Below are 55,337 nucleotides of genomic sequence, written 5' to 3'. Positions count from 1 at the left end.
CGGCCACGCCGTGATCGACCTGCTGGTGGTCGGCGGTGGCCCCGCCGGACTCGCCACCGCGATCCACGCCGCCGCATCCGGACTCGAAGCGGTGGTCACCGAACCGCGCCCCACCCCGATCGACAAGGCCTGCGGCGAGGGCCTCATGCCGGGCGCCGTACACGCGCTGGCCGAACTCGGCGTCAGTGTCGCCGGACACCCACTGCGCGGGATCCGGTACGTCGACGACCAGCACAGTGCCGAAGCCCTCTTCGCACCCGCCCCCGGCCGCGGCGTCCGGCGCACCGAACTGCACGCCGCGCTGGCCAGCCGAGCGGCGGAACTCGGCGTACGGGTGATCCCGGCGCGGGCGGGCGGCATCCGGCAGAGCACCGACAGCGTCCACGCAGCCGGCATCACCGCCCGCTACCTGGCCGCCGCCGACGGACTGCACTCACCGATCAGACGCCAACTCGGCCTGGACCGCCCGGATCCGCGGCCCCCCAGATTCGGCCTGCGCCGGCACTACGCGATCGAGCCCTGGACGGACTGCGTCGAGGTGCACTGGTCACCACGGGCGGAGGCCTACGTCACGCCGCTCGGCCCGCGCCTGGTCGGCGTCGCCGTCCTGACCGCGGAACGCGGCCCGTTCGACAGCCACCTGGCCCGCTTCCCCCTCCTCTCACGCCATCTGCCCCCGAGCACCGCCACCCCTGTGCGCGGCGCCGGACCGCTGCGCCAGCGCGTCGGCTCCCGGGCGGCCGGGCGGGTCCTGTTGGTCGGGGACGCCGCGGGATACATCGACGCGCTCACCGGCGAAGGCATCTCCCTGGCCCTCGCCGGCGCCGCGCAACTGGTGCGCTGCATCCGGGACGACCGCCCACTGGCGTACGAGCAGGCGTGGCGCAAGGTCTCCCGGCGCCACCGCCTGCTCACCGAGTCGTTGCTCAGGGTCCGTCAGCACCCGCGACTCGCCTGTCGTATCGTTCCGGCCGCGACCCGCCTTCCCGCGGTCTTCACCGCCCTGGTCAACCAGTTGGCGTGACCGGCTCTCCGGGTGTGGCCGTCCCGGCAGGTTCCTCCTTCACGCCACGGCGGACCCCGCCGAACTGACCGAGGGCGCCCGCCGCCTCGGCACTGCGGTGCGAGGCGCCGAACGCTGAGGAGGACACGCTGGGCGTGCACCGGCTCTACGCACGGCTGGATGTGGAGAACACCGGGTCTGTGCGGGTCTGTGAGCGCCTCGGGATGCGCCGGGAGGCGCACCTGGTCGAGAACGACCTCGACGGGGATCGCTGGGGCAGCGAGTACATCTACGCGGCGCTGTCCGCGGATCTTGGCAGTCGATCAGGCGATTGAGCCCGACGCTGCCTCCTGTTCGTGATCTTCCATATGGGAGAATCCTGGTATGTCTGGTGGGGATGGCCTGTTCGAGGTGGATCCGGCGGCGGTGGTGAAGCCGGAGATCGCGCCGACGGTGGCGGTGAAGAAGACCTTCCGGGCGTTCGTCCCCGATCAGATGCTGACGCTGCCGCCGTCGCTGGATGAGTGGCTGCCCGAGGGGCATCTGGCCCGATTCGTGGCCTAACTGGTCGACGAGGTGCTCGACCTGGGCCCGATCCTGGCGTCCTACACCGAGAAGCGCGGGTTCCCGCCGCATGACCCGCGGTTGATGGTCCGGCTGCTGATCTACGGTTACCCACCGGGGTGCGCTCGTAGCGGGCGATCGAGCGCAAGTGCACCGATGATGTGGCCTTCCGCTGTCTGGCCGCGGGGGCGGGGCCGGACTACCACACGCACCGGCCGCCGCTCCTTGACGGGCAAACCTTGCCGGTCGCGGCACTAGTCCAGACCGGAGATCGTGAACACGGTCCGGGCCGTTCGTCCGTCGATACGGTCTCCGAGCTGCCGCAGCGCCGTCGCCCCGCAGAGCAGCGTCCCGCGGTGCATGCAGATGCGCGCGTCCTCGTCCAGCCGGTGCCACAGAGCCGGGTTGGCGACGAACACGCGGGGGTCGAGCTCGACCCGGCAGCCGTGGGTGTCCCGGAGCAGCAGGCGTTGCGCGACGCCGTCGGACCAGCGCACGGACACCAGGCGGTCTGTGCGCACGGTCGTTCTGCGGAGCAGGCCGCGGGAGGAGAGCCACCCGATGCCCGCGCAGACCCGCGGCGGCACCAGGACCGCACACAGCACCGCGGCGATCGCCGCCCACAGCAGGACACGAAGCCAGGTGAGCCGGCCGACGGCCGCGTCGACCGCCAGCAGGAGGCCGAGCAGTGTGACGGAGCAGCCGCCCGCGAAGCGGACGTCCCCGGACCACTCGCGGTCGTATTCCGTCCTGCCAGGGGCCGGGAGGGTACGGCCGGAACGGCTGACGCGGCCGGCAGGGCGCGGGTGGGGATCGGGGGCTGCCCCGGGCACAGGTCGTTGCATGGTGCAGAGGCTACGGAGAGCGGGACGGATGGTCGGCGCGCCTTGACGAACCGCTGACGCCGGAACCGTATCTCCTGACGGACGCCTGACGACCAGTGACGGCCGGAGCTCACCGCCCGCGCCACGACGCGCATCGACCGCACCGAGATCGGGGTGACCGCGTCCCGCGGGATGGCCGGGCGCCCTCTCGACGTATCGGTGGAGGTCCGGTGCGTACGCGGGTAGGGGATCCGACCGCGGCCTCGGAACGAGTCACTCCATGTCCGGTGAGACGGCTCGGCCTGTGGCGAGACGGGTTACCCGTTCAGCGCATCTGACGCCGGACCAGCTCGTGGAGCCGCCCGCCCGTGTCCACGAGGAGTTCGTCCATGCGACCGCTGCCCGAGCGGGACCGCTACGACGTGCATGTCGTCGACGGTGACAGCTTCGCAGCCAACGGCACGGCACCTGGACGGAGAGCGGTCCGGCCTCCTCCGGCCGGTACGCGCCGAGCGCGCCGCCTTCCGCGAAGAGCACCACCGGCAGCCGTCGCTGCTCGGCGATCGAGTGCATCCGGCCCGTCTTGCGGTGGTTCTGGTGGCCCTGGTCGTCGAGAACTTTCCGATGACCGCCACCGGCAAGATCAGGAAGGCTGAGCTCCGGTCAGCCAGTCGTACGCGGTCTGCGCCGTGAACTCGTCCGGACCGCCGCGGAAGAGCAGCCCCGCCGTGGTGAACGCCGGATCGTCGGCCGTCGACGCCACATAGGGAACCGCGATGCAGCGCATGCCCGCCGCATGCGCTGCCGCCACGCCCGGCGCCGCATCCTCCAGCACCACGCAGTCGCCGGGCCCGGTGCCCAGCCGCCGCGCGGCCTCCAGGAACACATCCGGCGCCGGTTTCCCGTGCGCCACCTCGTCGGCGGAGACATACGTCGTGACGTACGCGCCGAGTCCGGTGCCCGCGAGCACCGCCTCGATCGCGGCCCGGGACGAACCCGATGCCACGGCCGTCGCGATCCCCTCCTGACGCAGCCGTTCCACGAACTTCCGCATCTCGGGGAACACCTCCGTCGAGGATCGCGCCAGCTCCAGATAAAAAGCGTCCTGGCCGGCGAGGAGTTCGGCGACGGGCGTCGCGATCCCGTACTCGGCCCGCAGCGCCGTCAGCGTCTCGCGGGTGCTGATCCCGATGTACCGGGTGTGGTGCTCCCAGGTGAAGTCCGGCACGCCGTGACGGGCGAGGAGCCGGCGCCCCGCCTCGTAGTAGTTCGGCTCGCTGTCCACGAGCGTGCCGTCGAGATCGAAGATGACCGAAAGGGCAGGGCTGCGCCGAGTGCTCATGGCACCCAGCATGCCAAGGCGGTGATCAGTTCGACGGTCCGGCCGTGGCCAGGCCGATGGATTGGACCAACGGCAGCAGCCGGTGCGGAACCCGCTCGCGCAGGGCCACTTCGGTGCGGGTCCGCACCACGCCGGGCAGCTGGATCAGCAGCTGGATCACATCCTCCAGGTGCTCGTTGTCGCGGGCCACGACCCGCGTCAGCAGATCCCCGCCGCCGGTGGTCGAGAACGCCTCGACGATCTCCGGCACGGCGGCGAGGGCCTCGCCCACCTCGTCCAGATGCCCTTGGGTGACCTCCAGATGGACGAAGGCGAGCACCGGGTGGCCGAGCGCGGCGGGGGAGAGGACCGGGCCCGTACCGGTGATCACACCGTTCCGCTCCAGCCGGTCGATACGGGCCTGCACGGTGCCCCGGGCGATGGAGAGGATCCGCGCGTACTCCCGCACGCTGGTCCGGGGCTGCTCGATGAGCAGCCGCAGGATGCGGGTGTCGAGCGCGTCCACCGCCATGGTCCGTCGGCCTCTTCCTGGTCTGCTGATACGGAATCCGACTGTACCAATGGCCCAGTGGACGGGCACGGGCCCGTCCACGTGGGGTCAGGGACGGGCATCCTCGGGGAGGGTGACCAGCCAGCGGGTGTGGGGGCGGGGGCGGAGGTAGAAGGCCCAGTAGAGGGTGGCCGCCGCCATGATGCCGCCGGTCCACAGCAGGTACGTGACCTCCTGCTGGCTGAGGATGTAGACGAGTACGACCATCAGCGCCACCGGCACCGCGGGCCAGAGCGGCATCCGCCAGGCGGGCAGTTCCTTGTGGCCGGTGCGGCGGGCGGCGAGCGCGGCGACGGCGACCAGCAGGTACATACCGGTGACCGAGACGCCGGTCACGCCGTACAGGGTGTCGAGGTTGACGAAGCACAGTGCCGCGCCGGGAACTCCGACCACCAGGGTGGCGACCCACGGCGAACCGAAGCGGCCGAGGCGGGCGAGGGCGTTGTTGACCGGCTCGGGCCACGCCTTGTCCCGGGCGGAGGCGAACAGCACCCGGGAGTTCTGGATGACCATGACGATGCCCGCGTTGATGATCGCGAGTGCGACGCAGAGGCTCACGAACGTACCGACGGCCGAGTTGCTCCAGGCAGTGACCATGCCGCTGATGTCACCGGAGGTGAGCGCCGCGAGGTCGGGTGCGCCCATCGTGATCGCGACCACCGGGACGAGGATGACGGCTGTCGAGATGGCCAGGGTGGCGAGGACCGTGCGAGCGACGTTGCGCCGCGGGTTCTCCATCTCCTCGGAGAGGTAGACGGCGGTGGAGAAGCCCTGGGTGATGAAGAGTGCGATGGCCAGACCCGAGACGACCAGCATCGCGGTGACCGGGCGGGACGCTCCGCTGTCGCTCGCGACCACACCATGGATCAGGCTGCCCGCGCCCCGCTCGGTGTGGGCGAAGCCGAGGACGGCGACGACGGCCGCCGCGATGACTTCGAGAACCAGGAAGACGCCGGTGATCCAGGCGTTGGCGCGCAGGTCCAGCAGACCGGCCAGGGTGGCGAGCACCATGACCCCGGCCCCGGCGGCCTCGGCCGGGATGTGGACCAGCGGGGCGAGGTAGTCCGCCGTGCCCATGGCGATCACGGGCGGGACGATCATCACGACCAGCAGGGACAGGACGAACACCAGCCACCCGGCCAGCCGGCCGGTCAGGGTGGTGACCATGGCGTACTCGCCGCCCGCGCTGGGGATCATGGTGCCCAGCTCCGAGTAGCAGAACGCCACGGCGATACAGAGCAGCGAACCGATGGCGATGGTGAGCGCGGTGGCGGAGCCGAGGTCGCCGAACAGGTCGGGCACGACCACGAAGAGCGTGGACGCGGGCGTCACGCAGGAGAGGGTCAGCAGGGTTCCTCCGACGACCCCGATGGAACGCTTGAGAGTGCGGGGGCCGTCCGGGCCGTGGGGATCGGCCTCCGCTGGTGCGGTGCCGGAGGTGACGGGCTGGCTGAGCATGTCGGTCATGGAGCGGTTCCGATCGACTGGGTGTGACGGGTACGGCGGGAGCGCTATCGCCTCCGTGGCTTGCTGCGCTGTTGGTTTCGTCTGCTCCCGGCGCGTTATGGAAACCTGTGGGATCCGTCACGTCAACCACCCAATACCTACGGAATTCGTTGCCGTCAGGGGCATGGCTGGCGGTATTCGTAGATTGATCGAAAGTCGGCCGCTTATTGACAACTTGATGGTTCGGTGCCTGTGTTCACTTGATGATCTTCGAAATGAAGGCGTTTACTCGCTAGTGCCTTTGATGAACGAGTCGGCGGTGAGGGGTTCGGGTGCGGCGAACCGCGCTCGGACCGCAACGGGATGCGCAGCGTGTAACCGGTCACGTTCTGCGGATTTTGCCTTGGGCGGCGCGCGGAGGCTCCGGCCCGGACCGAACGCCCAGGTGAGGGGCGACCAGGAAATCTCCGCCCGCGTTCCGGCGGGGGCAAAGCGGGAGGGGCCGCCTTCCTCGGTGCGCGGGACACCGTTGTCGTCATTCGCGTCCTCACCGCCGCGGCGTCACTCCTCCTGCTTCCGCTCACCGGGCACGTCCCGGTCGCCGTCGTCCTCGCTTCGTTGGCCGTGCTGCTCGCCGCATCGGTCGCCGTGGAGGGTCCGGCCCACCGTCGCCGACTGCCCGCGGCGTAGGCCGCGCCCGGCGCTTGACGACCGCTCCTCATGACGTATCGACTGTTACGTTTGCTCGGTGGGTGAGGAGTCTTCGGCGTCCCCGCTGCGGCGGGTGGTGCTGATGGTGCGGCTGCCGACGCGGCCGTCCCGGCACCGGGTCGCGGTACGGCGGCAGCCGTGACCCCCGGGCCTGCCCAGGAATCGAGGCTTCTGCCCGCGGGATCGCGGCGGCGGATGTGGCCGCTGTGCGCAGCCGGGTTCACCACCGCCTTCGGCGCGCACGGCGTCGCCGCCAATCTCGGCCAGGGCGATGCCGATCTGGCGCGTTCGGTGCTGTATCTCGGGCTGTTGCTCGCGCTGTACGACGGCGCCGAGGTGGTGCTCAAGCCGGTATTCGGGACGCTCGCCGACCGGATCGGCGCCCGGCCGGTGCTGCTCGGCGGGCTCATTGCGTTCGCCGCCATCTCCGCGATCTTCGTGGTGGTCCGCGATCCCGGCTGGCTGTGGGCCGCCCGCCTCGGACAGGGCGCGGCCGCCTCTGCGTTCTCACCTGCCGCCTCCGCGCTGGTGGCCCGACTCAGCCCGCGGGCCCGGCACGGCCGCGCATTCGGCTCGTACGGATTCTTCAAGGGCATCGGCTACACCGCAGGACCCTTGCTCGGCGGCGTGCTGGTCTGGGCCGGCGGCCTGACGCTGCTGTTCGCGGTGCTGGCCGCGCTGGCCGCCGCGGTCGCCCTGTGGGCCGTGTTCGCGGTACCTGCCGTCCCGCCTCTGCCCAAGACCCGTCAGACCGTCCTGGGACTCGTCCGGCGACTGGCCGACGGTGCTTTTCTGCGGCCGGTGGCGGCCCTGGCCGCTGCCACCGCCGCGCTGTCCGTCGGGGTCGGGTTCCTGCCGGTGTCCGGGCTGGCTGCCGGTCTGTCGCCGGTGGCCACGGGCGCGTCCGTCTCCGTCCTCGCCCTGTGCGCCGCGCTCGTGCAGCCGTGGGCCGGGCGAGCCCTGGACCACGGACGCCTCGGCGCCGACGGGGGACTGGCGGCCGGACTGCTGGGCACTGCGTGCGGACTGGCCGCCGCCATACTGCCCGGCCTGCCCGGCATCCTGTCGGCCGCCGTGCTGATCGGGGCCGGAACCGGGCTGATCACTCCGCTGGGCTTCGCCGCCCTCGCGGGTACCACCCCGCAGGAACGACTCGGCCAGACCATGGGAACGGCCGAACTCGGACGTGAACTCGGCGACGCCGGAGGTCCGTTGCTGGTCGCCGCCGCTGCCAGTGCCGCGACCTTGACCTGGGGCTTCGCGGTACTCGCCGCGGCGACCGCCGTTCTGCCGCTTCTCCTGCGCGCTCGCCGCACACCCCCGGAGCGCGGCTGATCTTCTGCTGCGGGACGGCGCCTGGAAGCGCGCCCGTGCCGAGGCCCGCGCGTGCATCGTCCGGAAGGTCTTTCTTCGGCCCGACGGTTGCACAAGACGTGGTCCATTGGCGCTCGCCTGGCACATCGAAAGCACACCGGGCTGTGCCAATGGCTCAATTGCCTTGGCTCGACTTGAGCCAGATGGCGGCGAGATGCTCTGATTGGGCCAGTCGATGGCGCTGCGGATCCCGCGGCGCCTTTTTCATGCCCGGACAGAACAGGGAGTGGTAATCGGTGCTGAAGCGGATGTTGGTGGCTCCGGACCCGGGGCGGCTGCGGCTGCGCAGCTCGGCCCGGGCCGTTCTCGGCATCGGTCTGGCCGTGACCCTGTCGGGCCTCGTCAGTCACTCGCTTCCCGCGTCCGTCGCCGGCGGCCTCGCCGCTCTGCTTGCACTCTTCACGGTCACTGACGCCCAGGTCCGCGATCAGGCGCTCACCACCGTGCTGCTGCCCGTTGTCGGCTTCCCGGTCCTGGCACTCGCGACGGCGCTGCACGACTACCCCCTGGCGCGTGACGCCGCGTTCCTCGCCGTTGTCTGTGCGGGGGTGTACGCGCGCCGCTGGGGTCCTCGCGGTCATGCCCTGGGGGTTTTCGCGTTCATGGCGTTCTTCATGGCGCAGTTCCTGCACGTCGTACCGGGCCAGCTGCCCGAGCTGTACGCCACCGTCGCACTCGCGCTCATCGCCGCCTCGGCCGTCCGCTTCGGCGCCTGGTGCTACGAACGACGGCTGCCCACGCCCGTCGTACCCACACTCCAGGGCAGTCGCGGGCTGGCCCGGACGACCACGCGGCAGGCGCTCCAGGCGACAGCCGCCAGTGCCTTCGCGCTCGGCATCGGGCAGCTGCTGTCCGCCGACCGCTGGTACTGGGCCGTCGGCACCGTCTGGTGGGTCTTCGTGAACACCGCCTCGCGCGGCGAGACGCTGGTCCGCGGCTTCCGCCGCATCCTCGGCACGGTGGCCGGGATCGCCGCAGGGCTGCTGGTCGCCGTGCCGCTGCACGGCGACACGGTCCCCACCGCGGCCCTCGTCGCCGTCTGCGTCTTCGGCATCTTCTACACCGCCGCCGTCTCGTACAGCTGGATGGTCTTCTTCGTGACCGTGATGGCCGGACTGCTGTACGGCCTGCTCGGCGTCCTGAATCCGGAGCTGCTCGTGCTCCGCCTCACGGAGACCGGGGCCGGAGCCCTCGGCTCGACGCTCGCCGTCCTCCTCGTGCTGCCCGTCACCCTCCACGCGACCACCGACGCCTGGATCCAGCGCGCACTGCGCTGCGTGCACGCCTGCACGGCCGAGGCTGCCGCCCGTCTGGCCGGTTCCCCGACCGCCGACCCCGTTCCACAGGTGAGCGAACTGGAGGCGCTGCTCGGCCGGGTCCGGCTCTCGCTCGCCCCCCTGGTGCATCCACTCAACCCGCTGCGGGCCCGTAAGGCGCGCGCCCGCCAGGTCCTCGCCCTGCTCGACCTGTGCGCCCGCGAGGTGCGTGGTCTCGCCGCGGTCACCGCCGATCCCGACGCCTCGCACGACGCCCGGCTCGGAGCGGCCTGCCGCCGCGTCGAGGCCGCGGTGCTCGCCCTGGCGCAGCCGGGACCCGCCCGTACGGAACTGAACGCCGCGCCCGCACACGCACCGCACCACCACCCCGGCGCCGAGGCCGCACTCGCGCATCTGCACGCCCTGGAGCGGGCCCTCGCGGAACTCGCCGCGCCCCTGCGCACCTCGCCCCGTGCCCCACTCGTCCCGGCCTGACCTGTGACCCGCGGCAGCAGGCGGCGGTGACACGGCCCTGGTCCAGTGCCCCTCCCGGCTCTGCACACACCGGACGACGCTCCTCATGGGGCACACACTGCCGGTCACGGCACTGGACCGCACACGGTGCACTGCTACCGTCGCCCCGGAAGATCACGGCGGTCCGACCCGTCGTGATCAGTCGGTGGAGAGGGGCGGAAGCGGTGAGCAGCAACGGTGCGGGACGGGCATACATCGGGTCGTTCACGTCGGCGGGCGGTCGGGGAGTCACCGTCGCGGCCCTGGACCGGGAGACCGGGGCGCTGACCGTCCTCGGCGCCACGGACATCGTCCCCGATCCTTCGTATCTTGCCCTGGGCCCCGGCTCCACCACCCTCTACACGGTCAGCGAGACCGAATCCGGCGCGGCCGCCGCCCTCGACATCACCGGCGACGACCTGCGGCTGCTCGGCGGGATCCGGCCGGTGGACGGCAGCGGACCCACCCACCTCGCACTGACCGGCGGACACCTGATCACCGCCAACTACGGCTCCGGCAGCGTCACCGCCCTCCCCGTGCGCGCCGACGGATCGCTGGGCGCCGCCACTTCCGTGCTCCAGCACGAGGGAAGCGGACCGCACCCGGCCCGTCAGCAGGCCCCGCACGCCCACCAGGTGCTCGCTGACCCGTCGGGCGCCTGGGTGCTGAGTGTGGACCTCGGAACCGACTCCGTACGCATCTGCGCCCTCGACCCGAGCACCGGCACGCTGCGGCTGCACGACGAGACGGCGCTGCGACCGGGCACCGGACCGCGCCACCTGGCCTTCCACCCCGCAGGCACCCACGCCTACGTCCTGAACGAACTCGAACCGACCGTCACCGTCTGCCGGTGGGAAGCCGCCACCGGAACCCTCGCACCGGTCGGCGAAACGACGGTCGTGCCCGAGGACGTGGCCGCCGACGCGGACGCGGTCGTCCACCCGTCCGAGCTCGTCGTCTCGCGCGACGGCCGCTTCCTCTGGGCCGCCAACCGAGGACACGACAGCATCGCCGTCCTCACTCTCGACGCGACAGGCGAGAAGGCGTCCCTGGTCACAACCGTGAGCTGCGGTGGCCACTGGCCACGCGACCTTGCCCTCGACCCCACCGGGCAGCGGCTGTACGCGGCCAATGAGCGGTCCGGGAACGTCAGCTGGTTCGCCGTCGACCCGAGCACCGGCATCCCACGCCACATGGGCTCCCTGACCGCTCCTGCCGCCTCCTGCGTGATCTTCGACTGATCCGGACCCGCCGTCCGCCCCAGGGTGCCGGAGACAGCAGACAGAGCGGGCCCGTACCGGCCGAACGTCCGGTGCGGGCCCGCTGCTCCGTGCTGATCGGGTCAGTGGGCCTGGGCCCCCTGCGGCGTCACCGGGGCGATGCCGAGCGCTGTCGTGTACAGCGACAGGACGAGCTTGCCGATCGCCGGGTACGCGCCGAGCGGCTCGGCCGTCGCGCAGCCCGCCTCCTTTGCGGCGGCGTCCAGCAGCCCCTCGGTCACCTCGGGACCCACCAGGTACGGCGCCACGGCCAGTTGCAGCGAACCGGAGGCCTTCAGTTGGTCGGCGATGGACGCGACCGAACCCTCGACATCGAGCGCAGCGGCCATCACCGGCACCGCGAGGCGGGCGGCCAGCAGCATGCCGGTGATCCCCGCGGCCTGCACGGCCTCCTCGCCACCCACCGTGGCCAGCACGATCCCGTCCGCGGCCGTGGCCACGGTGAACAGCCTGGCGCGGTCGGCGCGGGCCAGACCGGCCTCGGAGAGGCGTACGTGCAGCGCCTCGGCGAGCAGCGGGTGCGGGCCGAGCACATCGGTCAGCTCGACCGGCGCACGGCTGTCCATGACGGCTTGACGTATCCGCCGGAGCAGGGCGTTGTCCGGCCCCGCGAGCAGCGGCACCACGACGGCGGCCGGGCCCTCGGGCTCGGCGGCCTCACGGCCCGCGGCCTTCGCCTGCTCGAAGCGCGCGATGCGCTCGGCGGCGGAATCCGCGAGCACGGAGACGAGCGTGGGGTACTCGGCATCGTCGCCGTCGAGGTAACCGATCCGGGCATGGAGACCGGGCAGCTCGGAACGGGCAATGCTGATCACCTCTTCGGCCAGACTGCGCGTGGCCGAAGAGGGGGTACCGGGAACGGCGAGAACGAGCGCGGCAGCGCCCTCGGGTGCGACCACGGGCTCCGGGCGGCGGTGCCGTCCGGACTGGCGAGGTCGCGGCATTCGTACAGGCAGGCCGGAAGCGGGCCCAGTGGGGGTGCTCATGGCGCCGCATGCTACTGGTTTTGGGTGCCTCGCTGTTCGGGGAGGGCCCAGTCGGGCGTTATCTGTCCGCTTTTATCCGATCAATGGCTTACCGACCAACTGCCCTGCTCTGTCGCCCCTTACGGTCGCCCCCGCTCGGGCCCGTACGCCGGTACGCACAGCAGTGTCGGGTGGAGCGGCAACCGCAGCTCACCGGTGGCCATCGCCTCGGCGATGAGCAGCGAACCGGCCAGCGGATCACCCGAACCGGGAACCGTCCGCGCCTGTGGAAGTTGCCGGGCGAGCTCTTCACGCAGGGGTACGAGGAGTGGATCGCCCATCCGGAACAAGCCACCCGTCAGGGCCACTTCGCACGGCTCGTCGGCCGCCCCGCGCACCGGGCACACCGCGGCGGCCGCCTCTGCGATATGGCCGGCGGCGTCCCGCAGAATGCCCGCGGCGACCGGATCGTCCCCGGCGCACGCGGCGACCTCGGGGGCGAACGAGGCCAGCAGTGCCGGGCGGTCGGTACGCGGATAGAGCAGACCGGGCAGCTCCGGCGCCGGACCGAACACCGCCTCCAGCCGGGCCAGTAGCGCGACCGAACCGCCGCGCCGCCCGTCATGGGCGCGCATCGCCGCGTCGAGCCCGGCCCGCCCGATCCAGGCACCGCTGCCGCTGTCGCCGAGGAGATGACCCCAGCCGTCGGCCCGGCGCCAGCTCGTCAGATCCGTCCCCAGCGCGATCATGCCGGTGCCGCCCGCGACGACGGCTCCCGGCCGCTGCCCGACCGCTCCCGCGTACGCCGTCACCGCGTCGGCTGCCAGCGCCAGCAGCTGCACCCCGAGGGCCCGCTCCAGCGCCGCGGGCAGCTCCGCGCGCAACTGGTCCCCGAGCGTCGCCATGCCGGCGGCGCCGATCGCCACGGCGACGACGGACGATCCTGCGGCCGTCTCCGCTCGCTCCCCGGCCTGCGCCCGCAACGCGTCGACGGCCGGAAGCAGCTGCTCCAGCAGGTGTCCGGCATCGATCCCGGCCGGACCGGTCCGCACCGGTTCGGCGCAGACTGCCGTCGCCACCGGCTTCTCGCCCCCGATCGCGCCGAGCGCCACTCGGAGACCGGAACCGCCCGAGTCCACCCCGAGGACGTACGACCCCGCAGCGGCAGTCACGGAAGCTGCCAGTCGACCGGCCGGGCGCCCTGGCGCTCCAGCAGTTCATTGGCCCGGCTGAACGGCCGCGAGCCGAAGAACCCGCGGTCCGCGGACATGGGAGAGGGGTGCGAGGACTCGATCGCCGGGAGGTCACCCAGCAGCGGCCGCAGATTGCGGGCGTCGCGCCCCCACAGGACGGACACCAGCGGTGTTCCGCGCGCCACCAGCGCCCGGATCGCCTGCTCGGTCACTTCCTCCCAGCCCTTGCCGCGATGCGCCGCCGGCCTCCGGGGCGCCGTGGTCAGCGCCCTGTTGAGCAGCAGCACCCCCTGGCGGGTCCAGGGCGTCAGATCGCCGTTGGACGGCCGGGGCAGCCCCAGGTCGGTGTGAAGCTCCCGGTAGATGTTCTCCAGGCTGCCCGGCAGCGGCCGGACCTCCGGCGCGACGGCGAAACTCAGTCCCACCGCATGTCCCGGTGTGGGGTAGGGATCCTGACCGACGATCAGGACCCGCACCTCGTCGAACGGCTGCTGGAACGCCCGGAGCACATTCTGTCCCGCAGGCAGATAGGTGCGCCCTGCGGCGATCTCCGCGCGCAGGAAGTCGCCCATCGCGGCGATGCGTTCGGCCACGGGTTCCAGGGCCTGCGCCCATCCCGGCTCGATGATTTCTTTCAACGGTCGTGCTGCCACGGGCCGCACTCTACTGCTCATACGACCGGAGTGATCAACCGCCGACGACCGCCGCCCGTACACAGAGGACGTCCGGCAGATGCGAGGCGAGCTGCTCCCAGCTGTCCCCGTCGTCCCCGCTCGCGTACACCTCGCCGTTGCGATTGCCGAAATAGACCCCCGCCGGATCGGCGTCGTCCGTGCAGAGGGCGTCGCGCAGCACTGTGCCGTAATGCGTCTCCTCGGGCAGTCCTGCGGACAGCGGCTCCCAACTGTTGCCCGCGTCGCTCGTACGGAACACCCGGCAGCGGTGCTCGGCCGGCACGCGGTCGGCATCCGCGTTGATCGGGAAGACGTACGCCGTCTCCGCCCGGTGCGGATGCGCGGCCGCGGCGAAGCCGAAGTCGGAGGGCAGCCCCCCGCCGATGTCCGTCCAGTTGTCCCCGGAGTCGTCACTGCGGAACACACCCCAGTGGTTCTGGAGATAGAGCCGGTCCGGATCGACCGCATCCCGGGTGACTTTGTGGACGCACTGGCCGAACTCCGGGTTCGGATCCGGCAGGAAAACCGCTGACACCCCCTTGTTCGACGGGGTCCAACTCGCTCCGCCGTCCTTGGTGCGGAACACCCCGGCCGTGGAGACCGCGACGGTCACCGCCTGCGCGTCCCTCGGGTCGGTCAGGATCGTGTGCAGCCCCTCGCCGCCCCCGCCCGGGACCCACTTCGAGCGCGTCGGATGCTCCCACAGCGGGCGCACCAGCTCGAACGATTCCCCGCGGTCCTCGGAGCGGAACAGTGCGGCCGGCTCCGTCCCCGCGTACACGACATCCGGCGCCTCTGCCCCGGCCGGGTGCAGCTGCCAGACCCGCTCCAGCGAGGCCCCGGTGAACTGGGGGAACTTCACCGCCGGTTGCTTCGGCTCGACCCAGGTCGCGCCCAGATCGTCGGAGTGGAACACCGAGGGTCCCCAGTGCGCGCTGTCCCCGCCGACGAGCAGCCGGGGGGCCTGCCCGCGGGTGTCGATGGCGATGGAGTAGATCGCCTGCGCGTGGAAATGCGGGTCGCCGAACTCCCACGTGCCATGGCGTCTGCGGCCGATGAAGAGTCCTTTGCGGGTTCCCACAGTGAGCAGTACGTCGGGCATCGCCGACACCTCCCGAAACGCCTTTGTGACGGATACGGGCCAGTCTGCACCCGGCCACTGACAGTGGCGGGCAGAGTAGGCGTTTGCGCAGGTCGCACGGCGAGTGCGGGGGCGGGCGGCGATCCGCCGCCCGCGTCGCGGCCGACGCGGTCCGGGCCCCTTGACCGGCGTCCCGGGCGGGCCGTAACTTCCCGTGTAGAAAGCGCTTGCCCCGCTGGCGGACCCCCGATGGGTTCCCGACAACAGCCGATGAACCGGATCGAGGAGCGCCCGTGGTGACCTTCGAAGGACTGCCCGGCGCCGTAGCCGTCTCCCACCTCAGGGTCTACGACTGGCCCGCCGAGGACGGACTGCGCGGCGGCACACCACACCTCCATCTCACCTGTTCCGAGGGGTATGTGGTGGTCGGTGGCACAGGATCGGTGCAGACGCTCACCGTGACCGGCTTCTGGCAGACGCCCCTGGCCGCCGGTTCGCTGGTGTGGTTCACCCCCGGTACGATCCACCGGCTCGTCAATGACGACGACCTGCGCATCGTCGTTCTCATGCAGAACAGCGGACTGCCGGAGGCGGGCGACGCCGTGCTCACCCTCCCGCCCCGCTTCCTGACGGACCCCGGCACCTATCGCGCGGCCGTTGCTCTGCCCGTCGACGGCTCCGAGCCGGAACAGGAAGGCGCCGCCCGCGTCCGCCGCGACCTCGCCGTCCAGGGCTTTCTCACGCTGCGCCGGGCCGCGGAGGCGGGCGACACCGAGCCGCTCGCTGCTTTCCACCGGGCGGCCGCCGCGCTCGTGAAGCATCGGACGGACGACTGGCGGGGGCGCTGGAAACAGGGCGCCGCCGCCGCATCCCGGGCAACCGGCGACCAGCTGGACGCCTTGGCGCGGGGGGACGGCGGCCATCTCGCGGCTGCCCGTGTGCACGCCCAACAGCCTTCGGCCTACGGAAGGTTCGGGATGTGCGGCCGTCTCGACGTCTACAGCGGCTGAGTGGCCGTGGCCGCGGTCGCGGTAAGGACCCGGGTAATGCTCCCGTCGTCCTCCGTCCTGTCCCGCACGTGCCGGAAGCCGATCCTGTCCAGCAGGGCGAGCGACGCGCTGTTCTCCGCGGCGACCGTCGCGTGAACCTCGGTCAGCTTGAGGGTGGCGAACCCGTACGCGGTGAGTGCCTGCGCGATTTCGGTCCCGAGCCCCTGGCCCCAGGAGCCCTGAGCCAGCGCGTAGACGATCTCGTGGCCGTCCACTTCCAAAGACGGCTTGATCTCCGCATGGCCGACGAACCGGCTGTCCTGCCGCACCACCCAGACGTCGAACAGATCCTGCGCGTAGACCTTGCTGAAGATCCGCCCGAACAGGGCACGGTCCTCGGCCTCCGCCGCGGGGCCGTCCCCGATCCACCGGGATACCCGGGTGTCCTGGAAGAGCGCCACGAAATCGTCCTCGTCGGCAGGTGCGTACGGTTCCAGGCGCAGCCGTGCTGTGTGCAGGGTGGGGGGCGTCATGCCGGTCGACCGTACACACCCCCCCTGCGACCTGCAACGGAATACGGCATTCGGCGACCCCGGACGCCGAGGTTGCGGTGCTCGAGGGGATGGCCGGGAGCTTGCCGAGGCACACGTCCCGGGTGGGCTTGTGCCACGGCTTCTGCACCGTGAGGTGCCGGTTCATCCGACGACGGCGCTCTTGGTGGCGCGCTCAGAGGCCCAGGGCCTCGTCGGTCCACTCGAATGCAGGCGCACCGCTCGCGCCCGGTGTCTGTTCGGACCAGATGACCTTGCCCTCGGCTGTATAGCGGGTGCCCCAGCGATCGGCGAACTGGGCGACGAGATACAGTCCGCGGCCACCCTCGTCCGTCGTCGACGCATAGCGCAGATGCGGTGCGGTGCTGCTGGAGTCGGACACCTCGCAGATCAGAGCGCGGTCGTGCAGCATCCGGACCCGGATGGGAGGGACGCCGTAGCGGATGGCGTTGGTGACCAGCTCGCTGAGGATCAGCTCGGTGGCGAAGGTCTCTTCCTCCAGCCCCCGGTCGATGAGCCACTGGGACACGTCCTTGCGGACCCCGGCGACGGCCGACGGGTCGGGCTCGACGTCCCATTCGCCGACACGGGCGGGAGCGAGGATGTGGGTGGCGGCCACCAGGAGGACGGCGTCGTCGCCCGGAGGTGTGGGCAGGAGCGCAGAGATCAGGTCGTCGCAGGTCTCTTCCGGAGTCCGGTGCTGTCCGGCCAGCGTTTCGCGCATCGTGTCCAGTCCGGTGGCGAAGTCCCGCTCGCGCGACTCGACGAGACCGTCCGTGTAGAACACCATACGGCTCCCCTCCGGCAGGGACAGCTCCATCGCCTCGAAGGGCAGTCCGCCGATGCCCAGGGGCAGGCCTGCGGGGACGTCGGGGACCTGCACCGTGCCGTCGGGCAGCACGAGGACGGGACCGGGATGACCGGCCCGGGCGGCGGAGCAGGTGCCGGCCACCGGGTCATAGACGGCGTACAGGCAGGTGGCCCCCGTGATCTCCGCGCGCCCGCCGTCGGTGTTCTCCGTCCGGTCGATGCGTGCGATCACTTCGTCGATGCGAGCGAGGAGTTCGTCGGCCGGAAGGTCCAGTGCGGAGAAGTTGTGGACCGCGGTGCGCAGGCGGCCCATCGTCGCGGCGGCGTGCAGACCGTGCCCGACGACGTCACCGACGACCAGCGCGACGCGGGCACCGGGCAGCGGAATGACGTCGAACCAGTCACCGCCCACCCCCGCCTGAGCCGGCAGATAGCGGTAGGCGACGTCGAGAGCAGATTGTTCGGGCAGGCCGCGGGGCATCAGGCTGCGCTGCAGCGTCACGGCCATCTCGTGCTCGCGGGTGTAGCGGCGGGCGTTGTCGATACAGACGGCCGCCCGGGCGACCAGTTCCTCGGCGAACGTCAGATCGTCCTCGTCGAAGGGGTCCGGATTATCCGAGCGCCAGAAGTTCGCCATGCCCAGGACCGCACCGCGTGCGTGCAGCGGAACGGCGATCAGGGAGTGGACACCGTACGCGATGATCCTCGCCGCCCGCTCGGGGTCGGCCCCCAGCCAGCCCCGTTCGGCGGACAGGTCCGGCACCAGCTTGGTGTGCCCATGGATCAGTCCCAGGGCCGCCGGGCTGGTGGGAACGAACGCGACGACCCGTCCGATCGGGTAGAAGGGGTGGCCGGCGCGCATGCCGGCCATTGCTGTACGCCGCAGGTCCAGCACGGTGCCGAGCGGTATCGACGGTTCCTCGCCGCGCAGCACGGGCTCGGCGAGGTCGACCGAGGCGAAGTCGGCGAAGCGGGGGACCACCACGTGCGCCAACTCCTCCGCGGTCCGGGTCACATCCAGCGTCGTACCGATGTGTGCACTGGCCGTGTGCAGCAGAAGCAGCCGCTCCCGTACCGCTGCGGCCCGGTCGGCAAGTGCGACCAGTTCCGTTGTGTCCCGCAGGGTCGCGACCGTCCCGGCAGGTCCGCCATGTTCGTCGGTGGGCCGCAGATTGACGGCCAGCAGCCGGTCGCCGACCATGCGCACCTCGTCGGAGGCGCTGCGGCCGGAGGCGAGCAGTTCCACGAGGGGAGGAGGCAGGCCGATGTCTGTCACCGCAAGCCCCTCGGCGTTCGCGGGCAGGTCCAGCAGTCGCCTGGCCTCGTCGTTGGCCAGGAGCAGCCGCCTGTCGCCGTCGATGATGAGGACACCTTCGCGCACGGAGTGCAGCACCGCGTCGTGATGCTCGTACAGCCGCGTCATCTCGGCGGGGCCGAGGCCATGCGTCTGCCTCCGCAGACGTCGGCTGATCAGTGCCGCACCGCCGGAGGTGAGGGCAAGTGCAGCCACCGCGGCGCCGACCAGCACCGGCACTTCGCGGTCGGCCACTTTGTTCACGTCATTGATCGCGATGCCCACGGACACCAGGCCGGCGGTCGAGCCGTCGGCCCTCGGTATGGGCACTACCGAGTTCACGGCCGGCCCCTGGCTCCCTGTGAAGGTACGGGTGAAGCCATGCCCGAGAAGCGCCTCCTTGTACGGGCCGATGACGTGCTTGCCGATCAGCGCGGGATCGCGGTGGGTGAGGCGGATGCCGTGCATGTCGGCCACGACGACGCTGTCGACGTGGGTGGTTTTCCGGATTTGCTCAGTGAGCGGCTGCAGTACTGCGGTGGGATCAGGGCTGTCGAGCGCCGCCACGATGCCGGGGGAGTGAGCGAACGTCTGGGCGACGGCGTATGAACCTCTCTCGGCTTCGTGAACGGCGGCGTTCCGGGCCTGCACCACGAGCGAGAACGCCGCCGTGGCGATGAGCAGCACGACGAGCACCAGCTCCAGCAGCAGGACTTCCCCGGCCACGGTGCGCACGCCGAGCAGGGTGCGGGAGCGCCCAGTGTGCGATCGTCGGAGCCTTGAGAGATATCCGCCGAAGCCTCCCATAGCTCCTGTTTACCCGCTATGTCCATACGAAATGTCGCACGTGTAGTGCCGGTGCGGGGTCAGGCTGCGGCATCCCTCTGTGAGCACGCACGGCCGTCTCGACGAAAGTGTCGACGCCAGAGCGTGGAAGGAAGTCGGACCGCTCCGGCACCACGGCGTCGTCAGGGAGGGCTTCCCCGGTTACGGCTCTCATCATGGGGCGCGCATGTTCGACGAAGGGAACTCGGCCGGCCCGACTCGCAGCCCTTTCGCGCATCGGGTCGGATCGCCTGGACCTGGACAGCCCTCGACGAGGCCGCGTTCAACGACGACGGCACCATGAACGTCCAGTGGGCGCACAGTACCTCCGGCAACCTCAACCGCACCCGTCCGGTGCACCACACCGGTCCGAACAGGTGTGCATGTGCTGAAATTCTGGATGGTCGACTCGACGATGGTGCTGCAGAACCTGGCGGTCGACACCGGCGGCCTCAAGCCCAGCTACCTGGGTACGCCGGAGAGCCTCCGGCTGAAGTGAGCCGGGGGACGGGCAAAGGGGAGAGCAGAGCGATGAAGAGTGAGATCGAGGACACCGGCGGACGCGGTGCGATCTTGAGCGTGACCTCCGTTGCGGCTGGGGTCGAGGTCCGGGCAGCGGGTCCTTCCGGGGATCTCTCGCTGATCTGCACCCCTGCCCGGGCCCGGGAGCTGGCTGTGGCTCTCGTTCGTTCGGCGGACGAGGTGGAGAGCGCGCAGTCGGCTGAGCCCGTGACGGTCAAGGCGGGGCGGCTGCGTCGCGGTGATGTGCGGGACGGCGACCGGGCCATGACCGTGGAAGAGGTCAGGGTCGACGGGGCCACGGCCCACATCACCTGGAAGTCGGGCGCCGGACGCAGCTGGACCCAGGGTTACGACGCCGATGCGGAGATCGCGCTGCGGCGCCGCGGCTGAATCCTGAAGGGTCGACCCGCACATGCATGAGGCCCCTCCCGAAGCCGGACCAACAGCGTCCAAAGCCGGGAGGGGCCTCATGCGCGTGCGGGTCGTTGTACGAGAGCCTTCGTAATTTGACGAATCTCGTACTACGAGATGTATCGTACTAGCGATCCTGTCGTTCCCGGCGAAACGGAGTCTGCCGTGAGTGTCCTGTTCGAGCCCTACACCCTGCGCTCGCTCACCATCCCGAACCGCATCTGGATGGCCCCCATGTGCCAGTACTCCGCCGCCCCCGAAGGCCCCGAGGCCGGCGTCGCGCACGACTGGCACTTCGCTCACTATGCAGCCCGCGCCACCGGCGGCACCGGACTCATCCTCCTCGAGGCGACCGCGGTCAGCCCCGAGGGCCGGATCTCCCCCTACGACCTGGGCATCTGGAACGACCACCAGGCCGAGACCCTGAGCCGGATCACCGACTTCCTCAAGACCCAGGGCACTACCCCAGGAATCCAGATCGCTCACAGCGGACGTAAGGGCAGCACCGACTGCCCCTGGAAGGGCGGCGCCCCGGTCGGGCCCGGCGCGCACGGGTGGCAGCCGTTGGGCCCCAGCCCCGTGGCCTTCGCCGATGGCCACCTGGTGCCCATCGAGCTCACCACCGATGAAATCCAGGAAATCGTCGGGCAGTTCGCGGACGCCGCACGCCGTGCGCTGGAAGCCGGCTTCGAGGTCGTCGAGGTCCACGGCGCCCACGGCTACCTCATCGGGGAGTTCCTCTCCCACCATTCCAACAGGCGCACCGACGCCTACGGCGGCTCCTTCGAGAACCGCACCCGCTTCGCCCTCGAAGTCGTCGACGCCGTGCGTGCCGTCTGGCCGGACCACCTCCCGCTGTTCTTCCGTATCTCCGCCACCGACTGGCTCGAGGACAACGGCTGGACCCCAGACGACACCGTCCGCTTCGCCGCCCTGCTGAAGGAGCACGGCGTGGACCTCCTCGACGTGTCCACCGGCGGCAACGCCTCCGGCGTCCGCATCCCCACGGCCCCCGGCTATCAGGTCCCCTTCGCCGCCCGAGTCAAGAACGAGACCACCCTCCCCGTCGCCGCCGTCGGCCTCATCACCGAACCCGAGCACGCCGAGAAGATCCTCACCAACGACGAAGCCGACGCGATCCTCCTCGGCCGCGAACTGCTGCGGAACCCCTACTGGGCCCGGCACGCCGCCCGCGGCCTCGGCGGCGACGTCCACGTCCCGGACCAGTACCACCGCTCCTCAGCGCTTCAGTGACAAGGCGGGCCAGTGCTGAGCAGTTCGGCGCTGCTACGCGTTGCCACGTTGCGGACACGAGGCCGGTGACGGGAACGCCCTCCTGGGCCCTCACCTGGGCGGTGTCGAGGTGCTGGGTTCAGGTCTCGTGGTGCAGGCCGTCGAAGAGCACGCTCGTCAGGGCCGTCGCGAGTGCCGACACGGGTAGGTCGCCGTCCGGGCGGTACCACTCGATGACGGAGTTGACCGTTCCGAACAGCAGCCTGGCGGTCAGGTGGGGATCGATGTCGCCGCGTACGCCGCGCTCGGCTGTCGCTCGGGCCATCAGTTCGGCCACTCGGTGATCGAACTCGCGCCGCCTCTCCAGCGCCCGCCGTTCCGCCGCGCTGTTGCCGCGGATCCGGAGCAACAGCGTCACATAGGGCAGTTCGGCGGCCAGAACCTCGACGCTGCGGTGGACGACCCGCTCCAGGCGCGCGGTGGCCGAGGTCCGGGGGTCCTGGTCCTCCTCAAGTACGGCGAACAGCGCGTTCAGGGCGCGGCTGACGGCGAGGTCGAGCAGTTCCTCCTTGCCGGAGACATGGTGGTAGATGCTCGACTTGCTCAGGCCCAGGCGCCTGGCCAGCTCTTCCATGCTGGTGCCGTCGTAGCCGCGCTCGTTGAAGACCACGACCGCGACCTCCAGCAGGGAGTCACGGTCGTAGCTGGGGCGGCCCCGACGGGCGGCGGCGCTCTGGACAGGCGTTCTGCTCACCGGTCCATTGTGACAAGGGCCGAGGGTCACCCCCGGCGCAGATCCTTGACCCGGCGGATTTTGCCGACCGAGCGCTCCAGGGACTCCGGCTCGACCACGCACACCTCGACGCTGACGCCCACCCCGTCCTTCACACCCTTGGCGATCGTCTTGACAGCTGCCTCGCGCTGCTCCGGGCCGGCGCCGGGACGGGCCTCGACGTGGACCGTCATGTGATCCATGCGGCCGCGCCGCGTCAGCTCGATCTGGAAGTGCGGGGCGACATCGGGCACACGCAGCACGATCTCCTCGATCTGGCTCGGGAAGACGTTCACACCCCGCAGGATGATCATGTCGTCGCTGCGGCCGGTGATCTTCTCGATACGGCGGAAGGCGGGCCGCGCGGTGCCGGGCAGCAGGCGCGTGAGGTCGCGCGTGCGGTAGCGGATGATCGGCAGGGCTTCCTTGGTGAGCGAGGTGAAGACCAGCTCGCCGCTGTCCCCCTCGGGCAGGACGGCGTCCGTGAAAGGATCGACGATCTCGGGGTAGAAGTGGTCCTCCCAGACGTGCAGTCCGTCCTTGGTCTCCACACACTCCTGCGCCACACCCGGGCCCATGACCTCGGACAGGCCGTAGATGTCGACGGCGTGGATGTCCATGCGCTCCTCGATCTCGCGGCGCATCGCCTCCGTCCACGGCTCGGCGCCGAAAATACCGATCTTCAGGGAGCTGGTCCGCGGGTCCACGCCCTGCCGCTCGAACTCGTCGAGCAGCGTCAGCATGTAGGAGGGCGTGACCATGATGATCTCGGGCTTGAAGTCCTGGATGATCTGCACCTGGCGCGCGGTCATGCCGCCCGAGGCGGGGATCACGGTGCACCCGGCCCGCTCGGCGCCGTAGTGCGCGCCGAGGCCGCCGGTGAACAGGCCGTAGCCGTACGAGACGTGGACCTTGTGGCCCGGACGGCCGCCCGCGGCGCGTATGGAGCGGGCGACGACGTCGGCCCACATCGACAGGTCGTTCTCGGTGTAGCCGACCACGGTGGGGCGGCCGGTGGTGCCGCTGGAAGCGTGGATGCGCCGTACCTCGGACATGGGGACGGCGAACATGCCGAAGGGATAGGTGTCGCGCAGATCGGCCTTGGTGGTGAAGGGGAATCGGGCCAAGTCGTCGAGGGAGCGGCAGTCATCGGGCTTCACGCCGGCCGCGTCGAACTTCTTGCGGTACAGCTCGACGTTGTCGTAGGCGTGTCGCAGAGTCGCCCGGAGGCGTTCGAGCTGAAGCTGCTGGAGCTGCTCGCGTGTCATGCGCTCGGCGCTGTCCAGCAGCTCGTCCGGGAGGGGCTCTCCCAGGCGGGGCCCCTGGTCCGCCGGGGCCATCAGTTCGCTGCTCATTGCGACTCCTTCGTCTTCGTGCTTCCCATGCTGCGGCTGCGCCCGCGGAACTCCGCAATCACCTCGCCCGCCGCTGTCCCGCCATCGCCCTCAGCGGCCCGCGCTTCGCGCGGACCGCCATGGATGCGTCGGACGGTCACGTCGTAGATCCCGCTGCGGCCGAACCGGGTGCGCTCGTCGGCCGTCGCCTCGAGGACGTCGCCCTCGTGGGCCGGGGCGACGAAGACGATGTCGGCCGCGGCCGCGACGGTCACGGGTCCGTGGCTGTTGCAGGCGCAGGCGAAGGCGGTGTCGGCGAGGAGGAAGAGATAACCGCCGTGGGCGATCCTGTGCCCGTTGACCATCGGCGGCGTCACGGTCATGCGCAGCACGGCGGTCCCCTCACCATGCCGCACCAGCTCGATGCCGAGATTCCGGGAAGCCTGGTCCGCGGCGAACATCGTCTCCACCGGACCGAGAGCCACGTCGGTGGCCTGCGTCACGTTTTCCACCACCTTGTGTACCGACCGAACATTCGGTTAGCGTCGGAGTCGCCAAGTAATCAAGCATCACCACTGCCTGTCAAGAGGTGGACCGCATGCCCCGCAACACTCCCGAGCCCGTTGACTTCTTCGCTCGCCACCGTGAGCTGCTGGAAAAGGCCGTGGCCGCTACCGCTAGCCGGGACCATTGGACGCCTTATCCGGAGTCGCCCAGCAAGTCGGTGTACGGCGAGGAGGCCGCGAAGCTCGGCGAGGCCGCCTTCCGGAATCAGCTGGGCAAGCCGTTCGAGCTGCCCGGACACCCCGGCGACGGGACCGTACAGGCCACCGAGACCTCCCCCTACGGCTTCGCGCTCGGGATCACCTACCCCCGCGTCGCGCCGGAGGCGGCGGTGGCCGCCGCCAAGGCGGCCACCGGCCCCTGGCGCGAGGCGGGACCCGATGTGCGCGCGGGAGTCGCTGTCGAGATCCTGGCCCGGCTGAACGCGGCCAGTTTCGAGAACGCGCACGCCGTGCAGCACACCACCGGCCAGGCCTTCGTGATGGCGTTCCAGGCGGGCGGCCCGCACGCGCAGGACCGCGGCCTGGAGGCCGTCGCCTACGCCTGGGCCGAGCAGAAGCGGCACCCGGAGTCGGCCCGCTGGACCAAGCCCCAGCGCAAGGGCGCTGCGCTGGCGATGGACAAGAAGTTCACGCCGGTCGGACGCGGTGTCTCGTTGCTGATCGCCTGCAACACCTTTCCGACGTGGAACAGCTACCCGGGGCTGTTCGCCAGCCTGGTCACCGGCAACCCGGTCGTGATCAAGCCGCATCCGGGCGCCGTGCTGCCGCTGGCGCTCACCGCGCGCACGGCCCGCGAGGTCCTGGTCGAGGCGGGCTTCGACCCCAATCTCGTCGTCCTCGCCGCCGAGGGGCCGGGCGAGCGGACCGCGGGCTTCCTCGCGCTCCACCCGGACGTCCGCATCATCGACTTCACCGGCTCCACCGAGTTCGGCGACTGGCTGGAGACGAACGCGCGTCAGGCCGCCGTGTACACGGAGAAGGCGGGCCTCAACACGGTCGTCCTCGACTCCACCGACGACTACCGCGGGCTGCTGGGCAATCTGGCGTTCTCGCTGTCCCTGTACAGCGGGCAGATGTGCACCACCCCGCAGAACCTGCTGATCCCCCGCGAGGGCATCGCCACCGACCAGGGGGTCAAGACGGCCGACGCGTTCGCCGCAGATCTGGGCGCCGCGCTGGACAAGCTGCTCGGCGACTCGGACAGGGCGGCCGGCACGCTCGGTGCCCTAGTCAACGACGGCGTGCGCGAGCGTCTGGAGAAGGCCTCGGCACTGGGCAGCACCGTCCACCCCTCGCAGCCGGTCGAACACCCCGAATACCCGGCGGCCACCGTTCGTACGCCGCTGGTCGCGCGCCTCGACGCGGGGGCGGACGACGAGACGTACACCCGAGAGTGGTTCGGACCCGTCTCCTTCGTCATCGCCACCGACTCCACCGAGCACAGCCTGCGGATCTTCCGCGAGACGGTGCGCGCCCACGGCGCGCTCACCGCCGCCGTGCACTCCACGAGCGAAGAGGTCCTGGCCGCCGCCGAGTCGGCGGCCCTGGACGCGGGAGTGCACCTGTCGGAGAACCTCACGGGCGGCGTCTTCGTCAACCAGTCCGCGGCGTTCAGCGACTTCCACGGCAGCGCCGCCAACCCCGCGGCCAGCGCCACCCTGTCCGATCCCGCATTCGTCACGGGCCGCTTCGCGACGCTGCAGTCGCGCCGCCCCGTCACCATCCAGGAGGGCACCCATGCCTGACGACGTCTACCTGATCGACGGGGTCCGCACCCCGCAGGGCCGCTACGGCGGTGCCCTGGCCTCCGTACGCCCCGACGATCTGGCGGCGCTGGTGGTCGGTGAGGCTGTCCGCCGAGCCGCGATTCCGACCGAGGCCGTGGACGAGGTCATTCTGGGCGCGGCGAACCAGGCCGGCGAGGACAACCGCGACGTGGCGCGCATGGCCGTGCTCCTGGCCGGACTTCCGCACACCGTGCCCGGCTACACGGTCAACCGGCTGTGCGCCTCGGGCCTGACCGCAGTCGCCTCGGCGGCCCAGGCGATCCGGTCCGGCGAGGCCGATCTGGTCGTGGCGGGCGGTGTGGAGTCCATGACCCGGGCCCCGTGGGTCATGGAGAAGCCGGGCACCCCCTGGTCCAAGCCGGGCGAGCTGCACGACACGTCTCTGGGCTGGCGCTTCACCAACCCGCGCTTCGCCGCCGCGGATCGCGCGGTGCCCGCCGGGGCAGGGCCGGAGACGGCGAAGGTGACCCTGTCGATGGGCGAGACGGCCGAGGAGGTCGCCGCGCTCGACGGCATCACCCGCGCCGAGTCCGACGCCTTCGCGCTGCGCAGCCACCGGCGCGCCGTCGCCGCGCAGGCGGCCGGACACTTCGACCGCGAGATCGTGCCGGTCCCGGTCAAGGACGGTCTCGTGGAGCGCGACGAGGGGCCGCGTCCGTCGACGACGCTGGAGAAGCTGAGCTCCCTGCGCACGATCTTCCGCAAGGACGGCATCGTCACCGCGGGCTCCTCCTCGCCGCTGTCCGACGGGGCCGCGGCCCTGGTGGTGGCGAGCGCGGCGGCCGTCGAGCGGTACGGGCTCACCCCGCGCGCCCGGGTCGTCACCTCCGCGTCCGCAGGTGTCCAGCCCCACATCATGGGCCTCGGGCCGGTTCCCGCCACGGAGAAGGCACTCGCCCGCGCCGGCTGGCAGACTGCCGGTCTGGACGCCATCGAGCTCAACGAGGCCTTCGCCGCGCAGGCGCTGGCCGTCATCCGCCGTCTCAAGCTCGACGAGGACAAGGTCAACGCCGACGGCGGCGCCATCGCGCTCGGCCATCCGCTGGGCTGCTCGGGCGCCCGTATCCTCCTCACGCTGCTGGGCCGCCTGGAGCGCGAGGACGCTCACCGGGGCCTGGCCACGCTGTGCGTGGGCGTGGGGCAGGGCATGGCGATGCTGGTGGAGCGGGTGTGAGCGGGACAACGTACGACACGCTTCTCGTCGAGGAGCGCGAGGACCGGGTCGTGGTCACCCTGCACCGCCCTGAGGCGCGCAACGCCATCAGCGGGCTGATGATCCGCGAGCTGCACACGGTCTGTGACCTGCTGGAACGCGATCCGAAGCTGCTGCTGCTCACCGGCCACGGCGGAGTCTTCGCGGGCGGCGCCGACATCGCGGAGCTGTTGCGGCGCGGCCGGGAGGAAGCGCTGCAGGGGATCAACAGCCGTCTGTTCGAGCGGGTGCGCAGGCTGCCCATGCCGACGGTGGCCGCCGTCGACGGCTGGGCCTTGGGCGGCGGCGCCGAGCTGTCGTACGCCTGCGACATCCGCATCGCGGGGCCCGACGCCGTCTTCGGCAATCCGGAGCCGGGGCTCGGCATACTCGCGGCGGCCGGCGCCTGCTGGCGGCTGCCGGAGCTGGTGGGCGAGTCCGTCGCCAAGCAGGTATTGCTCGCGGGGCGGAATCTGGACGCTCAGGCGGCCCTGGCCGCAGGGCTCGTCATCGACGTGGTGCCCGCGGAGAAGCTGCTGGACGAGGCGCACGCGCTGCTCGACCGCATGGCGCGCTCCTCGGCCGTTGCGCTGCGCCTGACGAAGCTCGTCGTCGATGCGCCGGGCGCGCACCCGGTCGCCGACGACCTGGCGCAGGCCGTGCTCTTCGAGGGCCAGGACAAGCAGGACCGTATGACGCGCTTCTTGGGGAAGAAGAACAGGAGCAAGGCATGAGCAGTCCGACCGTACCCACCGTCGTGGGCGTGATCGGCGGCGGCCGGATGGGGGCCGGTATCGCGCAGTCGTTCGCGGCGATCGGCTCGTCCGTGACCGTCGTGGAGGGCGACGCGGAGGCCTCGGCCGCCGCCCTGGACCGGATCGCCGCCGGGCTGCAGCGGGCCGCCGAGCGCGGCAAGCTCGCCGAGCCCGCCGAACAGGTGCTCGCTCGGGTCACGACCGTGGAATCGGTCGACGGGCTGCCTTCGGGCACCGAGCTGGTCGTCGAGGCCGTTCCGGAGAACGCCGCCCTCAAGGCCCGGCTGCTCGCCGCGGTCGAACAGGCGGTGGACAAGTCGACCGTGCTGGCCACCAACACGAGCTCCCTCTCGGTCACCGAACTGGCCTCGGCGCTGAGGGAGCCGGGCCGCTTCCTCGGCATGCACTTCTTCAACCCCGTGCCCGCCTCCGAGCTGGTCGAGATCGTCGTCGCACCGGACACCTCGCCCGAGGTCGTGCGGGCCGCCCTGGGCTGGACCCATGCGCTCGGCAAGAAGGACGTCGTCGTCAAGGACTCCCCGGGCTTCGCCAGCAGCCGCCTCGGCCTGGCACTCGGCCTGGAGGCGATCCGCATGGTCGAGGAGGGGGTCGCGGAGCCGGAGGCGATCGACGACGCGATGAGCCTCGGCTACAAGCACCCGATGGGTCCGCTGCGCCTCACCGACCTGGTCGGACTCGATGTCCGCCTGGCCATCGCCGAATACCTGCACGCGACGCTCGGGGAGCGCTTCGCCCCGCCGCAGCTGCTGCGCGACAAGGTCGCCCGGGGCGAACTGGGCCGCAAGTCGGGGCAGGGGTTCTACACATGGCAGTGACCACAACCGGAGCGGCCGAATCCGAGGGGGCTGGGCCCAGTGTCGGCTACACCCTCGACGGCGGCGTCGCGGTCATCGAGCTGCGCAGGCCCTCCGCGGGCAACGCGCTCGACGCGTCGCTGCGGTTCGAGCTGCTGGCCGCCGTGCGCCGGGTGCCGAGCGACGGGGATGTCGTCCGCTCGGTGCTGCTGACCGCCCAGGGCAGGAATTTCTGTGTCGGGCAGGACCTCAAGGAGCACGCCGAGGCCCTGGAGACCGGGCCGGCATCGGCGTTCGCCGTGGTGCGCGCCGAGTACAACCCGCTGGTCGAAGCGCTCCACGCGCTGCCCCAGCCGGTGGTCGTGGGGGTCGAGGGCGCGTGCGTCGGGGCGGGGCTCGGGCTCGCGCTCTGCGCCGACCTGCGGGTGGCCTCGGCCGGCGCACGCTTCTCGACCGCGTTCACCGGGATCGGACTGGCCGCGGACAGCGGGCTGAGCCTGTCGCTGTCCCAGGCGGTCGGCCCCTCGCGCGCCGCCGCCCTGATGCTGCTCGGAGACCGTTTCGACGCCGAGGACGCGCAGCGGTGGGGGCTGGTGCACCGGGTCGTGCCGGACGGTCAGGCCGCGGCGGAGGGGCTGTCGCTGGCGCGTCGGCTGGCGGCCGGGCCCACCGCGGCGTACGGCGAGGTCAAGGCACTGCTGCGGGTCGCGGCGGCCGGGGTCGACCTCGGCGCCGTACTGGAGAGTGAGGCGGCAGCGCAGGAGCGCCTCGGTGCCACGCGGGACCACAGCGCCGCGGTGCGGTCGTTCCTCGCCAAGGAGAAGCCGTCCTTCGAGGGCCGCTGAGCGTTGCGGCGGCCGTCGGCGCCGACGGCCGCCGGTCGGTTCATTGATCCCGGTCCAGGGGTTGCTGGAGCTGGGAAAATTCGTCAGACTATGTACCGAACGAATGGTCGGTAGGGAAGCTGGTATCGATGACCACGTCACACGGCGCAGCGCCGGGCGGCTGCGGGGAGCCTGAGCTCCAGGAGCGGTTCGACGCGACGATCGCGAGGGACCAGCGGGTCGAGCCCCGGGACTGGATGCCCGAGGGCTACCGCAAGACGCTGATCCGGCAGATCGCGCAACACGCCCACTCGGAGATCATCGGCATGCAGCCCGAGGGCGAGTGGATCACCCGGGCCCCGTCGCTGCGACGCAAGGCCATCCTCTTCGCGAAGGTCCAGGACGAGGCCGGACACGGCCTGTACCTGTACTCGGCGGCCGAGACCCTGGGCGCCGACCGCGCGGACCTCACCGAGCGCCTGATCGAGGGTCGCCAGAAGTACTCGTCGATCTTCAACTACCCGACGCCGACCTTCGCCGACGTCGGCGTGATCGGGTGGTTCGTGGACGGCGCGGCGATCTGCAACCAGGTGCCGCTGTGCCGCAGTTCCTACGGTCCGTACGCCCGCTCGATGGTGCGGATCTGCAAGGAGGAGTCCTTCCACCAGCGTCAGGGCTACGAGCTGCTGATGACGATGATGCGGGGCACCGACGCCCAGCGCGCGATGGTGCAGGACGCGGTGGACCGCTGGTGGTGGCCGTCCCTGATGATGTTCGGCCCGCCCGACGGCGATTCCCCCAACTCCGCCGCCTCGATGGCCTGGAAGATCAAGCGGCACAGCAATGACGAGCTGCGCCAGCGCTTCGTCGACATGACCGTCCCGCAGGCCGCCAAGCTGGGCGTGACCCTGCCCGACCCCGAGCTGCGCTGGAACGAGGAGCGCGGCCACCACGACTTCGGCACCCCCGACTGGTCCGAGCTCCAGCGCGTGATCACCGGTGACGGGCCCTGCAACAAGGAGCGCGTCGCGCGGCGGCGGGCCGCCCACGAGGAAGGCGCCTGGGTGCGCGAGGCGGCCTCCGCCCACGCGGCCAAGCGGGCAGCCAGGCAAGCTCGGAACATTCAGGAAGGAACGGTGGCATGAGCAACACCGAAGGCACGAAGGACAGCTGGCCGCTCTACGAAGTGTTCATCCGCGGCAAGCGCGGCCTGAACCACGTCCACGTCGGCTCGCTGCACGCCGCCGACGACGCCATGGCGCTGAGCCATGCCCGCGACCTGTACACCCGGCGCAACGAGGGCGTGAGCATATGGGCGGTGCGCTCGGAGGACATAGCCGCCTCCACGCGCGACGAGAAGGACCCCTTCTTCAAGCCCAGTGCCGACAAGGTCTACCGCCACCCCACCTTCTACGACATCCCCGACGATGTCCCCCACATCTAGGAGCAGGACGGCATGAGCGACGTCACTGACGACCACGTCTACCTGTCCCTGGGCGAGGAGCACGGGGACTCGGACGCCCGCTGGGCCTTCGGTACCGGTTTCGAGGACCCGCTGCACGGCGTCGACACGACCGTGCCCGCCACGGTGGACCCCGCCGAGCTGGCCGCGTGCTGCCTGGCCCTCGGGGACGACGCCCTGGTCGGGGCCCAGCGCCTGGCCCAGTGGTGCACCCGCGCCCCCGAGCTGGAGGAGGAGGTGGCCCTGGCCAACATCGGCCTCGATCTGCTCGGCCAGGCGCGCCTGTTGTACGCGCGGGCCGGCCAGGTGGACGGCACCGGCCGGGGCGAGGATGCGTACGCCTACTCCCGTGACGCGGAGGACTTCCGCAATGTCCGGCTCGCCGAACTCCCCAACGGGGACTTCGCGTTCTCCATCGCCCGGCTGCTGGTCATGTCCAGCTGGCGCCTGGCCGTCTTCGAGCGGCTCGCGGCCACCGTGCAGGACCCGGTCCTGAAGGCCATCGCCGCCAAGGGGGTCAACGAACTCGCGTACCACCGCCAGTTCGCGGCCGACTGGACGCTGCGGCTGGGCGACGGCACGGAGGAGTCCCTCCGGCGGATGCGGCAGGCGCTCGCCGATGTCGTCCCGTACCTGGGCGAACTCTTCACGCACCGGCCGGACTTCGGCGTCGACCCCGCGCAGGTGAGAGAGGAGACAACGACGGTGCTCCAGCGGGTCCTCGACGCCGCCGGGCTGCGCCTGCCGGAGGCCGGGTCCCTGCCCGGACAGGGCAGGGAAGGCGACCACACCGAGCACCTGGCCCCGCTGCTCGCCGAGTTGCAGAGCGTGGCCCGCGCCCACCCGGACGCGACATGGTGACCACCCTGGACGAGCGCCGGGCCCGGTGCGTGGCCGAGCAGGTCCCGGACCCGGAGCTGCCCATGCTCACCCTGGCCGATCTCGGCGTCCTGCGCGCGGTCGAAATGCGGCCGGACGGCACGGTCGTCGCGGGACTGACGCCCACCTACTCGGGCTGTCCCGCCATGGCGGAGATGCGTGCCGACGTCGCCGCGCGGCTGCGGGCGGCCGGCTTCGCGCAGGTGGAGATCCGCACCGTTCTCGACCCGCCGTGGACGACGGACTGGATCACCGCCGAGGGCCGCCGCAAGCTCGCCGAGGCCGGTATCGCGCCCCCCGGCACCGCGCTTCGCCGCACCGGCGGGCCCGTGCCGCTGGAGCTGTCGGTCACGCGCCGCGCGGTGGCGTGCCCCCGCTGTGGGTCGTCGGACACCGAGGAGACGTCCCGCTTCGCCGCCACCTCCTGCAAGGCGCTGTGGCGCTGCCGCAGCTGTCTTGAGCCGTTCGAGTACGTCAAGGAGATCTGATGGCCCCGACCACCACGACGGACACCCCCGCGTCCGCCGCCCCCGCGCGCACGCGCCGTCGCCCGGCCTTCCACCCGCTGCGGGTCGCCGCGGTGCAGCCGCTGTGCGAGGACGCGGCCGCCATCAGCTTCGACATACCCGATGACCTCGCGGAGGAGTTCGCCTACCGGCCCGGCCAGTCGCTCACGCTGCGCCGCGAGATCGACGGGCGCGACGAGCGACGCTCGTACTCCATCTGCTCTCCCATCGGCGCCCGCCCCCGCATCGGCGTGCGGGTCGTGCCCGGCGGACTCTTCTCCTCCTGGCTGGTCCATGACGTACGCCCCGGGGACACGATCGAGGTGATGGCCCCCACCGGCGCCTTCACCCCCGACCTCACCGAACCGGGCCACCACGTCCTGATCGCGGCCGGCTCCGGCATCACCCCGATGCTGTCCATAGCCGAGTCAGTCCTGGCCACGGGCCCCCGCTCCCGGGTCACGCTCTTCTACGGCAACCGCCGCACCGACACGGTGATGTTCGCCGACGAACTCGCGGAGCTGAAGGACCTCTACCGCACCCGCTTCCAGCTCGGGCACGTCCTGTCCCGTGAACCGCGCGAGGCCGAACTGCTGTCGGGGCGCCTGGATGCCGAGCGCCTCGCAGCGCTCATCGACGGGCTCGTCGACGTCCGTGGCGCGGACCACTGGTGGCTGTGCGGTCCGCACGGCATGGTCCGGGACGCGCAGAAGCTCCTCGGGAACCTTGGTGTCCCCGTGGACCGCGTGCACCAGGAACTGTTCTTCGCCGATGACGAGCCGATCCGCACCGTCCGCCACGAGGACGCCACGGCCGACGGCCCAGTCAGCCAGGTCACCATCACGCTCGACGGCCGCTCCACCACGTCCCCGCTCTCCCGTCGGACGACGATCCTGGACGGAGCAGCGCGGGTACGCCCCGACACGCCCTTCGCCTGCAAGGGCGGCGTGTGCGGCACCTGCCGTGCTCTGGTCACCGACGGCGAGGCCGACATGCGCCGCAACTACGCGCTCGAACCTTCCGAGGTCGACGCCGGCTACGTACTCACCTGCCAGACGTTCCCCATGTCCGACACCCTGACCGTCGACTTCGACAGCTGAAAGAGCGTCTTGTCCCCGCAGTCGCGTTCGGTTCCTGTGTCAGGTGTTGCGCCAGTTCTTCGGGGTGGATCCGCGGGCCTCGCCCGCGGATCCACCCCTCGGCGAGGGGCGGCCGAGGTGCGGGTGCTTCCCGACATACATCGCGCGCGCCGTGGTCGACGGCATCCGGCGGGCGGCTGACAACGATGCTGCGGAAGTGGCACGTGCCCGACGCACCCTTCGCCCGGCTCGCCATGCCGCACTCGGTGTCGTACGGATCGGAGGCGGCGTCGTACAGCGTGCCGATGTGCTGGAGCCGTACGACGGCGAAGGCCGGCAACCCAGCAACAGGGCAAGCGACAGCGACTCGGCTGCGACGGTACTCAGCGCGCAGTCCCGGCGACGGAAACCTCCAGGCCGGACGGCGGCCACGGACCACCACGGGATGACAGCCCTGGGCACCTGCGGACGCGGCAGGGGATCGTGCAAAAGTTCGGATATTCTGGCCGAATGCTTGAGAACCTCCCCCCGTGCCCGAAGTGCTCCAGCGAGTACACCTACGAGATGAACGCTCTGATGGTCTGCCCGGAGTGCGACAATGAGTGGGTTCCCGCCGTGGGTGGCGCGGAGGACACGAGTGTCTCCGGGGAGTGGGTCGTCAGGGATTCCGTCGGGAATGTGCTGAGCGACGGCGACATGGTGACCGTCGTCAAGGCCCTCAAGGTCAAGGGCAGCCCCTCGGGGATCAAAGCGGGCACGAAGGTACGCAACATCCGCCTGGTCGACGGAGTCGACGGCCATGACATCGACTGCAAGATCGACGGATTCGGCGCCATGCAGCTCAAGTCGAGCGTGGTCAAGAAGGCCTGACCCAGGACCGGGTCGCGGCCGCCCGCGAGTACGGCTGACTCGGGGGCCGGATGGATGCGCTGCCAAGGGGCGCGGCGCGACGTAGGCGACGAGGCGTCGCCCTGGCTGCCCGGAACCAACTCCCAGAGTACTCCCGCCCCCGCCCACGGAGGACGAGGTCGCGGAGCGCATCGCGGCGCGACTGGACCGGCAGAAACTGCTGACCCGCAAGCCGCCGACCTCGTTCAGCTTCATCATCGAGGAGTCGGTGCTGCTGCGGGACACGGGCGGCGAGCACGTGACACGGGAGCTCCATGATCACCTCATCCGGTGCGGGGAGTTGTGGACCGTCGAGATCCAGATCATGCCGCCACACCAGCCGTACCACGCAGGCGCGGACGGCCCGGAGAGTGGCTGCGGGCCGGGCACCGCTGAAGCCGGAGGCTTGTGCCGGACCGATTCCGCAGGGCGGAGCCATGCCGTGGTGCGGGGGCGGCTGGGTAACGTGGGGGCGGTTGCAGGTCCATTGAGGTGAGGTCGTCCCGTCCATGCGTATGTTCTTCGAGCCCGCCCGACAACGAAGAAGCGTTCTCTGCCGCCCGCGAGCAACTCGCCCACCGCGTCGCGGACTGGAGCCGCACTCAGGGCGGGGGCGAGGCGGACCCGATCGTCGTGGAGTCGGCACTCGAGTACCGGCACCGTGGGACGGTGGACGGCCGGCTGGGCATGTGGCAGGTGCGGCATGTGGAAGGGGTTCCTGCTGGACTGGCTGCCGCGGACACTGACCCGGCTGCCGGGCGAGCCTTTGGCGGACACGCCGGGCGGGCTGCGCGCACTGCTGCGGCTGCGCGCCGAACTGGCCGACAGACCCGTGGAGTTGATCCGCCTCACCGACCTCGGTACGCATGCCGTACGGCAGCGCCTCCTCGCGGAGGGACGCAGCACGCCGCTCGTCGGCGAACTCACGCACGCCCCCGCCGCCGGGCTGCTCGGCGTACTGGCCGAGCACTACGACCCCGACAGCGCCCGCGCCGAACTCGCTGCCTGGACCACCGCCCACGGCGGTTCCGCAGCCTCCCGCGGCCAACTTCTGCAGGCGGTACGGCAGGCGCCGTTCCGCACACGCGCCGCCGCGATGCTCGACACCCTGGCCACAGCGCTGCCCGGAGGAGACGGCGAGAAACTTCTGCACTCCCTGCGCGCGGACCCGGAACTGGCGCCGACCGCGCTCGGCGTCCTCACCGTTTGCGACAGCCTTGCCCCTGACGAGCTGACCGAGGCCGAAGCGCACCTCATGGTCGCGGAGAGCCTACTCCTACTGTTGGAGACCGGTGGAGAGGCCGCTTTCCTCGACGCCGTGCTGTCCGGCGGGCTGAGCCAGGCCGAGGATGTGATCCGGGCCGCCCTCACCTCAGGCCACCCGGACCACACCGGACTCGAGCAGCTCCGACGGTTTGCGCAGGGACCGCTGCGCGCCAAGTCAGCGCAGCTGGGACGGCTCAACGCGGCCCGCGCCCGTGGCCGCACCAAGCCCAAAGGCAAGCGCCGCCACTGACCCACGCCGCCCCGAGCCCTGCGGTCCGCCCGGCCGCAGGCGCTCCTGCTCCCACCCCCCATGTGCCGGTCGGTCTCAGTACGTGCGCTGTCCACCCGGGCCGAGATCATCCCCACGAGCTTCACCCATGAGTACCACTGGGGAAACGTCCGCGGCGATCCGACGAAGTGGGCGGACAGGACGCATCATCCGCCGGTCACGGACGACTGAGTGCGCTGACCGGATCGGTCCGCACCCGGACCTGATGCGGCCTGTCGCCACCCCGGCCGCGCCGGACAGACTTCAGGACATGAATCGAGCACTGATCGTCATCGATGTCCAGGAGTCCTTCCGCGCCCACCCCCTGTGGGAGACCATCTCCGACCCGAAGATCGCCCACCAGGTGGGCCGACTGGTCCGGCTCGCCCGTCAGGCCGGGGACCTGGTGGTGTGGGTGCTGCACAGTGAGCCCGGCAGCGGCGATGTCTTCGACCCTGCCCTGGGCCACGTCCGGCTGATGGAGGAACTGGACCGCCAGGACGGCGAACTGATGCTCCACAAGACCTCGCACAACGCCTTCACCACCACCAGCCTGCAGCAACTCCTCACCCAGCGCGGCATCCAGGAGCTCACCGTCTGCGGCATCCGCACCGAGCAGTGCGTGGAGACCACCACCCGCGTCGCGAGTGACCTCGGCTACCGGGTCACCTTCGTCACCAACGCCACGGCGACCAACCCCATCCCGCACCGCGACGCCCCCGCCGACCGGAGCATCGCCGACATGCTGTCGGACCCCCGCACCCTGAGCGCGGAGGAGATCATCAGGCGTACTGAGTACGCCCTCGCCGGACGCTTCGCCACCATCGCCACCGTCGAGCAGCTGGAGGCCGCGGCCGCGGCTTAGAGGCCGCGCACATAGATGGGGCGGCGTCGCGTGCCGATGGGCGGCGCCCGGCGGCGTTGTCGTCGGTCAACAACTCCCCCAGGGCCCGAAAGGCATGGGAGGGGCCCCCTTCGCGTTGCCTCCCTCCTCCGCCTTGCAGCTGCACCCAGCCCCGCTCCTTCTCCCACCCCCTATGTGCCGGGCGGTCTTAAGGCATGATGACCGGATCGTGAGCCGCATTGCTTTCTTCCTGGTGCCTGGAGTCCATCTGCTGGACCTGGCCGGCCCCGCACAGGTCTTCTCCACGGCCGCGGACTTCGGGCACCCGTACACCCTCAGCTACATCGCCGAGCAGCCGCAGGTCCCCACCGCCCAGGGCCTGCCGCTGGTCGCCCGGCTGGACTGGCCCGACCTCGGCCCCGACGACCTGATCGTCGTCCCGGGCTGGCGGGCGCTCACCCTGGCCGACAGCCCCGCCGTCGGGGACGCGGCCCTGCAGGCCCTCCGGGACCACCACGCCAGGGGCGGCACCGTCGCCAGCGTCTGTGCCGGAGCCGAGGCGCTGGGCCAGGCTGGGCTGCTCGACGGCCGCCGCTGCACCACCCACCACGACGTCCAGGACGAACTGGCCAGGCGCCACCCCGAGGCGGCGGTCGTCCGGGACGTCCTGTACACGGCGGACGACCGAGTGGTCACCTCGGCCGGTATCGCCAGCGGTATCGACCTGGCCCTGCACCTGATCGCCACCCGTCACGGTCCCGCCCTCGCCGCGCAGGTGGCACGCGACATGGTCGTCTACGCCCGCCGCAACGGCCACGAACCGCAGGCCGGCGCGATGCTCCGGTATCGCTCCCACCTCGACGACACCGTGCACCGCGCCCAGGACCTGCTCGACGCCCGCTTCGATCAGCCACTGCCCCTGTCCGCCCAGGCCGCGGCCGTGGGCGTCAGCGAACGCACCCTCACCCGCCTCTTCACCCGTGCAACCGGAGGCCTCACCCCACTCCGCTACCAGCAGACCCTCCGCCTCGAACGCGCCGAACACCTCATCAGCCACGGCGCCACGGTCGACGCCGCCGCCCGCTCGGTCGGCTTCGAGGACCCCCGTATGTTGCGCCGTCTACGGGCGCGCAAGGCCTGAGCCCGGGCGTCGGCGGTGACGTCCAGGACGGCACGGTCGCGGCGGAGGTGACGGGCGTGGCAGGCATGCTCGACCTGGCGGCCCGCAAGGCGATCGCCGACCCGGCCGGATATCTTGCCTCGGTGACCGCGAGGCCGGACCTGCTCAGCGGCTGACCGGCTTCCGGACCGCAACCGCGTGCTCGCCGTCGTGAAACTCGTGTCAGGGGGTGACAGCCGCACTGGGTGTTGTACAGGGCGGAAGCTGTCCTGACGCCTCAGCCGTGCGGCAAAGTACGATGGGTCTCGTACGATGAGGTATCCGTTCGAAACGATGTCAGGGGAGTCACTGTGACCGCCACCAGCGCCGCCGCCTCGGACGGCGGCGCCCGTGTACTCGCCCACCCCGCCCGCGAGGAGATCCGTATCGAGGCGGTGCTCCACGCGTTGTCCGACCCGATGCGGCTGCGGGTGGTCCGTGAGCTGGCCGCCGCAGAGGACGAGCTCACCTGCTCCCGTATCGAACTGCCGGTGTCCAAGTCCACGACCACGCACCACTTCCGGGTGCTGCGCGAGAGCGGCATCGTCAGTCAGACCTACCGGGGCACCGCCAAGATGAACGGGCTCCGCCGCGAAGATCTGGACACGCTCTTCCCGGGGCTGCTCGACGCGATTCTCGCCGCCGCGAACCGGCAGGCGGACCGGCTCGGCGAAGACTGACACCATCCGGCAGCGGTTCAGTGACGGTCGCTGTGTGCGGCCTGCAGGAGCCCTGCCCAGTCCGGGATCTTCACCGGCCCTCGGCCGAGCGACTGCCCGAGGGCCGCCTCGGCCCGCTCGATCGACAGCCAGCCGTCCCATTCCACCGGCCGTAGCCCCCATGCCCGCAGCGCGGCCACCGGATCGGAGGCCGACGGCCGCCCCTCGAGCAGCGGAGCATCGTCCAGCAGCGACGCGACCGTCTCCTTCGCGCACGGCCGGTTCGAGCCGATCACTCCGGTCGGCCCCCGCTTGATCCACCCCGCGACATACTCCCCGGGTGACGGCACGCCGTCACGCAGCACCCGCCCTGCCAGGTGGGGCACGGTACCGCGGACCGGATCGAACGGCAGACCGGGCAGCGGCAGCCCGCGATAGCCGACGGCCCGCAGGACGAGCTGGGCGTCGATCTCCTCGTACGCACCGGTGTCTTGTACGCCTCCGCTGCCGTCCGGCGCGGTACGTGCGAACCGGACCCCGGCGACCCGCCCGTCCTGTTCGAGGAGCTCGACGGGACGCAGGAAGAACCGCAGGTGGATCGTGCGCATCGGGTCCGGCCCGGTGGCAGGGACACCGGCCTCGGCCCACCCGCGCAGCACCTCGATATTGCGCCGCACCACCGCCGTCAGCGGCACCGGTGAATCCGCCGGCGCCCCGACGGGGGCGTACACCGGATCGCGGGCCAGCTCCGCCCCGTCCACCATGACCCGCGCCCCCGGCAGCCCGCCCAGCTCGCGCAGCTCCTTGGTGGTGAACCTGGCCTGCGACGGTCCCCGCCTGCCCGCCATGTGCACCTCACGCACCCGGCTGCCGGCCAGCGCGCCGAGCGCCGGGTGGGGCACATCGGTGGGCCGCAGTTCCTCGGCGCCGCGCGAGAGGATCCGCGCCACGTCGACCGCCACATTGCCGACCCCGATCACCACGGCCGAACGGGCCTGCAGCGCAAAGCTGTTGGCAGCGGCATCGGGGTGTGCGCTGTACCAGGAGACGAACTCGGTCGCCGAGTGGCTGCCGGGCAGATCCTCGCCGGGAATGCCGAGACCGCGGTCGGTCGCCGCCCCGACGCAGTAGACCACCGCGTGGTAAAGCTCGCTCAGCCGTTCGGGTGGCAGCCCGTCCTCGCCCACCTGGACATGGCCGAGAAAGGTGATCCGCTCGTGCTCCAGGACGGTCCGCAGACTGTTCTGCAGCGACTTGATCTTCTCGTGGTCGGGGGCGACGCCGTACCGCACGAGGCCGTACGGGCAGGGCAGCCGGTCCAGCACGTCCACCCGGACATCGGGCACCCGGGACTGCTCGACCAGAGACTGGGCGGTGTAGACCCCACTGGGTCCGGAGCCGACGACGGCGACACGGAGCACGGTGCACCTCTTCCCGGAAGGGTGACTCCAGCATCCCACCGGTCGGTGGAGCAGGGGAGAGGTGCGGCCGCACGGCGCGTCAGGAGGACAGGGCGCGCATCCGGTCGATCTCGACCGTCTGCTGGGCGACGACATCGTCCGCCATCTCTTCGACCTGAACGTTGTTGCCCTCCGAGAGCGCCTCGGTCGCCATCGTGATCGCTCCCTGGTGGTGGGTGATCATCAGCTGCAGGAACAGCTTGTCGAAGGCCTTGCCCTCGGCCGCCCGCAACTCCTTCAGCTGCGCCTCCGTCGCCATGCCGGGCATCCCGGCGTGGTCGTGACCGCCCGAGTGTTTCTCGCCGCCGTTGTGCGTGAGCCATCCCTCCATGGCGCCGATCTCCGGTTTCTGCGCCGCGGAGATGCGCTCGGCAAGTCGCTTGACCGGGGTGGACGAGGAACGGGACGGCACCAGGGCGGTCAACTCCAGTGCCTGGGCGTGGTGCTGGATCATCATCTGTATGTAGCAGAAATCGGCCGAGTTGGGGGTGTCCTTCCCGGCAGCCTTCGCGGCTTCCTCGACGGACAGGGTCTGCGCGGGCTCTCCCGGCTTCCCCGGTGCTATGACCGAAGGACCGCCTCCTGCACGCGCTTTGGTCTCATGGCCGTCACCGCCCGCATCGCACGCGGCGAGGGAGAGTACGGCTGCCGCTACGGCAGCGATGACTGCAGATCTGTGCACATGAGCGACCTGACGGTAAATCAACAAGGCTTCCTCCACTGCCACATGAGGTCGTAGCGGATCAATTGGCGCACATCCACCGCCTCAGGGGTCGGTCACTTCATTACGTTCCTGTTGCCATCTGTTGGGATACCCGCGGGAAGGACGATACTGCCGGGGTCAGTCAACCGTTCAGCCACGCTTTGGTACAGGGGAGGACGCAGTGACTTCGTTGCACACCACGCAAGTGCGGCGCAGACGTCTGGGTGTGGCGGCAGCCGCCGCCGGACTCTTCGCCACTCTGCTGACGGCCGGATCGGCCGCCGCAACGCCCGGCCCCGGTGATTCACCCGCCACTCGCACCGGTGTCTCCGCAAGCCAGGAGGCTGCCGCCACGGCCGCCATCGAGGACGGCGAGATACCCGGTGTGGACGAGATCGTCCACAGCGACAACATCACCCCGCTGGCCAACGTCCCGAAGGACGCACTCAAGAGTCTCAACACGGACCTGGCCTTCCAGGGGAAGTACGCATTCGCCGGAAATTACGACGGCTTCCGGATCTACGACATCAGCAACCCGAGTTCCCCGCAGACCGTCACCCAGGTGCTCTGCCCGGGATCCCAGAACGACGTCTCGGTCTCCGGGAACCTGCTGTTCCTGTCCACCGACTCCTCACGCAACGACAACTCGTGCGCCAGCACCACCCAGCCCGCCACGGAGAAGTCCTCCTGGGAGGGCATGAAGATCTTCGACATCAGCGACAAGCGCAACCCGAAGTACGTCGCCGCCGTCGAGACCGCCTGCGGCTCGCACACCCACACGCTGGTTCCGGACGGCAGCAACGTATACATATACGTCTCCTCGTACTCGCCGAGCGAGGCGTTCCCGGACTGCCAGCCGCCGCACGACGGGATCTCCATCATCAAGGTGCCGCGCAAGGCTCCCGAGAAGGCCGCGGTCGTGAACTTCCCGGTGCTCTTCCCGGACGGCGGCAACCCGGGCGCGCCCACCAACCCCGGGGTCTCGAAGACGAGCGGCTGCCACGACATCACGGTGCTGCCGTCGAAGGACCTGGCCGCCGGTGCCTGCATGGGGGACGGCCTGCTGTTCTCCATCAAGGACCCGGAGAACCCGAAGATCATCGACCGGGTTCAGGACAATGTGAACTTCGCGTTCTGGCACTCGGCGACGTTCAACCAGAAGGCGGACAAGGTCGTCTTCACCGATGAGCTCGGCGGAGGTGGCGCGGCCACCTGCAACAAGGAGATCGGGCCGAAGCGCGGCGCCGACGGCATCTACGACATCGTCGGCAAGGGAGACCAGCGCAAGCTTGTCTTCCGCAGCTACTTCAAGATCGACCGCCCGCAGGCCGCCACCGAGGTCTGCGTCGCCCACAACGGTTCGATCATCCCGGTCAAGGGCCGCGACCTGATGGTCCAGGCCTGGTACCAGGGCGGAGTCTCGGTATGGGACTTCACCGACTCCTCGGCGCCCAAGGAGATCGCGTTCTTCGAGCGCGGTCCCGTCAATCTGAACGCCGTCACCACGGCCGGCCCCTGGTCGGCGTACTACTACAACGGATACATCTACTCCAACGACATCGCCAAGGGCTTCGACGTCCTGAGGCTCGACGACCGGCGGACCGACCCGGCGAAGCGCGTGCGGATGCCGGAGCTCAATGTGCAGACGCAGCCGGAGTACTTCGACAACTGATCCGGCTGTGCGGGTATCGCCGGACCCGTGCGTTCACGGCGCGTTCCCGCCGGGCGGTTCCTCGCCCGGCGGGACACGGCGAGCAGTCGCAGCCTGGCGCGGTGCACGGCCTCATGGCCCGATGCGCCGGGCGGGCACCTGCTGAACCCCTGCGTTGACCGGTTCATGCCGTCCCTCATCAACGCGGCCCCGACCGATGCCCGACGGGCCAGGTCGACCGGGGGAGAAGTCAGGCCTCCGGAGGGTGCCGCACAGGCCGGACGGGGAGCGGCACGCCGCCCCGTACCGCTTACGCGGCAGACCTCGCGCTCCCGCCGGTCACCGCGGCCCACTCCACAAGGAGTCGCTGGTACTCCTCCTCGTCGTCCGGGGACAGGCATCCGCCGGAACGCTGCCACAGGTCGCGAATCTCTTCATTCACCACTGCGGCGGAGCGCACGGAATCGGATGAGCGGGGAGAAGGGGACATGCCACCAGGCTAAGGCCACGGTGTGACAATCGGACCCATTGGGCGTCAGGGACATCTCTCGCATGTCCCTCCGTGGGATCACGGAACGAGCCCGAGTGCCCGTAGCCCGCCCGGCCGTTCCTCCACCGGCAGATGGTCGACGAAGCGCACGTCACACCCCAGCGCGGCCGCTCCGCCATCCGCGTGTCGGTCGTCACCCACCATCACCACATCCTTCGGATCCTGGCCGATAAGTGTGCAGGCGGTGTGAAAAAGATGTGGGTCCGGCTTCTGGATCCCGTGCTCGTACGACAGGACATAGGCGTCGACCAGGGCGTCGAGACCATGCGCGCGGAAGATCGGCCGCAGGTCCCAGCCGACGTTGCTGACCACGCAGACCCGGGTCCCGGCGGCACGCAGCGCCCCCAGCACCTCCGCCGCGTCCGGGTACGGCCGCCACGCCGCCGGCGACATGTGCCGGTCGTAGAGCGCCTCGTACAACCCCGGATCCGGCAGGGCGACCTGGCGGGCCAGCCCCATGTACGCCTCACGGTGCCGTTCGGTACTCGCGTCGCGCGTGGCCCACGCCGCGGCAAGCCTGTCGGGAACGCGCTGCGGATTCGGGCCGCCCGGCAACGCCCCGGCGGCCGTCAGGTCCGCCACGTACCGCTCGAAGTCGGCATCGGCCACGGTGATGTTCCGATCTGCGAGGACCGCCGCAAGCCACGACCGGACTGGTTCGATACGGAAGAGGGTCCCGGAGAAGTCGAAGAGCACACCCTTGATCATCATGGGTTCGATCCTCGCGCGTTCAGGAGCGGTGCGGCAAGGCCGCCCGTTCCCGTCCCTCGTACCGGGCGAACACGGCGATCGAGAACGCGACCACCGCCGCACCCAGCAGCCAGCCCCCCAGCACATCGGTCATCCAGTGCACCCCCAGATAGAGCCGCGTCACCCCCACACCGATCACCGATACCCACGCCACCGCGAGCGCGGCGTGCCACACCCGCCGCCGGACGCCGTGCCGGTGCAGCAGCCACAGCAGCAGACCACAGCTCACCACCGCCGTCATGGCGTGACCGGACGGGAACGCCGCGTAGTGGGCCGAGTCCACCGGGTTCGGCCACTGAGGACGCTCCCGGCCGACCGCGGACTTCAGCCCCTGCTGCAGCAGAGTGGCGAACAGGCTCGTCGCCGCCACCCACCCCGCGAGCATCCGGGCGCCGCGCCACCACAGCCACACCACGGCGACCGCGATCAGGGTGCGCATTGTCCAGGGGTCCCACACCCAGTCGGTGAGGATCCGGTTGATGTGCACGAGGCCGGGCTCCGCCACCGCCCGCCGGTGCAGCGCGTCGGCGACCGTACGGTCCAGCGACAGCAGCGGGGACCAGCGCAGGGCGACCAGGATCAGCAGCACCAGGGCGAGGGACCCGCATCCGATGCCGGCTCCGAGAGCAGGCGAGCGCTCCGGCGGGGAGAGGGGCGGGGGCGGGGCTGGGGAGTGCATGGGGTAATCCTTGCGGACGGACCACGACACCGGCTATCCCAGCGCGCTGAGTCCCGGCACGAAGGCCACCAGAAGCGGGACCACCGGCACCAGGGCGGCCGCCGCGGTCAGCCGCAGCCGCCGCCCCGCGGTGAGCCGCTCGACAGGAGACAGCAGCCGGTTCACACGCAGTGGCAGCTCCGCGTCCGGTGTCGGGCAGGGGCCGAACACGCCCCGGTCCTCGTTCAGTTCGACCAGGGCGAGAGCGATCGTCAGCCGCCCGAAGCGCCGTGACGCCACATCGTCCGCTGCCAGTTCGACGAGCCGGTGCATCTCGTCGCGGAAGGCGGCGAACACCGGTACCTGGGGGAACCCGTTCGCCAGCGCTGCGGAGCAGTGCAGCAGCCAGTCGTGCCGCGCCTGCGCGTGCCCCTGTTCATGAGCCAGCACAGCATCCAGCTGACGGCCTTTCAGTCGTCCAAGTGCCGCAGTGGTGATGACGAGTTGAGGTGCCGCTCCGGGCAGCCACCAGGCGTCGGGGCGCTCACCCTCCAGCACCACGAGCCGACTGTTGCCGGGCTCCTCGCCGGGCATCAACGGGGAACGGACCAGCAGTTCGGCCCGGCGCCGGCTGCGCCGCACCTGCGCCCGGCGGATCTCCCGCGTCAGCATTGCCGCGCTCCAGATACCACCCAGTGCCAGCAGAACGGCCATGACGGCGGACCACGGCCCGTACGCGCCCAGCGCGTACGCCTCCACCACGGAGTGCGGTGCGTGTGCGAACACCTGCCCGCGCACTGCCTGCCAGGCTGCGGCCGCGCTGAACGTCATGGAGAGCCCGAAGGACAGCAGTACCCCGGCCACCACGCACTGCCACACCCACAACGCCACCACGGGTTCGCGCTCGGGCCACTCGGCCCGCGCCATCAGCCGCGGGGTCACGACGGCGGCCAGTGCACCGAGCAGCAGCAGCACGAGGGAGACCAACATGGCGTCAGCCTATGAGCGGCACGGTACCCGCGGGTATGGCTGCGCTCGGCAAGTGATGTACGCCACGATCGACCGCACCCGCTGTCTCACAGTGCGAGCAGCATCGCGAACATGGCGATCCCCATCGTCAGCCGGCAGGCCAGTGCCAGCTCCGGCCGGGCGCCCCAGCCGCCTCCCGCCGGCCCCTCGGCGGGACCCGCGGAGGCGACCGGAATCAGCCGCGTCCCGGACCGCAGCACATAGGCCGCGTAATAGACCAGCAGCATCCCCGTCAGCAGCGGCACTCCACCGGAGACCTGCGCCATCTGATGTCCGAGGTGCGCACTCTGTGCACCGCCCGCACCGTGTGCGGCCGCGCCGCTGCCCGGCGCCATCACCAACGCCATGTAGACCATCGCCAGTGAGCCGACCAGATGGTGCAGATGGTGCCCCTTGCGGCGGGCGAACCAGAGGGCGCGCAACGCGGCCCCGCCGAACAGCACCACATACACAGCCCATCCCCACACGGGCGGCGGGAAGACCGCGGCGGGCGCCGCCATCGCGGCCATGCCGAAGCCCATGACCGCCTCGGCGCGGGCCGTTCTGCGCTCCTCCTCCATCCCGCTGCGCATCCGCAGCAGGCAGTACGCGCCCGTGGCCCCGCACAACGCCATCAGCAGCCAGTCGGACATCGCCGGTCCGTGCACAGCGCACCTCCCCAGGACGTACGACGTCGGTGTCGACTAGTCGATGCCCCGGCCCGGCAGGTCGTACGCGGCGCACTGATGTACGAGGGGAGCGCGTGAAGGAAACCCGCAGAAGGACGTGGCCAGTTGTGCGCCGTCGCGGGTCACTGCCCTCAGGGCCGATAGCGCAGCGGATGGTCCTCCGGCACTTCGACGACGGCGATCCGCAGCCCGTCCGGATCGGAGATCCACATCTCGACGAGCCCCCACGGCTCGCGCACCGGCTGCCGTTCCACCTTGACGCCCCGGGCCGACAGCTCCTCGTACGCCGCCCGGACGTCCGCGACCTGCAGCCACAGCCGCAGCCCGGGCGGGGGCGGCGCGACGGAGCGCCCGGAGACCTCCAGGAAGCCGCCGCCCAGGAAGTACACCGTCCCGCGCTCGGGGCCGGTACCGAACTCCCGGTACACCGGCAGCCCGAGGGACTCTCCATAGAACGTCCGTGACTGCTCGGGGTCGGTAGGGCTCAACAGAACCCGACTGCTCAGCACATGCACCATGGTCGAGACATTAGGCGCGGACCAGCGGGTTACGCTGCTGCGGCACGGCCCACCAGAGAAACGGAGAGCCTCACCATGGACACTGCCCCGCCCCGCGACTCGGGACAGCTGACCTTCCGCGACGCGGCGGACGCCGATGTGCCCGCGCTCGTGACGCTGATCGAATCGGCTTACCGGGGCGACTCGAGCCGCGCGGGGTGGACCACCGAGGCCGACATCCTGCAGGGGCAGCGGACCGACCCCGACGGGGTCCGCGCGGTGGTCGAGGCGCCCGGCAGCCGGCTGCTCGTGGTGGAGCGGGACAGCGAACTGATCGCCTGCTGTCAGCTCGAACACCGCGGGGAAGCCGCCTACTTCGGGATGTTCGCGGTCCGCCCCGAGCTGCAGGGGGGTGGCCTCGGCAAGCTGATCATCGCCGAGGCCGAACGCACCGTCCGGGAGAGCTGGGGCGCCACCGAGATGCACATGACCGTGATCTCGGTGCGTGAGGAACTGATCGCCTGGTACGAGCGCCGCGGCTACCGCCGTACGGGAGAGCTGAGCCCGTTCCCCTACGGCGACGAGCGCTTCGGCGTCCCGCAGCGCGACGATCTCGCCTTCGAGCTGCTGATCAAGGAGCTGAAAGAGGGCTAGGGCGTGTTTCGAAAGTGGCGTCGTCCGCCCGTAGGGCGGGCCGGGCGTCGCCTGGCAGGCGGGACTTTCGAAACACGTCCTAGCCCCAACGCCCTTCAGTAACGCCCTGGCCCTCCCCCCACCTACGCGGTGAAGCGGCCGGCGCGGCGGATCTCCGGGAAATCGGTGGTCGCGCCGTCCAGCCCCAGTGCGCGCACCAGACGCAGATGATCCTGGGTGTTCACCACCCAGCCGATGACCTTCACTCCCTCGGCGTGCGCCTGCTCGACGACCTCCAGGGTGAGGCGGCGGATGTTCAGCGCGAGCGTCGCCGCGCCCACCGCCTTCGCCCGGTCCACCACATCGCTCCTCCATCGGCTGGCGATGAGCACGGTCCGTACTCCCGGCACCAGTTGAGCGATCTCGGCGACCGCCTCGTCGTGGAACGAGGACACCTCGACCCGGTCGACGAGATCGCGCCGCCGCATCACCTCGGCCAGTGCCCGGGCTGCGGCCGCATCCTTGATCTCCGCCTGCAAGGGGGAGCGCACGGCATCGAGCACCTCCTCGAAGACGGGCACCCGTTCGCCCTGCCCGGCATCGAGTTCCCGCAGCTCGGCCAGGGTTTTCTCGGCGACCGAGCCGGTGCCGTCGGTCGTCCGGTCGACTTCGGCGTCGTGCATGACGGCGAGTGCGCCGTCCTTGCTCAGATGAAGGTCCAGTTCGATGGCGTCCATGCCGGCCTGCTCGGCGTGGACGAACGACCGCAGGGTGTTCTCCGGCTCGACACCCATCACCCCGCGATGACCGATGGTGAGAAAAGTCAAGGCAATCTCGCTTCCGTCGACGGCGTCTCCCCGCGTGCTGCTCCTGCCCACGCGGCGCTTCGGCACTCGGCTTACGGCAACTCGGCAGCCTAGTGGCCCGGACCCGGGAGAGAGCCGGTCACGCGCGGGTGAGTGGCCCCGTGTCCCTGGACGTCGGCGACACCGAGCAGGAATCCGGTGATGACGGCTGTGACAAGGACGGTACGGATACTCATGCGGCGGCCTCCGGACGGGTGGGAGGGGGCGGATGACACCCGTCCTACCGGTAGCGCCGGTGCCCGGCGAGCTGTGTCACTCGTACGTGGGCGCGCCGCGCGCGGCCTGAACGCCCGAGTCGGCGGTTCGGTAACCCCCGGAACCGACGGAAGGAGTCGCACTATCGGAATGCGACAGGAAGAATCGCGGTGACTGCGGGGGTCCGCAGGATAATTTCCTGATGCTCACTTGTCTCGAAGAACCACACATGGATACGGTTGCTTGACGCGAGGTTCTCCCGTGGAGGAAGTGTGATGACGGAAATTCTTGTGCACGACGCCGAGGTCGGCGCGATAGCTACTGCCCAGCGGGTGGTCGAGCAGCCTGCCTGGCCTGCGCTCAGGGATGCCGTGGAGGAGATCCGGCCCTGGCAGTCGAAGGACGGTTCGATCGACTTCGACGCCGACGGAGCCCCCTCGCCCGACACCGTCCTGGCGACGCTGGAACGCGTGATCGCCGCGATCGAAGAGCTTTCCCCGTTGCTCCCGCACGATGCCGCGTACCACCGCGCCCTCGTCATGGACCTGCGCCGTTGGGCGGCGGACGGCTTCGGTGTGCCGGACTTCCTGGACTCGCTGCTCGCCTTCCAGCCCGCCAAGAACCGCACCGACGGTCTGCAGCACCTCGTCGTCTTCGCGATGTACACGCAGAACGGCAACCCGGACCGCAATCTCGAAGCGGTCGTCCTGCGGATGGTCTGGCCCGAATGGCTCGCCGAGCTCGAAGCCACCCGCTACGACAACCCGCTCTTCTGCGGCATCACCTTCGAGGGCTTCACCTCCGGTTACGACACCAATTCCGCGGTGCTCTTCCCGGAGACGATCGCCGTGCGCGAGGCCCCCGAGCGCTTCAGCTGGGGCGGCATCTTCTGCGACCGTGAGGCCGCCCGCTTCCGCCGCGTCACCGAGGCCTCCGTCGAGCTCCTCGGCGTGGAGCTGCCCGAGGACATCCGCGAGATGGTCGGCGACCAGCAGCGCTGCGAGCAGGCATTCGTGCTCTGGGACATGGTCCACGACCGCACCCACAGCCACGGCGACCTGCCGTTCGACCCGTTCATGATCAAGCAGCGCCAGCCGTTCTGGATGTACGGACTGGAGGAGCTGCGCTGCGACCTCACCGCCTTCAAGGAGGCCGTGAAGCTGGAGGCCGACGGCTTCGCGCAGGGCCGTGACGTGCAGTACGCCGTGCTGTTCGACCGGATGTTCCGCTTCCCGGTCACCGGCGAGCGGGTCCGCAACTACGACGGTCTCGGCGGCCAGCTGCTCTTCGCCTACCTCCACAAGCACGATGTGATCCGCTGGACCGACAACACCCTGAAGATCGACTGGGACCGGGCCCCGCAGGTCACCAATCAGCTCTGCGGCGAGATCGAGAAGCTCTACCGCGACGGCATCGACCGCCCCAAGCTGGTCCACTGGTTCGCCGCGTACGAGCTGGTCTCGACCTACCTTGCCCCGCACCCCGGCTCCGTCTGGGCCAAGGGTCCGGGCGCCTTGGACCTCTCGCAGCCGCCCCGCAAGCTCGTGGACGACGTGCTTCCGGACGAGTTTCCGCTGAGCATGTTCTATGAGGCGCTTGCCAAGAAGCTGAAGAATGTGATCGCCTCCACCAAGGGGATCACCGCGGCGGACGCCGAGCAGGCAGCCGCGTGAGCGCTCGTTCCAAGGAGGCAGTGGCCATGAACGCAAACGGCACGGGCAAGGGGAACGGCGCGTTGGAAGGCGCGGTGATCGCCGTTGCCGGAGCCGCCGGACCGGCCGGCCGGGCGACGCTGCTCAAGCTCGCCGAGGCCGGCGCGATCGTCGTCGCCTCGGACGCGGACGCCACCCGCCTGGCGGAGGCCGTCGACGCAGCACGGTACGCCCACGGCGGCGCCACCGTCACCGGCGACACCGTCGATCTGCTCGACCTCGCCGCCGCCCGGGAATGGGCGGACAAGACCGAGAAGGAGTTCGGCCGGATCGACGGCCTGGTCCACCTGGTGGGCGGCTGGCGCGGCAGCGCCACCTTCGCCGAGACCGACCTCGCCGACTGGGATCTCCTGGAGAAGCTGCTGATCCGCACGGTTCAGCACACCTCGCTGGCCTTCCAGGAAGGGCTCCAGCGCAGCGACCGCGGCCGCTATCTGCTGACCAGCGCGGCCGGCGCGAGCAAGCCCACCGAGGGCAATGCCGCCTACGCCGCGTCGAAGGCGGCCGCCGAGGCCTGGACCCTCGCGCTCGCCGACGCCTTCCGCAAGGCGGGGGGCGAGGAAGGGCCGAAGGCGGCAGCTGCGATCCTGATCGTCAAGGCACTGGTGCACGACGCGATGCGCGCCGAGCGCCCGAATGCGAAGTTCGCGGGCTTCACCGACGTCAAGGAGCTGGCCGAGGCCATCGCCGGCGTCTGGTCCAAGCCCGCCTCCGAAGTGAACGGAAAGCGTCTGTGGCTGACCCCGCAACCATAAGGACCGACGCGCGACGTCACCACGATCCGCAGATACGCGGATTCGCCAGTGACAACTACGCGGGCGCCCACCCGGAGATCCTCGCGGCCATCGCCCTCGCCAACGGCGGTCACCAGATCGCCTACGGCGAGGACGACTACACCGCGAACCTCCAGCAGATCGTCAAGGGGCACTTCGGCCCCACCGCCGAGGCGTATCCGGTCTTCAACGGCACCGGGGCGAATGTCGTCTCGCTGCAGGCGATGACCGATCGCTGGGGCGCGGTCATCTGCGCCGAGTCCGCGCACATCAACGTGGACGAGGGCGGCGCGCCGGAGCGCGTGGGCGGCCTCAAGCTGCTCACCGTGCCGACTCCGGACGGCAAGCTCACCCCCGAGCTCATCGACCGGCAGGCGTACGGCTGGGACGACGAGCACCGCGCCATGCCCCAGGTCGTGTCGATCACCCAGAACACCGAGCTCGGCACCGTCTACACGCCCGATGAGATCCGTGCCATCTGCGAGCACTCCCACGAGCGCGGCATGAAGGTTCACCTCGACGGCGCGCGGATCGCCAACGCCGCGGCGTCGCTGGGCGTCCCTGTGCGAACGTTCACCAGCGAGGCCGGCGTCGACGTCCTCTCGTTCGGCGGCACCAAGAACGGTGCGCTTTTCGGTGAGGCCGTCGTCGTCCTGAATCCCGACGCCGTACGGGCCATGAAGCATCTGCGCAAGCTGTCGATGCAGCTCGCATCGAAGATGCGCTTCGTGTCGGTGCAGCTGGAGGCGCTGCTCGCCGGTGACCTGTGGCTGCGCAACGCCCGGCATGCCAACGCCATGGCCCAGCGGCTTGCGGAGGGTGTCCGGGCGGTGGACGGCGTGGAGATCCTCTACCCGGTCCAGGCCAACGCCGTCTTCGCGCGTCTGCCGCACGACGTGAGCGAGCGGCTCCAGAAGCGCTTCCGTTTCTACTTCTGGGACGAGGCCGCCGGCGATGTGCGCTGGATGTGCTCCTTCGACACCACGGAGGACGACGTGGACGCGTTCGTCCTCGCGCTGAAGGAAGAGATCGCCAAGTAGCACGCTGCGCATGAATATGCGACCGGCCGGAAAGTCATTGCTTTCCGGCCGGTCGCTTCCGTACGCTCTGCATGCATGGAGCTGACGCAGCAATCCCCGGATATGGCCGCCTATCTCGCCGCCGATGCGGCCATCGACCATGAGCATCCGCGCGTGCAGCAGACCGTCGAACGCCTTCGCGTCGACACCCCCGACGCATACTCATACGCGCTCGCGGCCTATGAGTTCGTCCGCGACACCATTCCGCACTCCGTCGACTCGGGTGATCTGAGGGTCACCTGGCGCGCCTCGGACGTCCTCGCCACCCGTAACGGCATCTGTCATTCCAAGTCCCATGCGCTGGCGGCCCTGCTACGCGCGGCAGGCATCCCGACAGCCCTCTGCTACCAGGGCTTCGACGACGAGAACGGGAATCCGGACGTCCTGCACGGGCTGATCGCCGTGCGCCTGCCGGGCCGTGACCGCTGGGACCGCCAGGACCCGCGCGGCAACAAGCGCGGCGTCGACGCCCAGTTCTCGGTCGGCGAGGAGCGGCTGGCCTGGCCCATCGGGCCGGAGTCCAATGGAGTGGACTATCCAGTACTCTATGCGGAACCACATCCGGCGGTTCTCCGTGCCCTGCAGACTGCCGAAGACCGCACACACCTGTGGCGCACGCTCCCGACCGCGCTCTGACCCGTCCCGAGGCAAGGCAGCAGATGACCCTGACGCTCACCGTTTCCGACGACGTACGCACCCTCGCGCCCGGCTTCACCCACCTCGCCGTCGAGGCACGCGGGCTGGTCAACGGGCCGAGCAATGAGGACAGTTCGGCCCTGCTGGACGATGCCGCCCGACGGCTCGTCGAACGGCTAGACGGCAGGGCCCCGCACGACGACCCCCACGTCGCCGCCTGGCGGGACGCGTACGCCGCCTTCGGTGCCAAGCCGTCCCGCACCCGCAACTCCGCCGAGGCGCTCGCCAAGCGTGCCCTCACCGAGGCCGGACTGCCGCGGATCAATCTGCTGGTCGATGCCTACAACGCGATCAGCGTCGCCCATCTGATCCCGGTCGGCGGTGAGGACACCGACCGCATCAAGGGTGCGATGCGCCTCGTACGCGCCACGGGCCGGGAACCCTTCCTCACGGTCGCGGGTGGCGAGGAGGGTGTGGAGCACCCGGAGCCCGGCGAAGTCGTCTGGTGCGACGACGAGGGCGTTACCTGCCGCCGCTGGAACTGGAGGCAGGGCGTACGCACCCGGCTCACCGAGGAATCGGTCAACGCCGTGTTCCTCCTGGAGGGCCTCACTCCGATGACGATCCGCGAGCTCGAAGCCGCAGGCGCCGAACTCGTCGAGTCGCTGGAGAAGCTGAGCCCCGGGGGGCGGATTACCGTCCGCACCCCGGAGTGACGTTTCAGCCGTGGTGGTGAACGGGTCCGGTCAGATGGTCCCGCGCACCTCGGCGGGCGTCGGAGCCGTACCGCCGAGATGCGCGGGCACCCACCAGGTGTCGCTCGCGTCCCTCGGCCGCACCGGGTAGGCGCGCTGCGCCGCTTCGAGGAGCTCCTGCACGCCTTCTCGCAGGCGTCGGGTGATCGCACCCGCGTACTGGTCGGTGGGGGCCTCCACCGGCGCACCCACCCGGATCGTCACCGGGATGTGGCTGCGCTTGAGGTTGCGCGGCCGTCCCTTGGTCCAGATCCGTTGCGTGCCCCACAGGGCAATCGGGATCAGCGGTACGCCGGCCTCCTGGGCCAGCCGGGCCGCGCCCGACTTGAAGCTCTTCAGCGTGAACGACTGCGAAATGGTCGCCTCGGGGAAGACGCCGATGATCTCGCCGGAGCGCAGTGAGGCCAGCGCGTGGGCATACGCGTTCTCGCCCTGCTTCCGGTCGACCGGGATGTGCTTCATGCCGCGCATCAGCGGACCGGAGACCTTGTGCCGGAAGACCGATTCCTTCGCCATGAAGCGGACCAGCCGCTTCTGCGGGAGCGCCGCGAGCCCGGTGAAGATGAAGTCGAGATAGCTGATGTGGTTGCTGACCAGTACCGCACCGCCGGTCTTCGGGATGTGGTCCGAACCCTGAGTGTCGATCTTCAGGTCCAACGCCTTGAACATGGTGCGAGCGGCGCCGATGACCGGCCGATAGACGAGTTCTGCCATCTGGAGAAGACCCTTCTTCAGCGCCTGAGGAGGGTTCTCCCGGCGGAAGTTACGCAGCCGTAGGTTTTCGGCATTGCGCCGATCGTGCCCCATGTCCGTCGCGGTGGCCAGTCTCGGCGGGCGCGGGGCGCGAGATTCTCGTCACGTGGGGTCGGCGGGAATGACTCCGTGACCGGCGGTGCTGACCCTTTGCGAAAGGCTCTGACAGGAGGCGGATGGTGGGCGGGCAGACGCGCGCGAACAGGCTGGATGTGGCCCAACTCGGCGCGGAATTGGGGGAGCGGGCGACTCTCGTGCAGTTTTCCAGCGCCTTCTGCCAGCCCTGCCGGGCCACCCGTCGCACCCTCGGCGAGGTGGCCGCAATGGTCGACGGCGTCGCGCATGTCGAAATCGACGCCGAGGCGCATCTCACTCTGGTGCGCGAACTCGACATCAGCCGCACGCCGACGGTGCTGGTTCTCGACGCGACCGGCCGGATCGTCCGCCGAGCGGCCGGGCAGCCCCGCACCGTCGATGTTGTCGCCGCGCTGGGGCACGCGATGTGACAGACCGTGATGCATCTCCCACATTGCGGAACCCTCTTGACTGTACCGACCACGCATCGTCAGTCTGACGTTATGCCGCCGAACCTCCTTCTTTACGGCCGGGTCCACGTGGACCTCGCCCGCACCGCGAGTGCGCGCTGTCCGGGCGCCTGAGCACCCACGCCCCGTATGCCTCCCTCGCAGAAGGACATCTCCATGACGGCTTCGCCCGAGCTCTCCGGTGCCCGCACGGCTTCCCCTGACCTCCTGCGCTCCGTCTTCCGGCAGCACGCCGCCGGTGTCGCGGTGATCACCGCCGCCGGTGACCGGCCGGTCGGCTTCACCGCGACCTCCCTCAACTCCGTCGCCGCCGAGCCGCCGCTCATCTCCTTCGGCGTGGGGACCTCGTCCTCCAGTTGGCCGGTCGTGGCGGAGGCCGAGCACATCGGCGTACACATACTGGGCGAGCACCAGCAGGAGCTGGCCGCCACATTCGCGCGCAGCGGCGCCGACCGGTTCGGTCCGTCCACCCATTGGCGCAGTGGGCCGGAAGGTGTCCCGGTGCTCGACGGAGTGCTTGCGTGGTTGGTCTGCCGCGTGGTGGCGCGCATCCCGGCGGGGGACCACCGGATCGTGATCGCGGAGGCCGTCGTCGGCGATCCGGCCGGGGGCGGCCGCCCGCTTCTCTACCATCAGGGTCGTTTCACGGCGTTGCGCGACTGAGAGTTCCCAGGTGGCGCGCGGGAACCGGGCGTCGGCTAGGTCACAGTGCAAAGCGCTTGCTTATGGGTAACGTACTGGGTGTACTGGCGAGTAATATTTCGCTTGGAGCGTCGGTCGCCCCGACCGGAATTCGCCCCATCAGGCGCCTATGCTGCGTGCATCAAGGCAGCCCAGAAATGACGATGCAGTAGGAGAGCCGACGTGAGCTTGAGGATCGTTGTCTGTGTGAAGTATGTGCCCGACGCCACCGGTGACCGGCACTTCGCGGATGATCTGACGCTGGACCGTGAGGATG

The 55,337-nt window shown here is 70.4% G+C and carries 58 protein-coding genes and 4 pseudogenes (1 of these 62 running past the window's edge); 38 read left to right on the top strand and 24 right to left on the bottom strand.

Going from position 1 to position 55,337, the window contains the following annotated elements:
* The 4 genes and pseudogenes from AB0N06_RS14140 to AB0N06_RS14125 all read left to right on the top strand — a co-directional run.
* Positions 1-14, top strand: partial view of an isoprenylcysteine carboxylmethyltransferase family protein gene (locus tag AB0N06_RS14140; RefSeq protein ID WP_366134945.1) — the end only. 523 nt of this gene lie to the left of the window's left edge; only the last 14 of its 537 coding nucleotides appear in the window; its start codon lies beyond the left edge, outside the window; it ends in the stop codon at positions 12-14.
* A complete protein-coding gene (locus AB0N06_RS14135; RefSeq protein ID WP_366134944.1) occupies positions 11-1,024 on the top strand; it encodes an NAD(P)/FAD-dependent oxidoreductase in 1,014 nt (337 codons plus the stop codon). The genes AB0N06_RS14140 and AB0N06_RS14135 overlap by 4 nt, the downstream gene beginning before the upstream one ends.
* A gap of 125 nt (positions 1,025-1,149) precedes the next feature.
* Positions 1,150-1,338: pseudogene (locus AB0N06_RS14130) on the top strand (GNAT family protein); the annotation flags it as partial.
* A gap of 106 nt (positions 1,339-1,444) precedes the next feature.
* A pseudogene (locus AB0N06_RS14125) lies at positions 1,445-1,776 on the top strand (transposase); the annotation flags it as partial.
* Positions 1,777-1,821: 45 nt separating this feature from the next.
* Here AB0N06_RS14125 and AB0N06_RS14120 read toward each other — a convergent pair.
* The 4 genes from AB0N06_RS14120 to AB0N06_RS14105 all read right to left on the bottom strand — a co-directional run bounded on the left by AB0N06_RS14120 (position 1,822) and on the right by AB0N06_RS14105 (position 5,750).
* Positions 1,822-2,412 carry a hypothetical protein gene (locus AB0N06_RS14120; protein WP_366134943.1) on the bottom strand — a complete coding sequence of 197 codons (591 nt, stop codon included), beginning with the start codon at positions 2,410-2,412 and terminating at the stop codon, positions 1,822-1,824.
* Positions 2,413-3,034: 622 nt separating this feature from the next.
* Positions 3,035-3,733: an HAD family phosphatase gene (locus tag AB0N06_RS14115; protein ID WP_366134942.1), complete on the bottom strand. Its 699-nt coding sequence runs from the start codon at positions 3,731-3,733 to the stop codon at positions 3,035-3,037.
* 25 nt (positions 3,734-3,758) lie between these two features.
* Positions 3,759-4,244 (bottom strand): Lrp/AsnC family transcriptional regulator, encoded by a 486-nt coding sequence (locus AB0N06_RS14110; RefSeq protein ID WP_366134941.1) that lies wholly within the window; start codon positions 4,242-4,244, stop codon positions 3,759-3,761.
* Positions 4,245-4,331: 87 nt separating this feature from the next.
* On the bottom strand, positions 4,332-5,750 hold the full coding sequence (locus AB0N06_RS14105; protein ID WP_366134940.1) for an APC family permease: 1,419 nt from the start codon (positions 5,748-5,750) through the stop codon (positions 4,332-4,334).
* A gap of 885 nt (positions 5,751-6,635) precedes the next feature.
* Between AB0N06_RS14105 and AB0N06_RS14100 the strand changes: the two genes are divergently transcribed.
* The 3 genes from AB0N06_RS14100 to AB0N06_RS14090 all read left to right on the top strand — a co-directional run bounded on the left by AB0N06_RS14100 (position 6,636) and on the right by AB0N06_RS14090 (position 10,824).
* On the top strand, positions 6,636-7,775 hold the full coding sequence (locus tag AB0N06_RS14100; RefSeq protein ID WP_366134991.1) for an MFS transporter: 1,140 nt from the start codon (positions 6,636-6,638) through the stop codon (positions 7,773-7,775).
* Positions 7,776-8,050: 275 nt separating this feature from the next.
* Entirely contained in the window at positions 8,051-9,565 is a 1,515-nt protein-coding gene (locus tag AB0N06_RS14095) for an FUSC family protein (RefSeq protein WP_366134939.1), read from the top strand.
* Between the two features lie 203 nt (positions 9,566-9,768).
* Entirely contained in the window at positions 9,769-10,824 is a 1,056-nt protein-coding gene (locus AB0N06_RS14090; RefSeq protein ID WP_366134938.1) for a lactonase family protein, read from the top strand.
* A 101-nt stretch (positions 10,825-10,925) separates the two neighbouring features.
* On the opposite strand, the gene AB0N06_RS14085 is transcribed toward AB0N06_RS14090, so the two are convergent.
* From AB0N06_RS14085 to AB0N06_RS14070, 4 genes are all read right to left on the bottom strand, one after another.
* Positions 10,926-11,849 carry a hypothetical protein gene (locus AB0N06_RS14085; protein ID WP_366134937.1) on the bottom strand — a complete coding sequence of 308 codons (924 nt, stop codon included), beginning with the start codon at positions 11,847-11,849 and terminating at the stop codon, positions 10,926-10,928.
* Positions 11,850-11,968: 119 nt separating this feature from the next.
* Positions 11,969-13,000 carry a BadF/BadG/BcrA/BcrD ATPase family protein gene (locus tag AB0N06_RS14080; protein ID WP_366134936.1) on the bottom strand — a complete coding sequence of 344 codons (1,032 nt, stop codon included), beginning with the start codon at positions 12,998-13,000 and terminating at the stop codon, positions 11,969-11,971.
* On the bottom strand, positions 12,997-13,674 hold the full coding sequence (locus AB0N06_RS14075; protein ID WP_366134935.1) for a uracil-DNA glycosylase: 678 nt from the start codon (positions 13,672-13,674) through the stop codon (positions 12,997-12,999). Before AB0N06_RS14075 ends, AB0N06_RS14080 begins: the two co-directional genes overlap by 4 nt.
* A 34-nt stretch (positions 13,675-13,708) precedes the next feature.
* A complete protein-coding gene (locus AB0N06_RS14070; protein ID WP_366134934.1) occupies positions 13,709-14,797 on the bottom strand; it encodes an exo-alpha-sialidase in 1,089 nt (362 codons plus the stop codon).
* Between the two features lie 272 nt (positions 14,798-15,069).
* Between AB0N06_RS14070 and AB0N06_RS14065 the strand changes: the two genes are divergently transcribed.
* On the top strand, positions 15,070-15,786 hold the full coding sequence (locus tag AB0N06_RS14065) for a cupin domain-containing protein (RefSeq protein ID WP_366134933.1): 717 nt from the start codon (positions 15,070-15,072) through the stop codon (positions 15,784-15,786).
* On the opposite strand, the gene AB0N06_RS14060 is transcribed toward AB0N06_RS14065, so the two are convergent.
* Positions 15,774-16,298, bottom strand: coding sequence for a GNAT family N-acetyltransferase (locus AB0N06_RS14060; protein WP_366134932.1), 525 nt, complete (start codon positions 16,296-16,298; stop codon positions 15,774-15,776). The two genes, AB0N06_RS14065 and AB0N06_RS14060, sit on opposite strands and share 13 nt — an antisense overlap.
* A gap of 193 nt (positions 16,299-16,491) precedes the next feature.
* Complete coding sequence (locus tag AB0N06_RS14055; RefSeq protein WP_366134990.1) at positions 16,492-19,164, bottom strand: SpoIIE family protein phosphatase; 2,673 nt, start codon at positions 19,162-19,164, stop codon at positions 16,492-16,494.
* Positions 19,165-19,630: 466 nt separating this feature from the next.
* On the opposite strand from AB0N06_RS14055, the gene AB0N06_RS14050 reads away from it, so the two are divergent.
* From AB0N06_RS14050 to AB0N06_RS14040, 3 genes are all read left to right on the top strand, one after another.
* Entirely contained in the window at positions 19,631-19,744 is a 114-nt protein-coding gene (locus tag AB0N06_RS14050; protein WP_366134931.1) for a hypothetical protein, read from the top strand.
* A gap of 32 nt (positions 19,745-19,776) precedes the next feature.
* On the top strand, positions 19,777-20,157 hold the full coding sequence (locus AB0N06_RS14045; protein ID WP_366134930.1) for a hypothetical protein: 381 nt from the start codon (positions 19,777-19,779) through the stop codon (positions 20,155-20,157).
* Positions 20,158-20,343: 186 nt separating this feature from the next.
* Positions 20,344-21,432 (top strand): NADH:flavin oxidoreductase/NADH oxidase, encoded by a 1,089-nt coding sequence (locus AB0N06_RS14040; RefSeq protein WP_366134929.1) that lies wholly within the window; start codon positions 20,344-20,346, stop codon positions 21,430-21,432.
* 118 nt (positions 21,433-21,550) lie between these two features.
* Here AB0N06_RS14040 and AB0N06_RS14035 read toward each other — a convergent pair whose 3' ends face one another.
* From AB0N06_RS14035 to paaI, 3 genes are read right to left on the bottom strand one after another with little or no spacing between them, the layout of a single operon-like run.
* Positions 21,551-22,165, bottom strand: a complete 615-nt coding sequence (locus AB0N06_RS14035; RefSeq protein WP_366134928.1) for a TetR/AcrR family transcriptional regulator — start codon at positions 22,163-22,165, stop codon at positions 21,551-21,553.
* 26 nt (positions 22,166-22,191) lie between these two features.
* A complete protein-coding gene (gene paaK, locus AB0N06_RS14030) occupies positions 22,192-23,538 on the bottom strand; it encodes a phenylacetate--CoA ligase PaaK (protein WP_366134927.1) in 1,347 nt (448 codons plus the stop codon).
* Complete coding sequence (paaI, locus tag AB0N06_RS14025; RefSeq protein ID WP_366134926.1) at positions 23,535-24,020, bottom strand: hydroxyphenylacetyl-CoA thioesterase PaaI; 486 nt, start codon at positions 24,018-24,020, stop codon at positions 23,535-23,537. Before paaI ends, paaK begins: the two co-directional genes overlap by 4 nt.
* A gap of 95 nt (positions 24,021-24,115) precedes the next feature.
* Between paaI and paaN the strand changes: the two genes are divergently transcribed.
* From paaN to AB0N06_RS13945, 16 genes and pseudogenes are all read left to right on the top strand, one after another.
* Positions 24,116-25,828 carry a phenylacetic acid degradation protein PaaN gene (gene paaN, locus AB0N06_RS14020; RefSeq protein ID WP_366134925.1) on the top strand — a complete coding sequence of 571 codons (1,713 nt, stop codon included), beginning with the start codon at positions 24,116-24,118 and terminating at the stop codon, positions 25,826-25,828.
* On the top strand, positions 25,821-27,044 hold the full coding sequence (locus tag AB0N06_RS14015; protein ID WP_366134924.1) for a thiolase family protein: 1,224 nt from the start codon (positions 25,821-25,823) through the stop codon (positions 27,042-27,044). The genes paaN and AB0N06_RS14015 overlap by 8 nt, the downstream gene beginning before the upstream one ends.
* Positions 27,041-27,796, top strand: a complete 756-nt coding sequence (locus AB0N06_RS14010; protein ID WP_366134923.1) for an enoyl-CoA hydratase/isomerase family protein — start codon at positions 27,041-27,043, stop codon at positions 27,794-27,796. Before AB0N06_RS14015 ends, AB0N06_RS14010 begins: the two co-directional genes overlap by 4 nt.
* Positions 27,793-28,653, top strand: coding sequence for a 3-hydroxyacyl-CoA dehydrogenase family protein (locus tag AB0N06_RS14005; RefSeq protein ID WP_366134922.1), 861 nt, complete (start codon positions 27,793-27,795; stop codon positions 28,651-28,653). The genes AB0N06_RS14010 and AB0N06_RS14005 overlap by 4 nt, the downstream gene beginning before the upstream one ends.
* The gene (locus AB0N06_RS14000; protein WP_366134921.1) at positions 28,644-29,477 is read left to right on the top strand and encodes an enoyl-CoA hydratase-related protein; all 834 of its coding nucleotides are present in this window, start codon (positions 28,644-28,646) and stop codon (positions 29,475-29,477) included. The genes AB0N06_RS14005 and AB0N06_RS14000 overlap by 10 nt, the downstream gene beginning before the upstream one ends.
* Positions 29,478-29,605: 128 nt before the next feature.
* Positions 29,606-30,601, top strand: coding sequence for a 1,2-phenylacetyl-CoA epoxidase subunit PaaA (gene paaA / locus AB0N06_RS13995; RefSeq protein WP_366134920.1), 996 nt, complete (start codon positions 29,606-29,608; stop codon positions 30,599-30,601).
* Entirely contained in the window at positions 30,598-30,900 is a 303-nt protein-coding gene (paaB, locus tag AB0N06_RS13990; RefSeq protein ID WP_358860600.1) for a 1,2-phenylacetyl-CoA epoxidase subunit PaaB, read from the top strand. Before paaA ends, paaB begins: the two co-directional genes overlap by 4 nt.
* A 12-nt stretch (positions 30,901-30,912) precedes the next feature.
* A complete protein-coding gene (paaC, locus tag AB0N06_RS13985) occupies positions 30,913-31,779 on the top strand; it encodes a 1,2-phenylacetyl-CoA epoxidase subunit PaaC (RefSeq protein WP_366134919.1) in 867 nt (288 codons plus the stop codon).
* Positions 31,773-32,285: a 1,2-phenylacetyl-CoA epoxidase subunit PaaD gene (paaD, locus tag AB0N06_RS13980; RefSeq protein WP_366134918.1), complete on the top strand. Its 513-nt coding sequence runs from the start codon at positions 31,773-31,775 to the stop codon at positions 32,283-32,285. Before paaC ends, paaD begins: the two co-directional genes overlap by 7 nt.
* On the top strand, positions 32,285-33,403 hold the full coding sequence (paaE, locus tag AB0N06_RS13975; protein WP_366134917.1) for a 1,2-phenylacetyl-CoA epoxidase subunit PaaE: 1,119 nt from the start codon (positions 32,285-32,287) through the stop codon (positions 33,401-33,403). Before paaD ends, paaE begins: the two co-directional genes overlap by 1 nt.
* A 489-nt stretch (positions 33,404-33,892) precedes the next feature.
* The gene (locus tag AB0N06_RS13970; protein ID WP_366134916.1) at positions 33,893-34,252 is read left to right on the top strand and encodes a zinc ribbon domain-containing protein YjdM; all 360 of its coding nucleotides are present in this window, start codon (positions 33,893-33,895) and stop codon (positions 34,250-34,252) included.
* Positions 34,253-34,403: 151 nt separating this feature from the next.
* Positions 34,404-34,766, top strand: a pseudogene (locus tag AB0N06_RS13965) (Scr1 family TA system antitoxin-like transcriptional regulator); the annotation flags it as partial.
* 207 nt (positions 34,767-34,973) lie between these two features.
* A complete protein-coding gene (locus AB0N06_RS13960) occupies positions 34,974-35,786 on the top strand; it encodes a hypothetical protein (RefSeq protein ID WP_366134915.1) in 813 nt (270 codons plus the stop codon).
* A 289-nt stretch (positions 35,787-36,075) separates the two neighbouring features.
* Entirely contained in the window at positions 36,076-36,669 is a 594-nt protein-coding gene (locus AB0N06_RS13955; protein WP_366134914.1) for an isochorismatase family protein, read from the top strand.
* 208 nt (positions 36,670-36,877) lie between these two features.
* Positions 36,878-37,789: a DJ-1/PfpI family protein gene (locus AB0N06_RS13950; RefSeq protein WP_366134913.1), complete on the top strand. Its 912-nt coding sequence runs from the start codon at positions 36,878-36,880 to the stop codon at positions 37,787-37,789.
* Positions 37,790-38,118: 329 nt separating this feature from the next.
* A complete protein-coding gene (locus AB0N06_RS13945; RefSeq protein ID WP_366134912.1) occupies positions 38,119-38,487 on the top strand; it encodes a helix-turn-helix domain-containing protein in 369 nt (122 codons plus the stop codon).
* Positions 38,488-38,504: 17 nt separating this feature from the next.
* Here AB0N06_RS13945 and AB0N06_RS13940 read toward each other — a convergent pair whose 3' ends face one another.
* Together AB0N06_RS13940 and AB0N06_RS13935 are read right to left on the bottom strand one after the other, a co-directional pair.
* Entirely contained in the window at positions 38,505-39,887 is a 1,383-nt protein-coding gene (locus tag AB0N06_RS13940) for an FAD-dependent oxidoreductase (protein ID WP_366134911.1), read from the bottom strand.
* A 79-nt stretch (positions 39,888-39,966) separates the two neighbouring features.
* Positions 39,967-40,653, bottom strand: a complete 687-nt coding sequence (locus tag AB0N06_RS13935) for a DUF305 domain-containing protein (RefSeq protein WP_366134910.1) — start codon at positions 40,651-40,653, stop codon at positions 39,967-39,969.
* 157 nt (positions 40,654-40,810) lie between these two features.
* Here AB0N06_RS13935 and AB0N06_RS13930 point away from each other — a divergent pair, with 157 nt between their 5' ends.
* Positions 40,811-42,301, top strand: a complete 1,491-nt coding sequence (locus AB0N06_RS13930; protein ID WP_366134909.1) for a hypothetical protein — start codon at positions 40,811-40,813, stop codon at positions 42,299-42,301.
* Positions 42,302-42,590: 289 nt separating this feature from the next.
* On the opposite strand, the gene AB0N06_RS13925 is transcribed toward AB0N06_RS13930, so the two are convergent.
* The 6 genes from AB0N06_RS13925 to AB0N06_RS13900 all read right to left on the bottom strand — a co-directional run bounded on the left by AB0N06_RS13925 (position 42,591) and on the right by AB0N06_RS13900 (position 46,453).
* Positions 42,591-42,770 (bottom strand): hypothetical protein, encoded by a 180-nt coding sequence (locus tag AB0N06_RS13925; protein ID WP_366134908.1) that lies wholly within the window; start codon positions 42,768-42,770, stop codon positions 42,591-42,593.
* Positions 42,771-42,848: 78 nt separating this feature from the next.
* Positions 42,849-43,541 carry an HAD family hydrolase gene (locus AB0N06_RS13920; protein WP_366134907.1) on the bottom strand — a complete coding sequence of 231 codons (693 nt, stop codon included), beginning with the start codon at positions 43,539-43,541 and terminating at the stop codon, positions 42,849-42,851.
* Between the two features lie 19 nt (positions 43,542-43,560).
* Entirely contained in the window at positions 43,561-44,259 is a 699-nt protein-coding gene (locus AB0N06_RS13915; protein ID WP_366134906.1) for a phosphatase PAP2 family protein, read from the bottom strand.
* A 33-nt stretch (positions 44,260-44,292) separates the two neighbouring features.
* Positions 44,293-45,228, bottom strand: a complete 936-nt coding sequence (locus AB0N06_RS13910; protein WP_366134905.1) for a M56 family metallopeptidase — start codon at positions 45,226-45,228, stop codon at positions 44,293-44,295.
* Between the two features lie 86 nt (positions 45,229-45,314).
* Positions 45,315-45,914, bottom strand: a complete 600-nt coding sequence (locus AB0N06_RS13905) for a DUF5134 domain-containing protein (RefSeq protein ID WP_366134904.1) — start codon at positions 45,912-45,914, stop codon at positions 45,315-45,317.
* Between the two features lie 152 nt (positions 45,915-46,066).
* Positions 46,067-46,453 (bottom strand): VOC family protein, encoded by a 387-nt coding sequence (locus AB0N06_RS13900; RefSeq protein ID WP_366134903.1) that lies wholly within the window; start codon positions 46,451-46,453, stop codon positions 46,067-46,069.
* A 75-nt stretch (positions 46,454-46,528) separates the two neighbouring features.
* Between AB0N06_RS13900 and AB0N06_RS13895 the strand changes: the two genes are divergently transcribed.
* Positions 46,529-47,086: a GNAT family N-acetyltransferase gene (locus tag AB0N06_RS13895; protein WP_366134902.1), complete on the top strand. Its 558-nt coding sequence runs from the start codon at positions 46,529-46,531 to the stop codon at positions 47,084-47,086.
* 122 nt (positions 47,087-47,208) lie between these two features.
* Here AB0N06_RS13895 and AB0N06_RS13890 read toward each other — a convergent pair whose 3' ends face one another.
* Positions 47,209-47,859 carry a glycerophosphodiester phosphodiesterase family protein gene (locus AB0N06_RS13890; protein WP_366134988.1) on the bottom strand — a complete coding sequence of 217 codons (651 nt, stop codon included), beginning with the start codon at positions 47,857-47,859 and terminating at the stop codon, positions 47,209-47,211.
* Between the two features lie 122 nt (positions 47,860-47,981).
* Positions 47,982-48,107, bottom strand: coding sequence for a hypothetical protein (locus tag AB0N06_RS13885; RefSeq protein WP_366134901.1), 126 nt, complete (start codon positions 48,105-48,107; stop codon positions 47,982-47,984).
* Positions 48,108-48,401: 294 nt separating this feature from the next.
* On the opposite strand from AB0N06_RS13885, the gene AB0N06_RS13880 reads away from it, so the two are divergent.
* The 5 genes from AB0N06_RS13880 to AB0N06_RS13860 all read left to right on the top strand — a co-directional run bounded on the left by AB0N06_RS13880 (position 48,402) and on the right by AB0N06_RS13860 (position 53,042).
* A complete protein-coding gene (locus AB0N06_RS13880; RefSeq protein ID WP_366134900.1) occupies positions 48,402-49,799 on the top strand; it encodes a DUF6421 family protein in 1,398 nt (465 codons plus the stop codon).
* 26 nt (positions 49,800-49,825) lie between these two features.
* Positions 49,826-50,593 carry an SDR family NAD(P)-dependent oxidoreductase gene (locus AB0N06_RS13875; RefSeq protein ID WP_366134899.1) on the top strand — a complete coding sequence of 256 codons (768 nt, stop codon included), beginning with the start codon at positions 49,826-49,828 and terminating at the stop codon, positions 50,591-50,593.
* Positions 50,590-51,651 carry a low specificity L-threonine aldolase gene (locus tag AB0N06_RS13870; protein WP_366134987.1) on the top strand — a complete coding sequence of 354 codons (1,062 nt, stop codon included), beginning with the start codon at positions 50,590-50,592 and terminating at the stop codon, positions 51,649-51,651. Before AB0N06_RS13875 ends, AB0N06_RS13870 begins: the two co-directional genes overlap by 4 nt.
* A gap of 75 nt (positions 51,652-51,726) precedes the next feature.
* On the top strand, positions 51,727-52,326 hold the full coding sequence (locus AB0N06_RS13865; protein ID WP_366134898.1) for a transglutaminase family protein: 600 nt from the start codon (positions 51,727-51,729) through the stop codon (positions 52,324-52,326).
* A gap of 23 nt (positions 52,327-52,349) precedes the next feature.
* Positions 52,350-53,042, top strand: coding sequence for a phenylalanine--tRNA ligase beta subunit-related protein (locus AB0N06_RS13860; protein WP_366134897.1), 693 nt, complete (start codon positions 52,350-52,352; stop codon positions 53,040-53,042).
* Between the two features lie 30 nt (positions 53,043-53,072).
* On the opposite strand, the gene AB0N06_RS13855 is transcribed toward AB0N06_RS13860, so the two are convergent.
* On the bottom strand, positions 53,073-53,795 hold the full coding sequence (locus AB0N06_RS13855; RefSeq protein WP_366134986.1) for a lysophospholipid acyltransferase family protein: 723 nt from the start codon (positions 53,793-53,795) through the stop codon (positions 53,073-53,075).
* A 215-nt stretch (positions 53,796-54,010) separates the two neighbouring features.
* On the opposite strand from AB0N06_RS13855, the gene AB0N06_RS13850 reads away from it, so the two are divergent.
* The 4 genes and pseudogenes from AB0N06_RS13850 to AB0N06_RS13835 form a co-directional block, all read left to right on the top strand.
* Positions 54,011-54,340, top strand: a complete 330-nt coding sequence (locus AB0N06_RS13850; RefSeq protein WP_366134896.1) for a thioredoxin family protein — start codon at positions 54,011-54,013, stop codon at positions 54,338-54,340.
* Between the two features lie 9 nt (positions 54,341-54,349).
* Complete coding sequence (locus tag AB0N06_RS13845) at positions 54,350-54,493, top strand: putative leader peptide (RefSeq protein ID WP_366134985.1); 144 nt, start codon at positions 54,350-54,352, stop codon at positions 54,491-54,493.
* Between the two features lie 42 nt (positions 54,494-54,535).
* Complete coding sequence (locus AB0N06_RS13840; protein WP_366134895.1) at positions 54,536-55,042, top strand: flavin reductase family protein; 507 nt, start codon at positions 54,536-54,538, stop codon at positions 55,040-55,042.
* Between the two features lie 201 nt (positions 55,043-55,243).
* Positions 55,244-55,337 (top strand): annotated as a pseudogene (locus AB0N06_RS13835) (electron transfer flavoprotein subunit beta); the annotation flags it as partial.

Origin of the sequence: Streptomyces sp. NPDC051020 (assembly GCF_040683105.1) — a bacterium.
Lineage (GTDB): Bacteria > Actinomycetota > Actinomycetes > Streptomycetales > Streptomycetaceae > Streptomyces.
The sequence above is the reverse complement of the archived record's forward strand: the minus strand, read 5'-3'. Positions and strand labels throughout refer to the sequence as shown.

Bases quoted from the DNA above. Each gene is read 5' to 3' on its own strand.
- AB0N06_RS14120 (WP_366134943.1), bottom strand. From the start codon at position 2,412: ATGCAACGACCTGTGCCCGGGGCAGCCCCCGATCCCCACCCGCGCCCT.
- AB0N06_RS14115 (WP_366134942.1), bottom strand. From the start codon at position 3,733: ATGAGCACTCGGCGCAGCCCTGCCCTTTCGGTCATCTTCGATCTCGAC.
- AB0N06_RS14110 (WP_366134941.1), bottom strand. From the start codon at position 4,244: ATGGCGGTGGACGCGCTCGACACCCGCATCCTGCGGCTGCTCATCGAG.
- AB0N06_RS14105 (WP_366134940.1), bottom strand. From the start codon at position 5,750: ATGACCGACATGCTCAGCCAGCCCGTCACCTCCGGCACCGCACCAGCG.
- AB0N06_RS14100 (WP_366134991.1), top strand. From the start codon at position 6,636: ATGTGGCCGCTGTGCGCAGCCGGGTTCACCACCGCCTTCGGCGCGCAC.
- AB0N06_RS14085 (WP_366134937.1), bottom strand. From the start codon at position 11,849: ATGAGCACCCCCACTGGGCCCGCTTCCGGCCTGCCTGTACGAATGCCG.
- AB0N06_RS14070 (WP_366134934.1), bottom strand. From the start codon at position 14,797: ATGCCCGACGTACTGCTCACTGTGGGAACCCGCAAAGGACTCTTCATC.
- AB0N06_RS14060 (WP_366134932.1), bottom strand. From the start codon at position 16,298: ATGACGCCCCCCACCCTGCACACAGCACGGCTGCGCCTGGAACCGTAC.
- AB0N06_RS14045 (WP_366134930.1), top strand. From the start codon at position 19,777: ATGAAGAGTGAGATCGAGGACACCGGCGGACGCGGTGCGATCTTGAGC.
- paaK (WP_366134927.1), bottom strand. From the start codon at position 23,538: ATGAGCAGCGAACTGATGGCCCCGGCGGACCAGGGGCCCCGCCTGGGA.
- paaN (WP_366134925.1), top strand. From the start codon at position 24,116: ATGCCCCGCAACACTCCCGAGCCCGTTGACTTCTTCGCTCGCCACCGT.
- AB0N06_RS14015 (WP_366134924.1), top strand. From the start codon at position 25,821: ATGCCTGACGACGTCTACCTGATCGACGGGGTCCGCACCCCGCAGGGC.
- AB0N06_RS14005 (WP_366134922.1), top strand. From the start codon at position 27,793: ATGAGCAGTCCGACCGTACCCACCGTCGTGGGCGTGATCGGCGGCGGC.
- AB0N06_RS14000 (WP_366134921.1), top strand. From the start codon at position 28,644: ATGGCAGTGACCACAACCGGAGCGGCCGAATCCGAGGGGGCTGGGCCC.
- paaA (WP_366134920.1), top strand. From the start codon at position 29,606: ATGACCACGTCACACGGCGCAGCGCCGGGCGGCTGCGGGGAGCCTGAG.
- paaB (WP_358860600.1), top strand. From the start codon at position 30,598: ATGAGCAACACCGAAGGCACGAAGGACAGCTGGCCGCTCTACGAAGTG.
- paaC (WP_366134919.1), top strand. From the start codon at position 30,913: ATGAGCGACGTCACTGACGACCACGTCTACCTGTCCCTGGGCGAGGAG.
- paaD (WP_366134918.1), top strand. From the start codon at position 31,773: ATGGTGACCACCCTGGACGAGCGCCGGGCCCGGTGCGTGGCCGAGCAG.
- paaE (WP_366134917.1), top strand. From the start codon at position 32,285: ATGGCCCCGACCACCACGACGGACACCCCCGCGTCCGCCGCCCCCGCG.
- AB0N06_RS13970 (WP_366134916.1), top strand. From the start codon at position 33,893: ATGCTTGAGAACCTCCCCCCGTGCCCGAAGTGCTCCAGCGAGTACACC.
- AB0N06_RS13960 (WP_366134915.1), top strand. From the start codon at position 34,974: ATGTGGAAGGGGTTCCTGCTGGACTGGCTGCCGCGGACACTGACCCGG.
- AB0N06_RS13955 (WP_366134914.1), top strand. From the start codon at position 36,076: ATGAATCGAGCACTGATCGTCATCGATGTCCAGGAGTCCTTCCGCGCC.
- AB0N06_RS13925 (WP_366134908.1), bottom strand. From the start codon at position 42,770: ATGTCCCCTTCTCCCCGCTCATCCGATTCCGTGCGCTCCGCCGCAGTG.
- AB0N06_RS13920 (WP_366134907.1), bottom strand. From the start codon at position 43,541: ATGATGATCAAGGGTGTGCTCTTCGACTTCTCCGGGACCCTCTTCCGT.
- AB0N06_RS13915 (WP_366134906.1), bottom strand. From the start codon at position 44,259: ATGCACTCCCCAGCCCCGCCCCCGCCCCTCTCCCCGCCGGAGCGCTCG.
- AB0N06_RS13910 (WP_366134905.1), bottom strand. From the start codon at position 45,228: ATGTTGGTCTCCCTCGTGCTGCTGCTGCTCGGTGCACTGGCCGCCGTC.
- AB0N06_RS13900 (WP_366134903.1), bottom strand. From the start codon at position 46,453: ATGGTGCATGTGCTGAGCAGTCGGGTTCTGTTGAGCCCTACCGACCCC.
- AB0N06_RS13895 (WP_366134902.1), top strand. From the start codon at position 46,529: ATGGACACTGCCCCGCCCCGCGACTCGGGACAGCTGACCTTCCGCGAC.
- AB0N06_RS13890 (WP_366134988.1), bottom strand. From the start codon at position 47,859: ATGGGTGTCGAGCCGGAGAACACCCTGCGGTCGTTCGTCCACGCCGAG.
- AB0N06_RS13885 (WP_366134901.1), bottom strand. From the start codon at position 48,107: ATGAGTATCCGTACCGTCCTTGTCACAGCCGTCATCACCGGATTCCTG.
- AB0N06_RS13880 (WP_366134900.1), top strand. From the start codon at position 48,402: ATGACGGAAATTCTTGTGCACGACGCCGAGGTCGGCGCGATAGCTACT.
- AB0N06_RS13875 (WP_366134899.1), top strand. From the start codon at position 49,826: ATGAACGCAAACGGCACGGGCAAGGGGAACGGCGCGTTGGAAGGCGCG.
- AB0N06_RS13865 (WP_366134898.1), top strand. From the start codon at position 51,727: ATGGAGCTGACGCAGCAATCCCCGGATATGGCCGCCTATCTCGCCGCC.
- AB0N06_RS13860 (WP_366134897.1), top strand. From the start codon at position 52,350: ATGACCCTGACGCTCACCGTTTCCGACGACGTACGCACCCTCGCGCCC.
- AB0N06_RS13855 (WP_366134986.1), bottom strand. From the start codon at position 53,795: ATGGCAGAACTCGTCTATCGGCCGGTCATCGGCGCCGCTCGCACCATG.
- AB0N06_RS13850 (WP_366134896.1), top strand. From the start codon at position 54,011: ATGGTGGGCGGGCAGACGCGCGCGAACAGGCTGGATGTGGCCCAACTC.
- AB0N06_RS13845 (WP_366134985.1), top strand. From the start codon at position 54,350: ATGCATCTCCCACATTGCGGAACCCTCTTGACTGTACCGACCACGCAT.
- AB0N06_RS13840 (WP_366134895.1), top strand. From the start codon at position 54,536: ATGACGGCTTCGCCCGAGCTCTCCGGTGCCCGCACGGCTTCCCCTGAC.